A 54,644-nucleotide genomic window follows, 5' to 3' on the forward strand; every position below is an offset into this window, starting at 1 on the left:
CTGGAGTTGAACGAGATCGGCCGGATCAGCCTGCGCGTCACCCAGCCGCTGTTCGTCGACGACTACGGCCGCAACCGCCTGACCGGTGGGTTCATCCTGATCGACGAGGCCACCAACAACACCGTCGGCGCCGGAATGATCACCGGCGCCTGACGGTCGTCAGAGCGGGCCGCCGGCCGGGTGCCGGACCTCGCGCTCGGCCGGCGGGACCAGCTCCCGCCAGTCGCACACCGCCGCGCCCTTCAGGGGCTTGCCAGGGAAGGTGTTCGGCAGCAGGTCGTACCGCTCCTCGTACGCGAGCCTGAGGATCTTCAGCCGTCCCTCGGTCCGCTGCTGCACGAACGTGTCGGAGCTCGCCCCGTAACGCCCGGCGGCCGAGTTCGCCAGCCGGAACTTCTCCTCGGTCCGTTCCAGGTCCCGCAACGGGAAGTGATGCATCAGCAGCGACGCCTCGCTCTCGACGACGGGTTTCCGTGCGGCCGGGGCGGCGATGGTGTGCCGGCCGAAGGTGAACCGCAGTTCCCCGGGCCGGCGCACGAGGAGCATCTGATGCTTCCAGTGCCCGGCCGTGCAGAAGCGAATGGTGTTCCAGTGCGCGTTCGGCAGTTCGTCGAGTGGATGGTGCCGGGGCTTGGGCGCGGAGAGGCGGCTCGGATAGTGCTCGAGCACGCGGCTGCCGACCGTGTCCACCCACGGCGGCAAGGAGAGGGCCAGGTCGCGGATGGTCATCCGCTCCGGCCCCCGGGGGAATTCGTCGGCGTCGACGACGATCCACCAGATCTGCCGTCCCGCCTCCTCCGTGCGCTCCTCGATCACCCGCACGAGCCGCTCGGTCCGGCGCACCTCGTCGAACGTCCCGTCGCTGGCGTCGCTGATGACGGTCGCTCCGGCGGCCATGGCCTCGGCAGCGGTGTCGTCGTCGGAGCCGTCGTCGATGACGAAGACCCGGTCGGCCCCTTGGAGGAACAGGTTCCGCACGGTCGCGTAGATGACGTCCTCTTCGTTCCAGGCCTGGCACAGCCCGTACACGAGCGGTTCCCTCGAAGGCCCGGCGCTCGTGTGCGGGTGTGCGGCCTCGAAGGTCTGCCAGGTACTGGCGTACCTTCGCAACCACGGCGGAATGGGCGGATTGCGTCGGCGGAGGCGAGCGACGGCGAGCTCCACGCCGTATCGGGGAAAATCGAGCAGGCCCGTGTCGGGTCCGTCACCGAAGAAGAAATCCTGGTTCCGCCACCTCTTCATGTCAGCGGCCCACCGGGACGGCCGGCGAGGCGTCGATCGTCCGGCCGGCCGCGTCGAGGGCCTCGACCTTGACCAGGCCGGCTCCCAGCGCCCCCGGCAGCTTGATGGCGGTGTCGAAGCCGTCCCAGTCCACCACCTCCGCCTCCTGGAGCGACTCCTCGGCGGGGCCCGCGAGCAGCCGCCAGCGGACGACCCCGGTGGCGCCGTTCCACACGGCCCGGACCAGCTCGCCGTCGACGACCGCCTCCGGTGGCGTGGCGGGCCGTCCGTGCCATTCCTGCCGGAACACCCGGTAGGTGGTCCAGCCCGGCCCCTCGGGCGTGGTGGCGTCGAAGAGCAGCTCGCCGCCGGGTGAGAACTCCGAGATCCGGCCGGCGCGTCCCCAGCCGACGAGGGTGTTGCCGTTCGGCAGCCCCTCGGCGTTGCCCTCGACCGACGAGGACAGGTGCTCGGGGTGGGTGATCTCCTTGACGTGCGTCGCGACGCCGGTCCCGGTGTCGGCGCGCAGCCACACCACGCGCGACTCGTAGCCCTCCATGCCGATGTTCGCGCCGTTGTCGAAGACGCGGTGGACGCCGCCGCCCACCGGCTGGGCGTCGTGCGGCCAGTTCAGGCGGGCGCCGACGCCCAGCACGAAGGTGCTGGCGCCGCTGCCGAGCTTCCAGAGGACCTCGCCGGTGCGCCGGTCGAGCTTGTAGACGGCCTGCGAGCTGCGCGCCGTGACGACCAGGTTCTCGTCGTCGTCGACACCGATGCCGTTCACGTGCAGGTGGTCCCACGGACCGTCGCCGGCCAGCTGGATCGGAAGGTCGCTCTCGTTCAGCGGGATGTGCTCGGCCCCGCTCCAGTGCAGCAGGACCTCGCCGGTGGCGACGTCGATCTCCTCGATCACGCTGTCCAGGATCGTCCCGTCCGCGCGGCCGCCGATGGGGGTGAGGTCGTGGGGCTTGGGGTGGTAGCCGACCACCAGCGCGGTCCCGCGCTCGGTCAGCAGCAGCTCGTGCAGGTCGACCGGCATGCCGCCGCCCATGCGGAACTCGGCGATGACGCGGTAGGACGCGTCGGCGATGTAGCACGTGCCGGTGCCGGCGCCCGTCCGCGTCGCCTCGCCCTGCCACCACGTGAGGACCGGATTCCCCTGGTACTCCTGCACGCGGACGTTGGTGGCGTACTGGCCCTCGGGGACCGGACGGAACCACACCACCCGGCCCTGGTCGTCGGCGATCTGGGGGCCGTGCGGGGCGGCCGGCTCCAGGATGGACTGCGGCGACATGAACAGGTATCCCGGCGCCACCCCGGGACGCCGGAGCGTGACGTTGATCCTCCGGATCTCCTCGTAGCGGGGCATGGGCACGGTCGTCTCGGTCACGGGCTCCTCCTGGGCTCGGCTCGGCGACCATCGTCATCGCTCCGGCGCCGCCGCCATAAGCTCCCGATCGACGCACGAACGACCATGCCCAGCCGGGCGGTCCGGCTCAGCGCTTGCGGACCATGGTGGCGCCGTCCCCGGACGGGAAGATCAGCGAGTCGACGCGGTCGTCGTTGTGGACGGCCTCGTTCAGCTTCCGGACGGCGACGACGTCCTCGGCGTCGCAGTCCGCCTTGAGCACGCGCCCGCCGCGCAGCGAGTCGGCGAGGAGGATCAGGCCCCCCGGCCGCAGCCGGCGCAGCAGCTCCTCATAGTAGAAGAGGTGGTTGACCTTGTCGGCGTCGATGAACGCGAAGTCGATGCCGGCCTCGTCCGGCAGGGCAGGCAGCGTCTCGGCCGCCGGCGCCACCCGCAGGTCGATCTTGTGGTCGACCCCGGCCCGCTTCCAGTACCGCTCGGCGATGGCGGCCCACTCGGCGTTGATCTCCAGGGCGAGCAGCCGCCCGTCCGCGGGCATCGCGCGGGCGATGCAGAGCGAGGAGTACCCGGTGAACACCCCCACCCCGACGACGCGGCGGGCGCCGGTGATGCGGGTGATCATGGACAGCAGCGCGCCCTCGTAGTGGGTGACGTGCAGGTCGGGGGCCGTCGCCTCGGTCTCGGCCGCGAGGTCGGCGAGCACGTCGTCGGGGCTCTCGCAGTGCGACAGCAGGTACTGGCCGAGGGCGGCCTGCATGGGATCCATCGTGTCCTCCTGGGTGCGGCGTCCGTGGTGCCGGGCGCGATGGGCGCCCGGCGGCCCGGCCAACGCTAGGGAGCCCTTCCCGGGATGTCTGGCGCCTTTGGAGAGCCCATTCGCCCGCCCGCCCGAGCGACCAACGGGGGATATCGCGGTCTCGCCACGCCCGGCGACGATGGCATCTCCCCTAAGGAAGGGCAGGTGATGGGCCATGAGCGAAGCGCTCCATGGCGCGACGAAGGCGAAGGTGCTCGCCGCGTACGGCGGCACGCCGGCCCGCGCGACGCCGTGGCCCGCGTGGCCGAGGCTCGACGCCGAGACCGAGCGCATCGCCCTGGACGCCCTCCGCAGCGGACGCTGGGCGATCAGCGAGATGCACAACGGCGAGGAGCTCTACGAACGGCGGTTCGCCCGGGCGTTCGCCGCCTACCACGGCGTGGACCACTGCGTCCCGACCACCAGCGGCACCAGCGCGCTGACGATCGCCTTCGAGGCCCTCGGCCTGAGCCGCGGGGCGGAGGTGCTGGTCCCCGGCCTGACGTGGGTGGCGTGCGCCTCGGCCGTGGCGGGCGCCGGCCTGGTCCCGGTCCTGGTGGACATCGACCCGGACACGCTCTGCATGTCGCCGGCCGCCGCGGCCGCCGCGCTGACGCCGCGCACCGAGGCCATCTTGCTCGTCCACTACGCCTGCAACACCGCCGACCTCGACGCGTTCACCGAGCTGGCACGGCGGCACGGGCTCGCGCTGGTCGAGGACTGCGCCCAGGCGCACGGCGCCGAGTACCGCGGCAGGCCGGTCGGGACGATCGGCGCGATCGGCACCTTCAGCATGCAGGAGTCGAAGGTCCTCACCTGCGGCGAGGGCGGCGCGTCGATCACCGCCGACGCCCGGCTGGCCGGGCTGATGGAGCAGTACCGCGCCGACGGCCGCGTCTACTCGGTGAATCCGGCCGTGGGGGAGCCCAACCTCGTGGACCGGGGCGACGTCCAAGGGCGGAACCTGTGCCTGTCGGAGGTCCAGGGCGCGCTGCTGCTCGGCCGTCTCCAGCAGCTGGACGCCGAGAACGAGCAGCGGCGCTCGACGGCCGGCCTGCTCGACGACGCCCTCACCGAGATCGGCGCGTTCTCGCCGATCGCGCTGCCCGACGGCTGCACCAAGCGGACGTACTACCGCTACTGCTTCCGCGTCGACGCCTCCGTCACCCCTGCCGAGGTCGCGGCGATGCAGGACGAGCTGAGCCATGAGCTCCGCGTCACCTGCGAACCGCTGCACGACCCGCTGAACGACTGCACGCTCTACAACCCGCTCGGGTCGCCGCAGAAGTACGACCCGAAGCTGCTGACCCGGATCGACCCGAAGAACTTCGAGCTGCCCGAATCGCTCGCGGCGCGGCAGCAGATCATTACGATCCCGCATTTCCTGCTGCTCGGCGACTACTCGGACTTCAGCGACATCCGGCACGCGCTGCTGAAGATCTCCGCCGCCCACGGACTCTGACTCACGGAAGGGGAAGGCCATGCCAAGCCGTCTCACGGTCGACGTCGTCGGGTGCGGGGAGATCGCGCAGATCATGCATCTGCCGCACCTGCTCGAACGGTCCGACGTGTGCACCGTACGCGCGATCTGCGAGCGCGACCCGAAGGTCCTGAAGGGGGTGGCGGACCGGTTCGGCATCGCCGGGACCTTCACCGACCACCGCGAGATGCTGCGGACCGCGCCCGCGGACGTGCTGGTGGTGCTCAGCTCCGGCGACCACGCCGGCATCGTGAACGACGCCCTGGACGCGGGCATGGACGTCTTCGTCGAGAAGCCGCTGTGCTACTCGGCGGAGGACGCCCACGCGATCGCGCGGAAGGCCAAGGCCGCCGGCCGGACCGTCATGGTCGGCTACAGCCGCCTGTTCGACACGGCGTTCGACGCGTTGCGCGAGCAGGTCCGCAGGGAGCCCGGCCCCGTGTACGTGCGGGCCGAGGCCAGCCTGCCCATGGACTACCACTACCGGGCCCACCTCGACGTCGTCCGGCCGGACGGCTGGACGCCGCCGGCCGCGGCACCCGAGTGGGGCGGGTCCTGGGAGTACCTCCGCGAGGAGGTCCTGTTCAACCTGGCGATCCACGAGGTCTACTGCCTGCGGGTGCTGACCGGCGTGCGGCGGCCGGAGTTCACGATGGTCACCGACGTCCTGAACCGCCGCGGGGTCGAGGCGGTCTGGCAGGAGAACGGAAACCTGCACGTCAGCATGGGCGTCCTGACGCTGGACACCATTGCCGGCGGGTACGTGGAGGAGTTCCGCGCGGTGACGGGCTCGGCGACGCACGTGCTCGAGTACCCGTCGATCTACCTCAAGAACGTCCCGGCGACGCTCACCACGAGCCGTCTCGACGGCGGGACGCTGGTGGAGAACTCGGCTCCCGGGTCGTACGTCAGCCCGTTCAAGGCGGAGCTCGACCACTTCTTCGACGTGCTGCTCGACGGGCAGGACTGCCTCAGCCCGGCGGCGGACGCCGCCCACGACGTCGAGACGCTGAACCGCATCCTCGCGGCCGCCAAGGACCGCTGGGAGAGCCGGGGCCGGCAATGATCAGGATCAGCGCGGCCATCATGCACCATCCCCGGCGCGCGCACCGGATCCCCTCACTGCTGCGCGCGTGCGCCCCGCTGGAGCCCGCGGTCGTCCCCGATCCCGAACCGGACGGCAGGCCGAGCCCGCTGCGGACCGCCAAGCGCGCGTGGGCGGCGATCGGGCGCGACGCGACGCATCACCTGGTGCTTCAGGACGATGTGCGGCTCGTGCCAGGATTCGCCGGGCAGTTGCAGGAGGCGGTCTCCCGGAGGCCTATGCACGGCGTGTCGTCGTTCTGCCTCTGGCACACGCCGCACAACTCCTACCTGGTGCGGCGCGCGGCCGTCGCCGGAGCCGCGTACGCGCGGCTCTCGCCGTTCGAATGGACGCCGACGCAGGCGTTCGTCCTGCCGGTGCAGCACGCGCGGGCCCTCGCAGACTACCTGGCCGGCATACCCGACGAGGTGCAGGACGACGACGAGATGGTCGTCATCTTCTGCAGGGAACGAGGCATCCCGGTCGTGGCCACCGTGCCGCACCTGATGGACCACGGGCACGCGGAGTCGCTCGTGGAGGGCCACTCCGACGGGCTGCGCGCCACCGTCTTCACCCCGGACCGGCGCTGGCCGGTGGACCATCCGTCGGCCGACCTGGAGCTGCCGCCCGGACCGTACACCGTCGCGCTACAGGACTCGGTGTGCACGATCCGGCTGATGTACGGCGATCCGGTGGAGCACGAGTGCGGCTGGTACTGGTACGACGCGTGCGCGCTGGCCGGCGTGGACCCCGAGGAGATCCTCGACGCCGGCGCGACGCACCTGTCCCGGGTGCCCGGCCGGGTGCTGTCCACGATGACCGAGGTATGGGCGGCGTGCTACCTGCTGGGTATGGACGTGGCGCGTTCGGCGCCCTCGACGGACGCCTGGGGGCCTCTCGCGCCGGCGGCCATCGAGTCCTGGATCGACCAAGGATTGTCCCGCCAGGACCACCGGGCCCTGCGGGACGACTGCGTGCGGCTCGCTCTGGCGGCCGTGCGGCAGGGCATGGGAGAACGGAAACTCGCTGATGCGTTCTGACCCCGCGACCCTGGTGATCGAGATGGCCCGGCGGGAGGCGGCGGCCGCGCTGCTCGCCGCCCCGCTGGTGGAGTTCGGCGCGCGGGGACCGGCCGTCCGCGTCCGGCAGGTGCCGTGCCCCGTCTGCGGCGCGGTCGCCCATCGCCGCAGGTGGACGCCCCCCCTCGCCGCGGAAGAGGCCGCTGTCACGAAAGAGGCGGCGGCCGGTCCCGTCCTCCGCGTGCTCGCCTGCGAGACGCTCACGGCACGCGCGGTCCTGCCGATCCTGGTGATGGCGGAGCGCTCGCCCGAACTCCGGTCGGCCGAGTTCGAGACCCGGGCGCTGACCTGGCTCGAGGCGACGAGCGGCGCCGGCGACGCGGCGACGGCGCTGGCCGCGGTGAACCGGGCGGAGCGCTGGGTCACCGGCCCGGCGGGGACGAGCGGCCGCACGCTTCCCGCGTCCACCCGCCGGTACGTCCTGGACGCGGCGTGGCCGACGCATCGCGAACGGCTCGTCCCCTCGTTCCTCTCACCGCACCCCGCCGTGTCACCGGCGCTGGAGGAGCTGTACGTGGAGGAGTTCCGCGCGTCGATCGTCCACCGCTACGAGCTCGCCGGGGCCTGACACGAGTCGGCCGGGTCTATCGACGAGGTGACAGCCGGGAGTACGTTTACTCGCACCCACCGTGCGTCGCCTGGAGTACCTCGATGAAGAGCGATATCCGGGGCATGAGTCCTCTCCGAACGTTCTCGCTGCCGTCATCGGTCGAGGGCCGCGATGCCGACAGGGCCCTCGGCAGGGAGCTCGTCACCGCGTGGCAGGCCGACGGGATCTTCCAGGTCCGGGCCACGCCCGAGCAGCGGGAGGCCACCGACCGCGCGCTGGCCGCCTCCCGGGCGTTCTGCCGGCGGCCGCTGAAGGAGAAGGCCGGGCATGTCTCCGACCTCACCTACAGCGGTTACGTGGCCTCCGGCGAGGAGGAGACCGCGGGTGAACGGGACGGGTCAGAGATCTTCACCGTCTGCCCCGACATTCCCGGCACCGACGACCGCGTCCTCGCGCGGTGGCCCTGCCATGGGCCCACCCCCTGGCCCTCGGCCCGTTACGCGCAGGCCATGACCGGCTACATGCGGGTGGTGGGCGACATCGGCCACCGCCTGCTGCAGCTGACCGCGCTGGGCCTCGGGCTGGACGACCTCGACCACCTCACCCGCCTGACCGCGGACGGCTGGCACCACATGCGGGTGCTGCGCTTCCCCGCGGCGGATCCCGACAGCGAACGCGGCATCGGCGCGCACACCGACTACGGCCTGCTCGTCATCGCCGCCCAGGACGAGGTCGGCGGCCTCTACATCCGGCCGCCCGTGCCGGGGGAGGAACGCGGCCGCAACTGGCTGCCGGAGGAGTCGATGGCGGGCCGGTACGAGAACGAGGAACCGTGGACCTTCGTCACTCCGGTCCCTGCGGTCTTCACTGTTTTCCCCGGCGACATCATGCAGTTCATCACCGGCGGGGCGCTCCTATCGACCCCGCACAAGGTCCGCCTGGCCGACCGCGAACGCTTTACCTTGGCCTACTTCCACGAACCGGCCTTCAACTCCATCACCCGGCCCCTGAACCAGGCGCGAGCCGGTGAGTTCATCCACTACGGCAGTCACTTCACCAGCATGTTCATGCGCTGCTATCCCGAACGTGTCACGACGCTGCGCATCCATGCCGACGACCGCCTGGCCGTGCTCGACCGGCTCCGCGAGCAGGCCCTCAACGCCTGACCGATGTGCCGCTAGTCCCAGAGCGCGCATTTGTGGTCGGCGGCGAAGGTCGTGAACGGTGTGATGCCCTGAGGGGCCAGCCGCTGCATCTGTGCCGAGCCGGAGGTGAACGCGGGCCAGCGGGGGAGCCCTGGCGCGTTGGGATTCCCGGTCCGCGCGAACGTGGTCCAGTACGTCACCATCTGGTCCGACAGGCGCTTCTGAGCGGCGTTCAGGTCGAACAGTTCGAAGAGATAGAGGAGTTCGGAGGCGTGGTACGCGCCCAACGGCATGAACAGATCGATGCCGGAGAGCGGGGGTTCGGGGTCGGCGAACTCGTAGGCGTACACCGGCTGCCCGGTGTTCGACGCCGCGGCCCGGGCGGTGGACAGTCCCGGGCAGGAGAAGACGCCGTCGGTCAGCACCGCCGACAGCGCCAGGTCGGCGTTGTCCGCGGCCTGCGGCGGGTAGGCCTTCCGCAGTTCGTCGGTGACCTGGCCCGCCCTGAGCCGGATCGCCGCCTCGAGATCGGCGGCGTTGGCCCGGCGGAGCTGCAGCAGATGGGTCTGGAGCGCGACGAACAGCCTGCCCTCGTCCTTGTTGGTGCCGGTCACGAGCGGCACCTTGTTGTAGCGGCCCGCCTCCAGGGCGGTGCGGGTGGGTTCCTTCACGACGGTGCCGTCGATCGCCGGGACCCAGGTGAGTCCGTCTGACGGGAACGGGTTCCCTGCGGCGGCCTGCAGTTCGCTGGCCGGCTTGCGGCGCAGGCAGCTCACCATCGTCCCCGGGTCCGTGCAGCCGACCGCCTTGGCGAACGTCTCGCCGCGCGCGTACGCGGTCTTCGCGGGGACGGGCCCGAGGTCGGTGCCGACGCAGCCCCCGCTTTCGGAGATGGCCCGGTGGAACAGGCCCGCCGCGGTGGGGGAGATGAGCTGCATGCACACCGAATGTCCGCCCGCCGATTCGCCGAAGAGGGTGACGCGGCCAGGGGAACCACCGAAGGCGCCGATGTTGTCGCGTACCCAGCGCAGGGCGGCCTGCTGGTCGAGCGTGCCGTAGTTGCCCGTGGTGCCGGACTCGTCGGCCAGACCGGGAAGAGCCAGGAAACCGAGCGGGCCCACGCGATAGTTCACCGTGACCGCGATGACGTCGCCCTTGGCCACCAATGGAGCCGGGTCGTACATGGAGCCCCAGCCGAGGTTGTAGGCCCCTCCGGGGACGAACACCATCACCGGCAGGTTTCGCGATGACGCCGCCGGTGGCGTGTAGACGTTGAGCACCAGGCAGTCTTCGTTCCCGAGCACGACCGCCTGCGGGCAGATGTTGCCCGCTTGCCTCGCGTCCCGTACACCCGACCAGGCCAGGGCGGGCTGCGGCGGCTGCAGGCGCCGTTCGCCGGTGGGCGGAGCCGCGAACGGCACGTTCAGGAACTGGCGCCCCTCACCGCTGACCTTGCCGCGCAACGTCCCGGTCTTCACCGTCACCAGGTCGTCCTGGGCGGCCGAGGCCGGGATGTGTGCCCAGGCCAGCAGGGTGCCCACGACCGCCATCATGCAAAGCGCGCGCACAGCCTGGATGGAACGCATCAGACACTCCTCGCCCACACAAGTCCACGAGATCACTGACAGTACGGAGCATCGCCGGGGCGGGGCTCCACGGTGGCCGCTAAGAACGGGGAGGGAGGTTTGTGTAAATCCTCATATCGGTGTGACGCCCACGCCTGGCTACCTTGACGCTTCCGCTCGGCTGAACCTCCCGTCAGCCGTCACTGGGAAGAGAGGTATCCCCCCGTGCCTGTCACCCGTACCAAGCGCGCGCTCGGCATCGGGCTCGCCGCGCTGACCGCCTCCGCCGGCCTCATCTCCACGCCCGGCCAGGCGTCCGCCGACGCCGCTCCCTGCACCGACATCGACTTCGTGGTCGCCCGCGGCACCTTCGAACCCGGAACGCTCGGCGTCATCGTCGGCGACCCCGTCAACTCCGCGCTGAAGTCCACGCTCACCGGCAGGTCCGTCAGCGCCTATCCCGTGAACTATCCCGCCAACCTCGACGCCGACTCGCCCACCAAGGGCAACACCGACATGGTCAACCATGTCACCAGCCAAGCCGCCGCCTGCCCGGGCCAGCGTTTCGTGCTGGCCGGCTACTCGCAGGGCGCCGCGGTCCTCAACCGCTCGATCGGCATCGGCACGGGCAGCGTCGCCACCATCCCCGCATCCCTCCAGTCGAGGGTCACGGCGGTGCTGTTCTTCGGAAACCCCCTGCGCGGGCAGGGGACGAGCGGCCCGTACGGCAGCAGGATCAAGGACTTCTGCCAGGACGGCGATCCGGTTTGCAACAACGGCAACAATTTCCTGGCGCACCTGCTCTACTTCCGCAACGCCCAGGAAGCCGCCGACTACGTCAAGAGCAAGCTCTGACAGCCGGCTCCCGCAGCGGCCCGTCCACGTCGGCTGGGCGGGCCGCTTCACCGACTCCGGCGAACCCGCCATCGCCGAGGTGACTGAGGTGTCATCGGCCCCGCCATGGTGCGACGAGCCTCCGAACGCGACGCTTCTAGGGGCATCCGGCGGCCGGACGCGGCATGATGGCCTGTGACCGACAGTGGCGAAACGGTGACTATTGGCGGTGGTGAGGGTGACCGACCACGAGGGTGGCGCCGGCGCGGCCGGTGCCACGTCGAGGAGGCCGGCCGGCGGGTTGTGGGTGAAGCGGCTGCCGGAGCGTCCCGGGATGCGGGTGGGGGGCGAGATCAACATCGGTAACCGGACGGTCTGGGAGTCGGCGCTGGACGATCTGGCGCGCACGGGCCCGGTCGTCCACCTGGAGCTCGCCGAGCTGCGGATGGTGGACGCCGGGGGCGCCGCGGCGCTGGTGGCCACCGCGACGCGGCTCGGTGGCGGCGGCCGCGTGGTGCTCTACGACCCGCCGCCCGCCCTGTGCCGGATCCTGAGCCTGCTGTGGCCCGAGCTGAACGGAATTGAGGTGAGCGGCCGATGACCACGACCCAGCCACCCTCGAGTCGCGCGGCCGCCGAACCGTTCCATCATCCCGCGCTGTTCTACCGCGGCGCCGCCGAGTACCTGGCCGGCACGGTCCCGTTCCTGCGCGAAGGGCTGGACGCCGGTGAGCCGGTCGCCGCCGCCGTGCCCGAGCCGAACCTGGCGCTGCTGCGCGCCGAACTGGGCGCGGCGGCGAGCCGGGTGCGGCTGCTGGACATGGGGCGGGCCGGCCGCAACCCCGGCCGGATCATCCCCGGGGTGCTGCGGGCGTTCGCCGACGCCCATCCGGGCCGCCGGGTCCGCATCATCGGCGAGCCGATCTGGGCGGGCCGCAGCGACACCGAGTACCCGGCGTGCCTGCAGCACGAAGCGCTGATCAACCTGGCGTTCGCCGGACGCGCCGTGTCGATCCTCTGCCCCTACGACGCCGGCGCGCTCCGGCCGCACGTGCTGGCCGACGCCGCCGAGACCCACCCGGTGCTGGTCGACGCCGGCGGCGAACGTGCCAGCGATCGGTACGCGGCCACCGAGGTGGTGGACGGATGCAACGCGCCGTTGCCCGAGCCGGACGCCCCCGCCGTGCTGGCCTACGACGGCGCGAGCCTCGGGAAGGCCCGCGACCTGGTCGTCGACCAGGCCATCCGCGCGGGCCTGAGCCCCGACCGCGTGCTCGACGTCGAGCTGGCCGTCAACGAGCTGACCGGCAACACCCTGCTCCACGGCGGCGGCCAGGGGACCCTGCGCGTGTGGACCGAAGGCGGGCAGCTGGTCTGCGAGGTCCACGACCGCGGGCACGTCACCGACCCCCTGGCCGGCCGCAGACCGGTGGCGCCCACCACCGCCGGCGGCCGCGGCCTGCTGCTGGTCAACCAGCTGGCCGATCTGACCCGGATGCACACCCGCCCCGGCGGGACCACCGTCCGGATCTACTTCAGTCACTGATCGCCACGTCAGGGCCGTGAACGGAGACAACGATGCGACCGCCCGCCCCCGCGATCGAGCACCGGGACGATCATTGCGTCGTCGCCGTCCACGGCCTGCTGGACATCACCAAGCAGAGCGAGCTCGACGACGTCCTGACCACCGCCCGGCAAGAGGACAAAGACCTCATCGTCGACATGAGCGACGTGACGTTCATGGACACCCGATGCATGGCCGTGCTCATCCGGCATTGGAAGCGCCAGACCACCCGAGGCCACCGCCTCATCCTGGTGGGCGCGACCTACAAGACGATCCGGGCGCTATGGATAACCGGCCTCGACCAGCACATCCCGCACACCGACACCCTCGACCAAGCCCTGCGATCTCTCGCTGACCCGGCCTGACCGCGATCGCCGCCCGGACGCCCCGGCATCCGGGCGGAGCGTCAGGCGGGCTTCGACGGGGCGGTCAGCCCCGTGACCAGCAGGCAGCCCGCGTCATCCTGATCGTGGGGGATGATCTCCACGTCGAAGCCGCAGTCCTGGAGGATGGCGGCGAGGGCGGGGTGCATGACGCTCTCGACCGTGTCGTCGAACGGGTCGGAGCCGCTGTGCATGCGGCCCGCGAGCGCCCACGACAGGATGACCCCGTCGTCGCGGAGCCACGTCGCGATGTTGAAGCCCCCGGTGCCGCCGCCGCGCTGCTCGTGCCGGTGGAAGCCCGCCGAGACGAGGGCCCCGTCGAGAGCGGCGTCGAGGTCCGCCCAGGACTCCACGCGTGACACGAAGGCCTCCACGTGATCGCGCGGCACGATGTCGAAGATCTCCTGGGGCAGGCCGGACCGCTGCCGCAGATCGTCGTCGGTCACGGTGTGGATGCCATCCGAGGCTTCGTCGCCGGAAGCGCGCAGGAACGGGTCGCCCATGACCGTTCACGCTACCCGTCGCCGCGGGCCCCCGCCGGGTCGATGCGCAAGCCGATCGAGGCTCACCGCGCAGGTCACAGGGGCATATGCCAACGCATAGGGCAAAACGGTCGCGGGGTCGCGGGGTGAAAGTCAGAGCTGGCACCGATGCGGCGGGCGGGGCCGGGCGCCGACCATCGGGCTGAACCGATCTGACCGAGAAGGGCATCCCGATGATGTCCGACCCTGTGTACATCTACGACCGGATCTTGAGCGACTTTCTCGCGCGGACCGAGGAACTCACCGCCCAAGGATTGCGGCCGCTGTCTCTGAGCACTTACGGCGATCCGCAGGACGCGCGGTTCGCCGCCGTGTGGGCCAAGGCGTCCGGTGGGCCGCTGCGCTGGTTCCTCGGCCACGGCGTCCAGGACTTCCTGGCCGAGTACGACGGCAACACCGCCGAGGGCTACTACCCGACGCTGGTGTCCGCGACAGGCACCGGCCCGAACGCGCGTATCTCCGGGTTCTTCGAGCGTGTTCTTCGCCGGATCCGGGGCGGGGACATGCCCGGCCGGTGCCGGGCACCGGAGGGACGAGAGCGGGAACTACAGCGTCGCCGGGAAGTGAGACGCCGGCCCGGTGTGTCAGGATGCGGTGTCCACATGCGGTCATCGGCCGGGGGGAGTGTCGATCATGAAAAGCAAGGTGGTGCTGCTGCCGGCACTCTTCCCGGTGCTGGCCATCGCCGTCCTGACGATGGCGGGCGTGGTGAGCTGGTCGAATCCCGCCGATGAGGGAGACGTCGCGATCGGCAGGGCCCGGACCGGCGCCGTGATCAAGCTCCCCGAGTTGGGCAAGGGCAAGATCCTGCCTGCCGACCAGTGGCCCAGCGCCTGCGAGCTCGTCGGCGAGCGGGACGTCTCGGCGATCCTGCCCGAGGCGAAGGAGATCGAGCAGGAGCCGGCGCTGGTCGGCATCAAGTCGATCAAGGAGTTCGCCGCCGACCCCGGCTGGAAGGAGAGCGACCGCGCCGAGGCCGGCCGGTGCCTGTACAGCGCGCGGCTGCCGGGGGAGACCTACTCGGCCACCCGGCTGTGGCTCCGCGTCCAGGCCGTCGCGGACCCCGAGCTGATCGAGCGCTACTACGAGACCCAGACCGTGAGCGGGACCGACACCAATCAGGGGGCCCACGGAGCGGACCAGTGCGCTGTGACCGGCCTCAGCGAGGGCGACTGGATCTGCCGCAAGGGGCCCCTGCTCTTCTCCGTCGGCGGCCAGACCACCGTGGCGTTCAAGGGCAAGCCCGCCCCCGCCCCGTTCGTGTGGCGGGACGACGTCAACCCCCTCGTCGTCGAGACGGTCGCCGCCAAGATCGGATGACCGGCGGGGCCCTTGCCGTACGGGCTCAGGGCTGTTGGGGTTGCGTCATGCGTCTCAGTCAACGAATCGCCGTCGCCGGCGCCACGGCAGTGCTCGCGGGCCCGCTGCTGTCCACGCCGTCCGCCCACGCGGCAGGCTCCCACGAGTGCTTCTCCGGTGTCCGCACGCCCGCGGCGGACGGCTATCAGCTCACCGCCAACGGCTGCGCCGGCTCGGGTTACGTCGATGTGGTGATCACGATTCGGACCGGCTCGGCTGCGGGCGGTCACCGCTGCCGGACGGCCTTTTCGTGGAACGGCTCCCTGTCCGCGAACGGTTGCCGGGCGGAGTGATCCGGCGGCCCGGCGGGCGGATCCGCCTCGTCAGCCCCACCACCTCGTAGCCGGCCTCCTCGATCGCGGCGCGCACGTCCCCCTCGTCGATGGGGCCGTTCGCGCTGATCCGCACCGAACCACCCGCGACGTCCACGTCGACCTGCTGGATGCCCGCCAGCTGCGAGACCTCCTCGGTCACCGCGCTGGCGCAGTGACCGCAGCTCATCCCAGATACGGCGAAGGCGGCGACCGTCATCGGCGTTCCCTTCCTCGAAGTGGCCGCCGGACCCGTCCGGCCCGGCGGCTGGTGATACGGATCCCGCCGGGGAAGGTTCGATCGGTCACCGGTTCGGGACGTCCGTGGCCGGGAGGATGGAACGGGGGATGGGGCCCTTGTTGCGGCGCCCCTGCGTGGTCTCCTCCCAGGCGTGGGCGAGGATGCCGATGCTGCGGCTGAGGACGAACAGGCCGCGGGCGAGCGGCGCGGGGAAGCCGAGCTCGGCGTAGATGATGGCGGTGCAGCCGTCGATGTTCATGGGGATCGGCTTGCTGCGTCCCCTGGCGAGATGCGCTTCGACGGCGAGCCCGGCGCGCAGGTGGTGGCCGGGGACGACGCCGTCATGGACCGCCTGCTCGACCAGCGCCAGGAGGGGGTCGCGGCGGGGGTCGCGCGGGTGGAAGCGATGGCCGAAGCCGGGAAGGTAGCGCGGCCCTTCGGCGATGACCTGCGCCGCCGCGGTCGCGAGGTCGAGGCCGGCCGTCTCGCGTTCCAGGATCCGGTCGAGGAGCTCGACGCACTGCTCACCGGCTCCGCCGTGATGGTCGCCGAGGGTGTTGACGGCGCTGGCGACGGCGCCGTTGAGCCCGATGCCGCAGGTCGCGGCCATGCGGGCGATGGCGATGGACGGTGCCTGCGGGCCGTGGTCGACGGCGGCGACCAGCGCGGCCTCCAGGAGGGCGGCCTGGGCGGGGGAGGGCGTCTCGCCGCGGAGCATCAGCCAGATCATCGAGGTGAGGCCGGTGGAGCCGATGAGGTCCTGGACGGGGCGGCCGCGCAGCTCGATGACGCCCGGCTCCATGTGGGAGACCGCCGTGCCCCACCAGGCGGCGACCTGTCCGGTCGGGTCGATCTCGTTCCTCGGCGTCTCGCTCATGAGGTGACGGGGTCGCCGGCCGCGATGGCGTGCCGTTCGTCGTTCTGCTCGCCGAGCAGGGGAGGCGGGCCGGTGGGCGTGAGCGGCTCGCCGTTGTGAAGGACGCCGCCGCCGGCGACCCGCAGCGTCCTGCCGGAGCCGTCGGGGAACGGCAGATCGGTGAAGAAGCGGCGGTGGCGCAGTTGCTCGTGCTCGACGGCCTGGGGGACGCCGACCACGCGGGCGGCCGGGACGCCGGCGAGGCTCAGGATCTCCTCCCATTCGCCGGCGGGGCGGCGTCGCAGGGAGGCGTTCAGCTCGTCGTTGAGCTCGGCGCGGTGGAGCTTGCGCTGCTCCCGGTCGGCGAAGCGCGGGTCGGTCACGAGCTCGGGACGCCCGAGGATCTCGCAGAGGGTCTCGAACTGCTTCTGCCGGTTGGCGGCGATGTTGAGCGGCCCGTCGGCGGCCTCGAAGGTGCCCGAGGGTGCGGCGGTGGCGTTCTGCGTGCCCATCGGCTCGGGCTCGACGCCGCTGACCAGGTAGTTGGAGACGGCCCAGCCCATCGCCGAGATCGCGGACTCCAGCATCGACACGTCCAGGAACGTTCCCTCGCCGGACTCCTCGCGCCCGGCCAGCGCGGCGCAGATGTGCAGCGCGGCGGTGAGACCCCCGACGGTGTCGCAGACAGGGAAGCCGACGCGCAGCGGCGCGGTGTCGGTGGTGCCGGTGACGCTCATCATCCCTGACAGTCCCTGGATGATCTGGTCGTAGGCGGGCGCCTGGCTCATCGGGCCGTCCTGGCCGAAGCCGGAGATGGCGCAGTAGATCAGGCGCGGGTTGAGCGTGCGCAGCCGCGGCCAGCCGAAGCCGAGCCGGTCGAGCACACCGGCGCGGAAGTTCTCCAGCAGCACGTCGGCCTCGCGCACCATCCCCTCGAAGACCGCGCGGTCGCCGGGGTCCTTGAGGTCGATCTCCACCGACTTCTTGCCGGCGTTCTGGGCGAGGAACGAGGCGCCGAGGCCGGCGCGGTTGAGCTCGGGATCGGGGCCGAGGCGCCGGGCGAGGTCCCCCTGCCCGGGCACCTCGATCTTGACGACCTCGGCGCCCAGCATCATCAGCTGGTAGCTGCAGTAGGGACCGGCGAGCACGTTGGTCAGGTCGAGGACCCGGAGGCCACTGAGAGGGCGCGTCGGCATGGCCGAATTCCTTCCGTCGCGGATCGGGAGCGGTGGCCGGTCGATGGCGGACGGCCGGTGCCGGGCGGGTCGGCGGGCCGGTCAGCGGGTCGGGATGAGGGGATGGTCGAACCCCCGTTCCGAGATCTCCCGGGACACCTGCCGGAGATCCTTGGCGAACGCCTCGACCTTGTCGTCGGTGAACCGCACGGTGGGCCCGCTGAGCGTCAGTGCCGCGACGACGCTGCCCGAGCGGCCGAGGAGGGGGACGGCGACGGCCGACAGCCCGTCCTCGCGCTCGCCGTGGCTCGCCGCCCAGCCCCGCTCGCGCGCCTCGTCGATCCACTCCCGCAGCCGCTTGACGTGCCCCTCCCCGTAGGGGGAACTGACGGCGATCCTGGTCAGCAGGCTTTCGGGCGCGTCGCGCAGCAGCACCTTGGAGGACGCGCCGGCCCACAGCGGCAGCTCGTCGCCGATGTGCACGACGTGCCGCAGTGGCTGCGGGCTCTCCTGCTGGGCCACGCACACCCGGTAGATGTCGCGCAGCATGTAGAGGTTGACGGTCTCGCGGCGGCGCCCGCCGAGGTCGCGCATGGCCTGGCGGGTCTCCGGCGGCAGCTCCCAGCTGCTGCGCGCCAGGTGGGCCCAGCGCCACAGGCCCGGCCCGGGAAGGTAGCCGTTGTGGCCGGCCCAGAGCAGCCCGAGGCTCTCCAGCGTCTGGACGAGCCGGATCACGGTGGTCTTGGCGAGGCCGGTCTCGGCGGCGATCTCGCGGATCGTCACCACCGGGCGCTCCTCGCTCAGCAGCGACAGGATGTCCAAGGCCCGCTGGACGCTGCGCACGCCCTGGCCGTCGGCCGCCGGCTCGTCTGCGGGCTTGTTCGCTGGACTCACGGGTGTCGGTCTCCTGCTCCGCCGGGTCAAGGACGGTCCGTACGTTACACGCAGTCCACTGAGCGGTCTAGTGGGACCGTCTGACGGTCCTGGCGGGTTTCGTCACGATTGCGGCACCCCTCTTCCCCTTGTGAGCTGTGTCACCTATAACTAACTCACTGGTTCGAACGTTAGCGACCGACCGCTCATCGCCGATCGCGGAACTTTCCCCGGTTCCGCTCTTGTCAAGGCTTGCTCACCACCTCTACGTTGACCCGAAGTCCGTATAGCGGCACACCAGGACCGCATAGTGGTCCATGGAGGAGTCTGATGCTGGAAGCGGTACTCGCGTCCGGATCCAAGGCCGAGGTCGTTCAGGCGGCCGCCCGCCAGGCCGGCGAGTGGCTGACCGATGGTCCGCAGAGTGAACGAATCGGTCCATATCTGAGACGTGTCGTCAGCCGGGCACCGGCCGCCGGCGCCAGCGACATCGCCGCCGTCCGCGCCTACGCCCGCGCCGCCGCCCCGGCCGTGGCGGCCCTCGCCCCGGCCTTCCGCGCGGAGATCCTCGATCGGGCCTCCGCCGCCGCCACGGCGAACCGCGACGACCTGGCCCGGCTGCTGGCCCTGGAGCTCGGCAAGCCCCTCAAGGACGGCCTCGGCGAGATCGACCGTGTCGCCGACACGTTCGCTGTCTGCGCGGCCGAGGCCCGGCAGATCGGCGGGGAGAACCTGCCGGTCGCGGGCTGGGCGCGCGGGGTCGGCACCACGGCGTTCACCTACCGCGCACCCGTCGGCGTCGCGCTTGCCATCACCCCGTTCAACGCTCCGGCCAATCTGCTGGCCCACAAGCTCGGCGCCTCGTTCGCCGCGGGCAACACGACGATCGTCAAGGCGCCGCCGCAGGCGCCCGGCATCTCCACCGCCATCGTGGCGCTGCTGCTGGAGTCCGGCATGCCCGCCGAAGCCGTCCAGTTGCTGCACGGGGACGGGCGGGTCGGCGCCGAGCTGTGCGCCGCCGAGGAGGTCGGCGTCATCAGCTTCACCGGCAGCGGCGCGACCGGCAACGCGGTGGCCAGGGCCGCCGGAGCCAAGCGGCTGGTCCTGGAGCTGGGAGGCAACGCCGCCACGATCGTCTGCGACGACGCCGACATCGCTGAGGCGGCCAAGGTCTGCGCTCGGACGGGCTACACCAACTCCGGGCAGAGCTGCATCTCGGTGCAGCGGGTGTACGTGCAACGGCCGAAGTACGAGGAGTTCCTGGAGCACTTCACCCGCGAGGTCGCCGCCCTCACCGTCGGAGACCCCCTCGATCCCGGCACCGACGTCGGCTCGATGGTCGACGAGGACGCGGCCGAGCGCGTCGTGCGCTGGAGCGCCGAGGCCGCCGCCGGCGGCGGGCGCGTCGTCCTCGGCGGCGAACGCGACGGCGCCACCGCCAGCCCCACGATCGTCGCCGACCCTCCCGCCGGCGCCTCGGTCGTCACCGACGAGGTCTTCGGCGCCCTGGTGGCAGTCCTGCCCTTCGACGACTTCGCCGGGGTCGTGGCCCGGTGCAACGAGAGCCGCTTCGGGCTGCAGGCCGGCCTGTTCACCCGCGACATCGGCCGCGCCATCGCCGCCTGGCGGGACCTCCAGGTCGGCGGCCTCGTCGTCAACGGCTCCTCCAACTACCGCCTGGACCACGTCCCGTTCGGCGGGGTGAAGGACTCCGGCTTCGGCCGCGAGTCCCCGCACTGCATGATCGAGGACTACACCACCGTCAAGACGCTGATGCTGCGCGGCGCGTCCCTGTGGGGCGGGCGCCCATGATGGCGGTCACCCTGACGGCGCCCGACACGGTGGAGGTCGTCGACCACTGGCCCGAACCGGTGTGCGGGCCCGGCGACGTCATCGTCGCGGTCCGTGGCGTGGGCGTCTGCGGGTCGGACCTCGCGGTGGTCTCCGGCCGCCGCGCCGTCCCCGCCCTGCCGTGGGTGATCGGGCACGAGGCGTTCGGCGTGATCGAGGCCGTGGGCCGCGACGTCGCCGACCGCCACGCCGGGCAGCGGGTCGTCGTCGAACCCAACTACCCGTGCCTGGCCTGCGGCGCGTGCCGTTCCGGCGGCACCTCCGGATGCCGGCGGCGCCGCGCGGCCGGCATCTCCGAACCCGGCCTGCTCGCCGAGCGGGTCGCGGTGCCCGCCCGCTTCACCTGGCCGGTCCCCGCGGACATGGACGACGCCGACGCGGTGTGCGTCGAGCCGCTGACCGTCGCCCTCAACGCCGTGCGGATGAGCGGCCTGCGGCCCGGCGACCCGTGCCTGGTCGTCGGCGGCGGCTCGCAGGGACTGCTGGTGATTCTCGCCGTCCTGCACGCCGGCGGCGTCCCGCACGTCACCGAGCCGCAGGAGGGACGGCGCGCGCTCGCGCTGCGGCTCGGCGCCATGGACGCCGGACCGGACGCCGCGGCCGAGCCCGGCGCGCGTTTCCCGGCCGTCATCGAGACCTCCGGCGTGCCCGAGGCGTTCGAGCAGGCGCTGGAACGCACCGGCGACGCCGGCCGCGTCATCGTGGTCGGGCAGAGCACCCGGCCCGCCCGCGTCTCCACCTTCACCCTCGTGCAGCGGCGGCTCACCGTGCGCGGCTGCCTGATCTACGACCATCCGGGCGGCTTCCGGGGCACGATCGCGACGCTCGCCGGGCACGACCTGCGTCCCGGCCGCGTCCTGCGCGAACGGTTCGACCTCGCGCAGGCGCCCGTCGCGTTCGCCAAGGCCCCGGACATCGCCGGCAAGACCTGGATCACCCTGCCCCGAATCGAGGAAACGCTGTCATGAGCGTGGACATCCCCATCCGCGACGACGCCACCGGCGGCCCCGGTGCCGGACCGGCGGCGGTCACGGCCGCCGAGGCGCTCGTCCGGCAGCTCGAACGCTACGGCGTGGAGTACGTGTTCGGGACGTGCGGCCACACCAACATCGCGCTGCTGGACGCGCTCGGCCGCAGCCCCATCACGTTCGTCATCGCCCGTCACGAGCAGGCCGCCGCGCACGCGGCCGACGGTTACGCCCGCGCGTCCGGCAAGCCGGGCGTCCTGCTCGTCCACGTGGGCCCCGGCATGATGAACGCGGTCACCGGCGTGGCCACCGCCGCGCTCGACTCGGTGCCGCTGATCACGATCTCCGGGGACGTGCCGTCCTACTACCACGGCCGGCATCCCCACCAGGAGGTCAACCTCCACTCCGACGCCGACCAGACCGCCATCTACCGGCCGTTCGTCAAGCGGGCCTGGCACGTCCGGCGGCCCGAGGACCTGGCCCGCTTCACCGAGCGCGCCTTCTGGACCGCGACCTCGGGCCGTCCCGGCGCGGTACTGCTGAACGTGCCGATGGACCTGTTCTCGCGTCCGGTCGCCGACGTCGAGCACCCGCTTCCCGCCTCCGCCGCCGAGCCCGACCTGCCCGCGGACACCGCGCGCCGCATCGCGGACCTGCTCGCCGCCGCCGAACGCCCTCTCCTCTACATCGGCGGGGGACTGCGCGGCGAGGCCGGCCGCGCCGCCCTCCTCGGACTGGCCGAGCACCTCGACATCCCCATCGTGCACTCGCTGATGGGCAAGGGCGTGGTGTCCGACCGCCATCCGCTGCTGCTGGGCATGCCCGGCTTCTGGGGCCTGGAGACCACCAACGACTACACCCGCTCCGCCGACGTCGTGCTCGCGCTGGCGACCCGCTTCGCCGAGACCGACGCCAGCTCGTGGGATCCCGCCCACACCTGGAAGCTCGGCGGCGCGGACGGCGGACGGCTGATCCAGATCGACATCGACCCCGCCGAGATCGGGCGCAACTATCCCGTCGAGATCGGCGCGGTCGCCGACGTGACGCGCGCGGTCCGGGCCATCGCCGCCGCGGTGCGCGAGACCTGCCCCGACCCGGTCGCCCGTCCCGAGCTGCGCGAACGGATCCGCGCCGCCCGCACCGCGCTGTTCGACGGCAGCCGCGAACGCGGGCGCAGCGACGCGTTCCCGCTGCGGCCCGAGCGCATCCTCGCCGACCTGCGCGACCAGCTGCCGGACGACGCCGTGCTGGTCACCGACGTCGGCTGGAACAAGAACGGCGTCGCGCAGTGCTACCCGCTGCCCGACGGCGGCCGGTTCATCACCCCCGGCGGCGCCTCCACGATGGGCTTCGGCCCGGCCGCGGCCGTCGGCGTGCAGGTCGCCCAGCCCGGCCGCGTCGTGGTCGCGCTCGTCGGCGACGGCGGCATGAGCGCCCAGCTCCCGGCCGTGCCCATGGCCGTGGAGCAGGGACTGCCGGTCATCTTCGTCGTCATGAACAACCGGGCCCACGGCACCATCGCCGACCTGCAGGCCGCCAGCTTCGGCGCCAGCTACGGCTGCGAGTTCCGCGACCCGCAGGGCCGCCCCTACAGCCCGGACTTCGCCGCCTACGCCAACGCGTGCGGTGCGGACGGCTACGAGGTTCCCGCCCCGGAAGCGTTCGCCTCCGCGCTCCGGTCGGCGGTCGAGCGGAGGCGTCCGGCCGTGCTGGACGTGCCGATGGTCAACGAGCCGGTGCCGACCCCCGGGCACTGGAACATCACCGACATCTACCAGGGCGTCTTTCCCGATCTCTCCCCGACGAGGTGACCTTTCCATGTTGAGACTCACAGCCGCGCTCCGCGCGCCCGGCCTGGCCGCGTCCGCGCTGGCCCTGACCCTGACCGCCGCGACCCTGAGCGCCTGCGGCGCGCCCGGCGAGTCCGAGGACGCCGGCTCCGGCGGCTCCGGCCCCATCAAGATCGCCCTGGTGGACGCGCAGAGCGGGCAGCTCAGCTCCCTCGGCAAGTGGGAGCACAAGGGCGTCAAGCTGGCCGTCGACGAGTGGAACGCGGCCGGCGGCATCAACGGCCGCAAGATCCAGCTCGACGTGTTCGACGACCAGGGCGACCCCACCGTCGGCACCAACATCGCCCGCAAGATCGACAGCCAGAACTACATCGCGATGCTCGGCACCGCCGAGAGCGCCGTCACCATCGCGATGGCGCCGACCTTGAAGCAGGCCGAGATCCCCAACATCGCCTCCGGTCAGTCGCCGGGCATGGTCGCGCTGAAGAGCCCGTTCCTGTTCCTCAACGGGCCGACCAGCACGACCTACGACGAGACGCTCGCCAAGTACATGGTCGACACCAAGAAGCTGACCAAGATCGCGATGATCACCAACAACGGCGCCTACGGCAAGGGCGAGCACGACGCCTTCCTCAAGGCGCTGGACGCCCGCGGCGTCAAGCCGATCATCGACGAGGTCGTCACCGCCGACCAGAAGGACTTCAGCGCCCAGCTGACCAAGATCCGGGGCAAGCAGCCGGCGGCCATCTTCCTGGGCGCCGAGGAGGTCGAGTCCGGCCTCATCGTCAAGCAGGCCCGCGACCTCGGCATCACCGTCCCGTTCGCCGGCGCCGCGCCGCAGGGCACCCCGGTCTTCATCGACACGGCCGGGGCGAAGAACGCCGAGGGCACCATCGTCAGCTCGCCCTACCTCAGCAACGAGGTGAGCGACGCGTCCCGCAAGTTCGCCGCCGCCTACAAGGCCGCCTTCAACGAGGACGCCGAGCTTCACGGCGCCAAGGCCTACGACGGCGCGCAGATCATGCTGACCGCGCTGAAGAACAGCGGCGTCGCCAGCGGAAAGAAGCTCGCCGACGCCATCCGCGCGGTGCGGCACAAGGGCCTCATGGGCGACTTCGTCTACGACGAGACCGGCGTCGGCATCAAGGCCACCAGCATCGGGATCATCAAGGACGGCAAGCTCGTCAAGGCCGACGGCTGACGCCGGCGACCGGAAAGAGAACCATGCAGGCCTTCTTCCAGACGCTGGTCGGCGGGCTCAGCCTCGGCGCCATCTACGCGCTGGTGGCGATGGGCTTCTCCCTGGTCTACCGGACCATGGGGCTCGTCAACTTCGCGCACGCCGACGTGCTGATGATCGGCGCCTACGCCGCCTCCACCTTCTACATGTCCACCAAGCTTCCGTTCGCGGTCGCGATGGCCCTGTCCATCGTCATCACCGGCGTCATCGGCCTGTTCATCGAACGGGTGCTGCGCCCGCTGGAGAACAAGGACTTCACGCTGATGCTGATCGGCACGATCGGCTTCGGCATGGTGCTGCAGGCGGTCGCCGTCCTGATCTGGGGGGCGACCGGCCGTGCCGTCGCCTCCCCGGTGACGGCGGCGCCGCTGGACGTGCTGGGCGTGCGGATCCGCACCTACGACCTGGTCGTCCTGCTCATCGCCGCGGTTGCGGTGGTCCTGCTGGTCGGCTTCCTGTCGCGCACCAAGCGGGGGGCCGCCATGCAGGCCGTCGCGATGGACCACGAGGCGGCGACGGCGGTCGGCATCCACGTCGGCCGCAGCAACGCCATCGCGTTCGCCATCGGGGCCGGGCTCGCCGCGCTGGCGGGCGGCCTGGTCGGGCCGCTGCTGTACGTCAACCCGACGATGGGCGGGACGATCGGGATCAAGGGGTTCGCGGCGGCGATGCTCGGGGGCTGCGGCAACATCCCCGGCGCGATCGTCGGCGGCCTGGCCATCGGCGTGCTCGACTCGTTCGCCGCCGGCCACTTCCAGGGCTACTCCGAGCTGATGGTCTTCCTGCTCTTCACCGTGATCATCATGATCCGGCCGACCGGGCTGTTCGGCGAGATGACGGTGAACCGCGCATGAACGACCAGCACCTGCTGAACGGCCTGCTCCGGCACCGCAACACGCCACGGTTCGGCGGCCTGGCCGCGCTCGTCGTGGTGGCCTGGATCCTGCCCTACCAGCTCAGCGGCTACGCCATCCACGTCGTCAACATCGCGCTGGTGTTCGCGCTGCTGGCGATCGGGATGGGCCTGGCCATGGGCATCGCGGGCCAGATCAACCTCGCGCAGGTCGCCTTCTTCGGCGTCAGCGCGTACGCGACGGCGATCCTCACCACTCATAGCGGCTGGGGGTTCTGGCCGGCGGCGGCCCTCGCCATGGTGGCCTCAGCGGTGGTCGGGCTGCTGGTCGGCATCCCGGCGCTGCGGATGCAGTCGCACTATCTGGGCATCGTCACGCTGGGCCTCGCGCTGGGGTTCATCAACTGGACCACCAACGCCGAGGTGTCCGGGGGAGCCGAGGGCATCTCGGCGATCCCGGTCCCGCCGATGTTCGGCATCGACCTAGCCAGCGAGTACCTCTACTACTACCTCGAAGTGGTGGTGTTCGCGATCGCGCTGGTGTTCGCGCAGTTCGTGGTGCGCACCGGGCTCGGCCGCCGGCTGATGGCCATGCGGGACGACCCGCTGGCCGCGGGCGCGGTGGGCGCGGAGATCCCGCTGTTGCGGATGACCGCGTTCATGTTGTCCAGCGTGTTCGGCGGCGTCGCCGGGGTGCTCTACGTCGGGCTGATCCGTTACATCGCGCCCGAGACGTTCAACATCGCCAACATGTTCCTGCTGCTGGCGATGGTCGTCATCGGCGGGCGGCAGAGCCTGGTGGGCTGCGTGGTCGGCGCGGTCGGCCTCACCCTGATCCGCGAGCAGCTGGTCGACTACCCCACCTACGCCCAGCTCGGTTTCGGCCTCGTCGTCGTGCTCATGGTGGTGTTCGCGCCGACCGGCCTGGCCGGGATCCCCGCCCGGGTCAAGGCGCTGATCGACCGTCGCCGCGGCACGACGGTCGGCCGTGCCTCGCTGCACCCGTTCCAGCCGTACGCGCCGGTGGAGCCCGACGGCACGCCGGACGAGTCCGTGCCCATGCTGGACATCGACCAGGTGAGCAAGCACTTCCGCGGCCTGAAGGCGCTCGACCAGGTCTCGCTGACCGTGCGTCCCGGCGAGATCCGCGGCATCGTCGGCCCCAACGGATCGGGCAAGACGACGCTGTTCAACGTGGTCAGCGGCTTCTACCGGGCCACGGGCGGGACGGTGCGGCTGGACGGGCGCGCGGTCACCGGCGTGCGGCCGTACCGGCTGTCGGCGCTCGGCGTGGCCCGCACGTTCCAGAACCTGCGCCTGTTCGGGGACCTCACGGTCAGGGACAACGTGCTGGTCGCGCTCGACCGCACCCGCACCTACGCGATCTGGCGGTACGCGGTGTGGCCGGTCGGGGTCTGGCGGCAGGAGCGGCGGCTCAACACGCGGGCCGCCGAGCTCCTGGCCCGCTTCGGGCTGACCGAGTTCGCGGGGGCCGCGCCGGGCGCGCTGCCCTACGGCATCCAGCGCCGCATCGAGATCGCCCGCGCGATGGCCGGGAACCCGCGGCTGCTGCTGCTCGACGAGCCCGCGGCCGGGCTCAACGGCGAGGAGGTCCGCCAGCTCGCCGAGATCGTCCGGTCCATCCGCGACAGCGGCGTCACGGTCGTGCTCATCGAGCACAACATGGGCCTGGTCATGTCCCTGTGCGAACGCGTGACCGTGCTGGCCGGCGGCAAGGTGATCTCCGAGGGCACCCCGGACGAGGTCGCCGCCGACCATGCCGTGATCGAGGCCTACCTCGGCGACTCGGCCATGGCCGAGATGCCGCTGCCCAACCCCAGCGAGGTGAGCTCATGACGACCTCGGCACCCGAGCACAAGAAACGTGCCGCGGCCTCCCGGCAGGAACCCGAGGCCCTGACGGTGGAGGACCTGTCCGTGCACTACGGAGGGGTCTGCGCGGTGAAGTCGATCAGCTTCACCGTGGCGCCAGGCCAATCGGTCGGCATCATCGGCGCCAACGGAGCGGGCAAGACGTCCACGCTCAAGGCGCTGATGGGGCTGGTGCCCCGCAGCGGCGGGTCGGTCCGCTTCGGCGACACCGACCTGACGCGGGTCAAGGCGCGCGACATCGTCCGGCACGGCATCGGCTACGTCCCGGAAGGACGGCACGTCTTCCCCGGGCTGCCGGTGGAGAAGAACCTGATGCTCGGCGCCTACGCCCGCCCGTGGCGCGACCCGCAGACCAAACAGACCCTGGACGAGGTGTACGAGCTGTTCCCCGTACTTGGGGAGATGCGCTCACGCCTGGCGGGGGCATTGTCGGGCGGGCAGCAGCAAATGCTGGCCGTCGGCCGCGCCCTCATGGCCCGGCCACGGCTGATCCTTCTGGACGAGCCCTCCATGGGACTGTCACCCAAGCTCGTCGAGGACATCCTGGCGGTGCTGGTCCGGCTGCGTCAGGAGGGCCTCAGCCTCCTTCTGGTCGAGCAGAACGCGAAGCTCACCTTCGAGGCGACCAGCGACTGTGTCGTGATGGAGAACGGCGAGGTCGCCATGACCGGCACCTCCCGCGAGCTGCGCGAGGACGTCCGCGTCCGGCGCATCTACCTGGGGTTGTGAACACCGGCCAGTGAGCGGGGCGCTGCGCGAGGCGTTCGACGGTGGCCGGAGATCTCCCGGCCACCGTCGGACGCGCGCACCACCGGAGCACTCAGCGGCAGAAGGGCTTGCGGCCCATGGCGGACTCGATGCCCCCGAGCACCAGGCTCTGGAACTGGCGGGCCCCGGCGAAGGAGCTTCCGTCATCGGTGAACGCCTTGGCGTCGTGCCCGAGCGTGGTCAGCCAGGCGCGGCCTCCGTCGTAGTACTGGCACCAGGCCACCGGGTGGTCGGAGCCGTGGCCGGGATGACCCGAGCCGCCGGTGACGCCCTTGGCGAGCGAGCGCTCGTCCACCTTGGCCAGCACACGGACACGCGAGGGGAAGGGGACCAGGTTGTACCACTCGTCGCTGAACGACCAGCGCGACGGCAGGCCGGCCGTGGAGGCGTCCCTGCGGCTCGTGGTCTGGACGGTGCCGGGTTGCGCCGGGCCATGGTCGTAGAAGTTGGCGCCGCCGAGCAGCCCCTCGTACCAGGGCCAGTTGTACTCGGTGCCGAACGCGTTGTGGATGCCCACGAACCCGCCGCCGCCCCGGATGTACTGCCGCAGCGCGGTCTGCGCGGAGTCGTCCAGGGTGTCGCGTGTGGTGCTCATGAAGACAACGGCGTTGTAGGCGAACAGCCGCGACGCCGAGGAGAGCTGCGTGACGTCCTCGGTCCAGTCGACGCCGAAGCCGTTGTCCTTGCCCATCTTCACCAGGGCGCTCTGCGCGACGTTCGCCTCGGCGAGCGGAGGGTTGAGGCCCGCCGCGAGCGCCGGGCCGAGGTTGGCGTGGCGCGGACCGGCGGTACGGCTGTAGACGAGGACCTTGTAGCCCTTGGCCGGATCGAAGTTGCCCCAGTCGTGGTAGCAGCGCGAGTCGGTGCCGCGGCAGACGCCGTAGTCGGGGTCGCCGAGCTGCTCGGCGCCGCGGTCCCGGGACGCGGCCGAGCCGCCGCCCGCCGCGCCGACGCCCGCCGCGCCGCCGCCCGCCACGGCGGGCAGCCCGCTCACGAGGGTGGCCCCGGCGATGACGGCGGCGGTCCCGACCGAGGTCAGCGCCGCGGTGAGCAGGTGGGGGGAGGGTCTTCTCATGGAGCGGGTTCCTTCCTCGTGTTCTCCAGAGGTCCATCTAGTAGTTCAGTCGAACCGCTAAGAGGTTCGCCGACCATCTCACGCCGACCCGCGGACGGCAATACTCGCGCGCCAAACATGGTGGAAGCGAATGCATTTCTCGTGGCACCCCCTTGTCAGGGGAGCGAGAGTCAGCTTACGGTGTCGTCCGCTCAATGGATCTGTCGATCCGTCTAGTGGACCCGCTTTCGGGTGTTGGGAGAGCAGCATGAGACGACGGAGCTTCCTCACCGGCGCGGCGGTCGTCGGCGGCACGGCGGCCTTCACCACGTTCCACGAACCGGCCACCGCCGAAGGCGCCACCGCGCTCGCCGGACCGGTCCCGCCGCAGTCCCCGGGCCTGCGGCCCACCGGGCGCGACTTTCCCAAGGTCGGCGGCAACCTCGGCAACCAGAACCACAGCGCCCTGCGCGAGATCACCCGGCGCAACGTGCGGCGGCTCGGCGGCGCCTGGCACGTCAACCTCGAAGGCGGCAGCACGACCGCCACCCAGCAGAGCACGATCGTCGTCCAGGACGGCGTGCTCTACGTGCAGACCCGCCAGCAGAACGTCTTCGCCGTCGACGGCCGCACCGGCGCGGTCAAGTGGAAGACCAACGTCGGCTCCGAGCAGACCAACATGCGCGGCGTCGGGCTCGGCGGCGGCCTCGTCTACACCACCTCCGGCGCCAACATCGTCTACGGCCTCGACCAGGAGACCGGCGCCGTCGTCTGGCGGCGCGAGCTGCTGGTCGCCGGGGAGGGCGACCCGGGCTGCGACCCGCAGAGCGGGCAGTGCGGCGGCAACCGCGGCGGCCTGGCCGGCGCGATCGTCTACTTCGACGGCCTCATCTACGTCGGCACCGAGGGCAGCACCGCCGGGGCGCGCGGCCGGGGCTACGCCCTCAACGCCCGCACCGGCGAGGTCGCGTGGACGTTCTGGGGGCCGCCCGGCCCGGGTGAGTTCGGCAACGACACCTGGGAGGGCGAGAGCTGGAAGACCGGCGGCGCGGTCTGCTGGATGCACCCCGCCGTCGACCCCGAGCTGGGCCTGGTCTACTGGACGTTCGGCAACCCCTATCCGCGGACCAACGGCTCCACCCGCGGCGGGCTCAACCTGTTCTCCAACTGCCTGGTGGCCATCGACGCCAAGACCGGCGAGCGCCGCTGGCACTTCCAGTCGGTCCATCACGACATCTGGGACTTCGACAACGTGATGGCGCCGGTGCTGGTCGACCTGCAGATCGGGCACCGGAAACGCAAGGTCGTGGTCTACGGCAGCAAGACCGGCATGTACTACATCCTCGACCGCGCCACCGGCAAGCCCGTGCACGGGATGACCGAGCGGCGCGTGCCGCAGGACTCCCGCCAGAAGACCTGGCCCACGCAGCCGTTCCCCGGCGGCGCGCCCTTCGTCCGGCAGGCGCCGAGCCAGCACGACACCACGCGGCCGGTGCCGTACTACCCGACCGGCAAGATCTACACGCCGTTCTGGGACGACGCCACGATCCTCTTCCCCGGAGCCGGTGGCGGGGCGGACTGGTCGCACCTCTCCTTCAGCCCGCACACCGGCTTCCTGTACGTCGGATACGGGCTCATCAACTCCTCGTACTCCAACACCAACGGCGGCCGCGTCAACACCGCCCGGCCACTGGGGGAGTACTTCTCCGGCGGCATCGTCGCGGTCGATCCTCGTACCAACAAGCCGGTATGGCGCCGGGAGGGCGACTGGTCGCTGGCCCATGGCAACGGCATCCTCAGCACCGCCGGACGCGTGATGTTCCAAGGACGCCCCGACGGCGTGCTGATCGCGATGGACGACACCGACGGGCGCCAGCTGTGGCAGTGGCAGTGCGGCGCGGGCGTGCACACCAGCCCGGTCAGCTACGAGATCGACGGCGAGCAGTACATCGCGGTGCTCGCCGGCGGCAACGGCCTGCCCTATCCCGACATCCCGCGCGGCGACCACCTGTGGGCGTTCAAGCTCGGCGGCACGGTCCCGCCCGCGCCGGCGCCGACCCCGCCGTCCAAGCGCAACCAGATCCGGACGGCCGCCGTGGCCGGGAGCGCCGCGCAGAACACGGTCACGCTCGGCCGCGTCTGGAACGCCGCCGCCGGACTCCCCGGCACTGCGGAGAACGTGGTCGCCCAGAACGCCATGGCACCCCAGCACATGACCGTGCCGGTCGGCACGACGGTCACCTTCGCCAACCCTGCCGGCAACGAGCACAGCCACGGCGCCGCGTCGTTCTTCGAGCACGAGTTCAACACCGGCAGGCTCAAGCCGGGGGAGACCTTCCGCCACACCTTCGCCAAGCGCGGCGAGTACTTCTTCAACGACCCGGTCTTCCCCCAGAGCACCGGAAAGATTGTCGTCCAGTGACGCCCCACCACCAACCGAAGGGAACACCCATGTCCGACGCCCAGAACACCACCTGGAACACCCCCGACTTCGAGATCATCGAGACCTCCCTGGAGGTCACCGCCTACTTCGGCGCCGAGAGCTGACGACCGGCATGCGGGTGCGGATCCTCGGCACCGCGGCGGGCGGCGGCGTGCCCCAGTGGAACTGCGCGTGCCCCGGGTGCGCCGCCGCCCGCGCCGATCCGCGCCTGCGCCGCCGGCACGCCTCGATCGCCGTCGAGGACGGGACCGGACGCTGGTACGTGGTGAACGCGACGCCCGACATCGGCGAGCAGATCGAGGCGTACGCCGAGCTGCGGCCGGGGCCGGGCCATCGCGAGACACCGCTCGCCGGGGTGATCCTCACCGATGCTGAGCTCGACCACACGCTCGGGCTGATGCGGCTGCGCGAGGCGAAGGGCCTGAACGTCATCGCCACGACGACCGTTCACCGGGCCCTGGACGAAGGGCTGCGCCTCGGCCACACCCTCAGCCCGTACACCGGGATCGCCCGCAGCGACCTGCCCACGGACAAGCCACTTGTTCTCGGCGAAGGGCACCTGGAAGTGCAGGGCATCCCGGTGTCGAACAAACGCCCGCGCTACGCCGCCGCCCTCGACCTGGAAGACGAGGGCTGGGTGGTGGCGCTGCGCCTGACCGACCGGCGTAGCGGCACGATCCTCGTCTACGCCCCGGCGCTCGCCGCCTGGCCGCCTGAGCTGGACGAGGCCCTCGCCGGGGCCGACTGCGTCTTCCTTGACGGCACGTTCTGGGACGACGAGGAGCCCCGGCGCGCCGGCTTCTCCCAGAAGACCGCGACCGGCATGGGACACCTGCCGATCGCCGGTCCGGGCGGCACGGCCGACCGCCTCGGCGCGCTGCCCGCCGCCCGGCGCCTCTACACCCATCTCAACAACAGCAACCCTCTCGTCCTCCCCGGCCATGACGGGCACCGCGACCTGGCGCGGCGGGGCATCGAGATCGCCCAGGAGGGAGCGGTGATCGAACTGTGAAGCCCCCGTGGACGCCCCACGAGCTGGAGACACGGCTCCGCGCGCACGCCGCCGAGCACTACCACCACCGCCACCCGTTCAACCTCCGCATGCACGACGGGCTGCTGAGCCCCGAAGAACTGCGGCGCTGGGTCCTCAACCGGTTCCACTACCAGCGGCACATACCGATCAAGGACGCGCTCGTCCTGTCCAAGCTCGACGACCGCGAGGTGCGCAGGAGCTGGATCCGCCGCGTCCACGACCACGATGACCAGGACGGCGGAATCGATCGCTGGCTGCGGCTCGGCGAGGCCGCGGGCCTCGATCGGATGTTGCTGCTGTCCGGTGAGGGAGTGCTGCCCGCCGTGCGGTTCAGCGTGGAGGGCTACGTGAACTTCTGCCGGAACGGGACGGCCCTCCAGGCCGTGGCGTCGTCGCTGACCGAGCTGTTCGCCCCCGACCTGATGGTCACCCGGATCGCCGCGTGGGAGCGGCACTATCCGTGGATAGAACCGGAAGGGCTCCGGTACTTCCAGGGACGTGTGAGCCAGGGGCGGCGCGACGCCGACGAGGCGCTGGCGCTCGTCCACCGGTGGGCGGAGACGCGGCGCGACCAGGAGCGGGTGCTGGAGGCCTTCGCGTTCAAGTGCGACGTGCTCTGGACGCTGCTGGACGCCGTCGATCATGCGGGCATCGGCCACGAGGTGCAGTCCGATGTCCGCTGAGGCGGACTGGCGGCCCGCGCTGTCGGCGTCGGTGCGGCTCCGGTACGACCCGGTGCGGCGGGCCGAGCTGCTGCTCATGCCTGAACGCGTCGTCCGCCTCAACGAGGAGGGCGGACGCATCCTGCGCCTTTGCGACGGGCACGCCACCGTGGCCGACATCGTGGCCGGTCTCCGCGAGGCCCATCCCGGCGCGCCGATCGGCGACGACGTCCCCGCCTTCCTGGCACGGCTACGAGAACGAGGATGGCTGCGATGACCGGCGTTCCGGCCCCATGGGCATTGCTGGCCGAGGTGACCCACGCCTGCCCGCTGCACTGCCCGTACTGTTCCAACCCGCTGGAGCTGGTGCGCAAGAGCGGCGAGCTGACCGCCGGGGAGTGGGCGCGTGTCTTCGCTGAAGCCGCCGACCTCGGCATCGTGCAGGCGCACATCTCCGGGGGAGAGCCCCTGCTCCGCCCCGACCTCGAAGAGATCGTCGCCGCCGCGCGCCGGGCCGAGATCTATACCCAACTGGTCACCAGCGGCCTCGGGCTCAGCGCCGCCCGTCTCGACGCGCTCCTGAACGCCGGGATGGACAGCGTGCAGCTGTCGGTCCAGGACGCGCGGGCCGACGGGTCGGACCTCATCGCGGGCACGGCCTCGTTCGCCGCCAAGGAACGCGCGGCCGAGACCATCCGCGCGGCCGGGGTGCCGTTCGGGCTGAACGTCGTCCTGCACCGCCGCAACCTCGACAACCTGGCCGGCGTCATCGACCTCGGCCGCGCCTGGGGCGCCGAACGCGTCGAGCTGGCGAACACCCAGTTCTACGGCTGGGCGCTGCGCAACAGAGCGGCGCTCCTGCCCACCCGCGCGCAGCTGGACGCCGCCCGCCGCACGGTCACCGCCTATCGCGAACGGCACGCGGACGGGCCCGAGCTGGTGTGGGTCATGCCCGACTACTACGAGGGCGTGCCCAAACCGTGCATGGGCGGGTGGGGAGCGCGGTCGATCACCGTCGGGCCCGACGGCACCGCCCTGCCGTGCCCCGCCGCGTACGGGATCGCCGATCTGGACCCGCCGAACGTCCGGGCTCGCGACCTGGCCTGGATCTGGCGGGAGTCACCGGCCTTCAACGCCTACCGCGGCACCGGCTGGATGGCCGAGCCGTGCCGCACGTGCGCGCACCGCGAGACCGACTTCGGCGGATGCCGCTGCCAGGCCTTCGCCCTCACCGGCGACGCGGGACGTACCGACCCGGCCTGCTCGCTGTCGCCCGACCACGGGCTGGTGCTGGCGGCCGTCGAAGCGTCCGGCGAGGACGCGGACCCGCGTGAACTCGTCTACCGGGCCCCCGGGCGCGCGGCGGACGGCGCGCCGGTGAGGTAGGCGACGACCATCTCGCCGATCATCCGGCGGTGCCGCTCCCGGTGCTCGGGCGCGGTCATGTCGCGGCCGAAGAGCGCGCCGAACGTGTGCTGGTTGGCGATGCGGAAGAAGCAGAACGAGCTGATCATCATGTGCACGTCGATCGCGTCGGCCTCGGCGACGAAGTCGCCGCTGGCCCGGCCCGCCGTCAGGATCTGCGAGATCAGCTCGGCGACCGGGGCGCCCAGGTTGACCAGCGCCTCCGACTTGCGCAGGTGCTCGGCCTGGTGGATGTTCTCGATGCTGACGAGCTTGATGAAGTCCGGATGGGCCTCGTGGTGGTCGAAGGTCAGCTCGGCCAGCGTCCGGATCGCCTCGACCGGCGCCAGGTGCTGGACGTCGATGGTGGACTCCAGCGACCGGACCTCGCCGTAGGCCTTCTCCAGCACGGCGACGTAGAGGTTCTCCTTGCCGCCGAAGTAGTAGTAGATCATCCGCTTGGTCGTGCGCATGAGCGCGGCCATGTCGTCGACCCGGGCACCGGCGAAGCCGTGCCGCGCGAACTCGCGCTGCGCGATCTCCAGGATCTCGGCCCGGGTACGGTCGGCGTCGCGCTGCCGCTCTCCGGTGGCTGGCGTTGCGGGCTGGGACGACATGTGACTCCACGGCATGACTACGGAAGCAGACTCATCCTATGACTGCTATGGCGCCTAGTCGGACCGATGGTGCAGCCGGGCGTGCTGGACGGCCAGCCGCACCGGGGCGTTGGCCGCGCCGTACCCCCGGTAGCCGCCGAGACGCTGGACGACCTCGAAGAAGACCCGGCCGGTGGTCACGGTGTAGAAGTGCAGGAACTCGCCGTGCTCGTCGCTGTCGTACAGCAGCCTGAGCTCGCGAAGCAGCGCGTGCCGCCGGGCGCCCAGGTCGTACCGCGCCTCAAGGTCGTCGTAGTAGTTGTCCGGGATGGCCAGCAGAGCGGTGCCCGCCTCATGCAGGCGACGAGCTGTGGCGACGATGTCACTGCTGGCCAGCGCGACATGTTGCCAGGCCACGTCCGGCCGGCCGTCGGCGGCGCCCACGTTCGCGACGTTGAGGGCCATCCGGACCCGGTCGTCCGGCGTGGAGACCGCGCGGCTGCGCAGCAGTCCGTACGGGTCGGGCAACTCCAGGCTCTCGTGCGGGGACAGGCCGAGGACGCTCCGGTAGAACAGCGACGCCTCGTCGAAGTGATGCCACGGCTGGGTCAGCGCCACATGATCGATGTGCGTGATCTCGCCGATCGCCGCGCCCTGGGTGGGGCCGCCGTCGTCCGAGCCGAAGTCGTCTATCCAGCTGGTGCGGTCGGGCCGCGCGGTCCAGCAGAAGAACACCTCGGTGCCGTCCGGGGCCGCCACCGCGTCCAGTTGCGCGTCATGGGGATCGCGCACTCGCGGCAGGACGGGGGAGAGGAGCGCCTCGGCGCGCTTGACCGCGGTCGCCGGGTCGGGCGACTCCAGGCCGATCGCGGTGAGTGCGGGCCCTTCCTTGCTGTCGGGGCCTCCCGCGTTCAGCAGGATCCGGGCCTCGCCCTGCTCCCACAACTCCACGGGCTTGCGGGCATGGACGCCCGTGCGGACGAATCCCAGCGCGCCGAGCACTCCGGCGAGCGGATCCGCGGCGGCGCCGATGCCCGGGGCGGACAGCTCGGCGAAGGCGAACCCGCTCGGGATCACGGCGGGCGGCGGCACGGCGAGCGACACGCTCGTCGAGGGGTCGCCGGTCGTCGCGGCGACCTGCTCCTCCAGCGCGATGAGCGACCGCATGGCGTCCTGGGCGGTGCGCATGGACGCGGCCTGCCGGAAGATGTCGTTGAACACCTCCAGTGACAGCGGCCCGTCATACCCCGTGCGCAACACGTGGGAGACCAGGCCCGCCACGTCCAGGTCGCCTTGCCCGGGGAAACAGCGGTAGTGCCTGCTCCAATAGAGGACGTCCATCGGCAGGGCCGGAGCGTCGGCCAGCTGCAGGAAGAAGATCTTCTCGCCGGGGATCGTCTCGATCGCGTAGGGATCGACGTCCCGCGCCAGGATGTGGAAGCTGTCGAGGCACACGCCCAGGTTGGGGTGGTCGGCGGCGCGCACGATCCGCCAGGCGTGCAGGTAGTCGTTCACGTGCCGGCCCCACGCCAGGGCCTCGTAGGCGACGCGGATGCCGTGCTCGGCGGCGCGTTCGGCCAGCAGGCGCAGCTGCTCGGCGGCCAGGGCGTCGTCGTCGACGGCGGCGGGGGAGACGCTGGAGCAGACCAGCAGGCGGTCGACACCGAGGCGTTCCATGAGCGCGAACTTGTGCTCGGCGCGGCGCAACGACCGGGCGAGCACGTCGGGCGGGACCGCCTCGAAGTCCCGGAAGGGCTGGTAGAGCTCGATCGACAGCCCTAGATCGGCCGCGCGGTGGCGCACGTCCGCCGGGCTCAGCTCCCCGGCGATCAGGTCGTTCTCGAAGATCTCGACGCCGTCGAATCCGGCCGCGCCGATGGCGGTCAGCTTGTCGGCCAGCGTGCCGCTGAGCGACACCGTCGCGATGGACCTGCGCATGCGTGCTCTGCCTCCGGAGGATCGCGAAGTGAATGGACGAACTGGTTCGTTAGCTTATTTCACCTCGTCGCGCGGGTCATCGGCGAACATCGCCAAGCCGCGGGGTCTTGACATGTGACGCCCGCCACCATGACGATACGAGCGTCCACAGTAATGAACTAACTAGTACGTACGACTTCTCGCTCCCCGCCCCCGCCACCGAGGAGACCCGGCATGAGCGATCACCCCGACGTCCTGCCGCCCGCCCGGGAGGGCCAGCCGCGGAAGGCGGCCCTCGCCGCGTGGATCGGCAGCGCCCTGGAGTACTACGACTTCTTCATCTACGGGACCGCCGCGGCCCTGGTCTTCGGCAAGGTCTTCTTCCCCGGCTCCGAGCCCGCCGCAGGCACCCTGCTCGCGCTGGCGACGTTCGGCGTCGGCTACCTCGCCCGCCCGGTGGGGGCGCTCGTCCTCGGCCACGTCGGCGACCGCTTCGGCCGCAAGAAGGTGCTCGTCCTCACCGTCATGCTCATGGGCGTCGCGACCTTCCTCGTCGGGTGCCTGCCAACATACGCGCAGGTGGGAGTGGCCGCACCGGTGCTCCTGGTGGTCCTGCGGCTGCTCCAGGGCCTGTCGGCGGGCGGTGAGCAGGCGGGCGCCAACTCGATGACCCTGGAGCACGCGCCCTCGCACCGCCGCGCCTACTACACGAGCTTCACCCTCAACGGCACGCAGGCGGGCCAGATCCTCGCCACCGCGATCTTCCTGCCCATCGCGGTGATGCCCGACGACCAGCTGCTGACCTGGGGATGGCGGGTCCCGTTCTGGCTCAGCGCGCTGGTCATGGTCGCGGCGTTCATCATCCGCAACAAGCTGGCCGAGACGCCGGTGTTCGAGGAGGAGGCCGAGCGCGGCGCCGTCGCCGACCTGCCGCTGGCCGTGCTGTTGCACGAGCACTGGGCCGACGTGCTGCGGGTGATGGTCGCCGCCGTGATCGCCTCGGTGAGCACGATCTTCACCGTCTACGCCCTCTCGTACGCGGTGAACACGATCGAGCTGAGCAAGACCCCGATGTTGTGGGTGGGGGTGCTCGCGAACGCGGCGGCGCTGGTGGCGATCCCGTTCTGGGGAAACCTGTCGGACCGGGTCGGCCGCAAGCCGGTGTTCATCGCGGGCTCGCTGGGCTGCGCCGTGCTGATGTTCGGCTACCTGTGGTCGATCTCCACCGGGAACTGGGGCCTGATCTTCTTCTTCGGCATCGTGATGTTCGGCATCGTGCACAGCGCCACCAGCGGGGTGTGGCCGGCCTTCTACGGCGAGATGTTCACTGCCCGCGTCCGGCTGTCGGGCATGGCCCTCGGGACGCAGATCGGCTTCGCCATCGCCGGGTTCGCCCCCACCATCGCCGGGGCCGTCGCGGGCTCGGGCCAGGACGCGTGGTTCGGAGTCGCGGTCGTCACCGCCGTCCTCTGCCTGGTGAACGTGGCCGCCGTGGCGACCGCGCGCGAGACCTACGGCGTGCCGACCGAACGGCTGGGCATCAGGCCCGGCGGCGAGCCGGTCGCGGCGGCGAGGTCGCACGAGAGCGTCCCGGGGCGGTCATGACCGGCGACTCCGCGGACGTCTTCCGCGTCTACGCGATCTGCTACGGGCACCGCGACGGGCGGCGCGGCCAGCACTTCCACGGCTACGACGAACGCTGGGACGAGCCGCACCCCACCGCGTACTACGTGTGGCTCGCGATCTCCGACCGGCATACCGTCGTGATCGACACCGGGATCTCCCCGGACCGTGCCGAGCGGCTCCCCGGCCTGGACTATCTGGCCTCCCCGGTGGCAACGCTGGAGCGGATGGGCTTCGCCGCCGGCTCTGTCGACCACGTGGTGCTCACCCATCTGCACTACGACCACACCGGGACGGCCGATGCCTTCGAGCGGGCGCGGTACGTCGTGCAGCGAACCGAGCTGGACTACTGGACCGGCCCCTGGGCCAAACGGATCGGACGTGAACGCTGGCTGGTCGGCGACCGCGACCTGACCCGTCTCCTCGCGGCCCACGACGAGGGCCGGGTGTCGCTCGTGGACGGGGACGCCGACGTCGTGCCAGGCCTGAGCGTGCACCTGGTCGGCGGCCATACGGCGGGGACGCAGGTCGTCCGGGTGCGCACCGCCCGCGGGCACCTCGTACTGGCCTCCGACGCGAGCCACTTCTACGAGAACGTCGAGGAGGACCGCCCGTTCGCCATCCTGCACAGCATGACCGGCATGTACGGCGCGTTCGACCGGATCAAGGAGCTCGCCGACGGCCCCGGCCTGATCGTGCCGGGCCATGACCCCGAGGTCCGCCGGCGTTTCCCGCGCCTGCCCGGCCCGCTCGGCGACCGCGTCTCCGTCCTCCACGAGCCGGTGCGCCCGGCCGGAGAGGAGCCGGCGTGACCGGGCACGGACCGGGGGTGCGCGAGCACCTGATCGGGCTGATCGGCTCGACGATCACCACGTCCCTCAGCCCCGCCCTGCACCACCGCGAGGCGGACCACCACGGCCTGCGCTACCTCTACCGCACGATCGACATCGCCGAGCTGGGGCTGGGCGCCGGCGCGGCCGGCGAGCTCGTCCGGTCCGCCCGGCGGCTCGGCTACACCGGCCTCAACATCACCCATCCGTGCAAGCAGACCGTGATCCCCCACCTGGACGAGCTGTCGCCCGACGCGGAGCGGCTCGGCGCGGTCAACACGGTGACGTTCGACGGAGACCGCGCCATCGGCCACAACACCGACTGGACCGGCTTCGCCGAGTCGTTCGCCCGGGGACTGCCGGACGCCCGGACGCGGCGGATCGTCCAGGCCGGCGCGGGCGGCGCCGGGGCCGCGGTCGCCCATGCCCTGCTCACCCTCGGCGCCGACCGGATCACCCTGGTCGACGCCGATCCGTCCCGGGCGCACGCCCTCGCCGCGGAGCTGCGGCGACGGTTCGGCCACGCCCGTGCCCACGCGGGCGGTACCGCCGACCTGAAGGAACTGCTCGGCGAGGCCGACGGCCTGGTCAACGCCACCCCGATCGGGATGGTCGCGCACCCCGGCACGCCGGTCCCCGCCGAGCTCCTCCACCCGGCCCTCTGGGTGGCGGACGTCATCTACCGCCCGATGCGGACCGAACTTCTCGCCCACGCGACCGGCCTGGGATGCCGGACGCTGGACGGCGGCGGCATGGTCGTCTTCCAGGCCGCGCACGCCTTCCGCCTCTTCACGGGCCTCGACCCCGACCCCGAGCGCATGCTCGGCCATCTGGCCGAGCTCGTCACCCGCTGAGCGCCGCCGCGGCCACGCGGACGCATGAGCCGGGAATTCGTTTACCGCATTTCCGTATTGGCTTGAACCGGCCATTCGTCCCGGCCGTCACCAGGCATGAATTCAAACGATCAAGAATATTCCGGTTCGGCGTGTGTAGCCGATTTCGGGCCGGGTAAGGCGGACACCCTCTCGTCATGAGACACCTCGCGAAAGGAGATCTGTGTCCATGAGAAAAGCAATTCTCCACCTGTCCGCACTCGCCGTCGCAATACTGACGGTGCTGGCCTTCAGTGTCGCCCCCGCCTCGGCACGGCAGGCCGCCGCTCCGCCCCCGCTCGACAGCGTCCCGGTGACGGGAACGGCTGCCGACGGCTCCACGTTCACCGGAACGGTGGTGCCGACCGCCTTCGCGTCGCAGGACCGGACGATGACGCTGAACGGTGTCCTGAGCGGCACGATGCGTGACAGCTCCGGCAACACGACCGGGACGGTCAGCGACCAGGCCGTCTCGCTGCCGGTGATCCTTCCCGCCGCGACCTGCCCGATCCTGCACCTGACGCTCGGCCCGCTGGACCTCAACCTGCTGGGTCTCGTGGTGCACCTCGACCGGGTCGTCCTGGACATCACGGCGATCTCGGGCCCGGGCAATCTGCTGGGCAACCTGCTGTGCGCGATCGCGGGCATTCTCGACGGCTCCGGCAGTGCCAGCGAACTGGCCGCGCTCATCGCCCAATTGAACGCCCTCCTGGGTCTGGGCCGCTGAGTGAAATAGCTCCCCGCAAGAATGGCCGGCCTCGCCGTATTGGCGAGGCCGGCCTCCCTCATGCCAGACATTTTCATCGGCCGCCGTCCGAAGGGAATTGTCTTACCGATGCCCTCAGATTCCCGCTTGGCCGAGGATGAGGTTCAGCTCCGCGGCCCGGTGGGGGGTGATGGCGCCCTCCCTCTTCCGCGTCTCGACCTTGCCCCGCAGGTCGGTGACATGGCGGCGGAGCCGGCGGAGGTCGTCGGACCCGGAGTCCTGGTACGCCCGCCTGGTCAGGTTGCGCAGGTCGACGCCCACGTCGTCACGGATCTCGTGGGCGTCCAGCCCCTGGCCGATGGCGAACCAGAACTTGTTGAGCATCTCCCTGAACCGGACCGGCGCCGGGGCCACCGGAACCGAACTGGCCGGGGGCGCCACGGAGGGCCGGGGACTGCTCGTCTCCGGGGCCGTGGACATGGGCGGAGGCATGGACGAGGCCGCCCGCGGCGGCGAGGCCCTGACCGACGGCGGCGGCGGGGCGGCGGTCGTGGCGGCGGGCCGGGGGAGGGGACGGCTCAGGAGGTCGCCGGAGTCGCTGACCGCGGCGCTGATCGCGATCTGCAGGGTGGTCGCCGCCGACGCCGCCACCACCAGCACCGCGAGCGTGACCCAGTGCAGCCCGAGCCGCCGCCGGCGGGGCGGTGGCGATGCCGGTGGCGGTGCCGGTGGTGGTGTCGGCGGTGGCGCCGGTGTCGGTGTGTCGGCCGGCTGGTCGTCCGGCATCGCGGCCGCGTTCACGTGCGTGCTGTCGACAGGACGCGGGTCAGCCGGTCGGCGGTGGCCGGGGTGAGGGCCTGTTCGCGCAACCGGGTGACGATCTTCTCCTGGAGCTGGCTGAGCCGCTCGGCCAGGTCGACCTGCCGGCCCAGGAGGAGGTCGTTCCGCAGGTTGTTGATGACGTTGCCGAGGTCGACCGCCACATCGGAACGGACCTCGCCCTGGGTGAACGCGCGGTCCACGGCCGGTCGCAACCGGTCCAGCATGTCCAGCGCCTTCACGTTGTCGGCCTCGCCGGGACGGAAGGTGATCGAGGGCAGCGGCTCGGGCGCCGTCGTGGGCGCCGTGGTCGGCTCTGTCGTCGGCGCCGCCGGAGTCGAGCGCACCGGCGCGGGCATGGTCGCGGCCTGCTCCTGGGGAAGGGGCGCGGCGGGGGGCGGCTTGCTGGCGGCGACCGCGATCGCGGCCCCCGTCGCGGCGATGGCGAGAATGGCGGTGAGGCCGAGGCCCCATTCGCGTCTCACCCGGCCGGTGTCCGCGGGCGCATGGACGGAGTCGTGGATCGACGTCGCCCTGCTCGCCGCCGCCGACCGGCTGGCCGACCAGCTCGCCGACCTGCTGCCCGGCCCGCTCCCGGGCCTGGGGACGCCCGCCGGTGCCGCGATGCTCGCGAGCCTCGGGGTGCCGGCGATCGCCGGGTCGCCCGCAGGCGGCAGGATGTCCGCCGGCGTGGTGAGCGTGATGGTGTCGAACGCGGCCGCCTTGGCACGCACCAGGATCTGGGCCGCCTCAGCGGCCGACGGCCTGCTCGCCGGGTCGGACGCGCGGCAGCGAGAGGCCAGCGCGGTCACCTCGAATGGCACACTCGCGCCCGCCATTGCCGCCAGGCACTCGTTGAGCACGGCGCCGAAGGCGTGGATGTCGGCTCTCATCCCGTCGGTGTCGTCCGCCAGTGCCACCGCCTCATCGGCGGGCTCCTCCGCGGCCTCGTCCGCCGGCTCTTCAACGGAATCGCCTGACGACTCCGTCGAATCATCCGCTGAGGGCGCGGAATCATTCGCCGACGCCGCGAAGTCCTTCGCCAGGCGCTCAGCGGAGGGCGTGCCGAGATCCACCAGCTTGATGCCCCCGGGCGCGAGGATCGCCTTGCTCGTCCTCAGGTCCCCGTGGCTCACCCCGTTCGCATGCGCCGCCGCCAGCGTGCCGGCTATGCGCGCGCACATCTCCAACGCCTCGGGCAGCGCGAGAGTGGCTCGCCCCAGCCGGGTGGCCAGGTCCTCTCCTTCCAGGAACTCCGTCACGACATAAGGGACGGCGCAGCCGTCGGCGTCGCGAGTGTGGTCGAAGTCGTAGATGGTGGCGATGCCCGCGTGGGTGAGACCCGCGGTCCTGCTCATCCGCCGATGGAACACGCGGTGGAGACCCGGCGCGATCGAGTCCAGCACCTTGACGATGATGATCCGGTCCAGCAGATCGTCCCAGGCCCGCCAGACCTCTCTGGCGCCGCCGTCGTCATCGAGACGCTCCACCAGCCGATACCGCTCATTGAGCTGCAATCCAGCTCGCACCAGACCCGCCTTCTCTGTCGAGGGAGTCGTCATATCCGGCCGACCACACACATCCCAGGTCAGGAAGTACGCACCATGCGGCCTGAAGGTTCGGCGAGACCGAAAAAGCCTTCGGCGAACTCCAGAAAGCCCCTGAGAGCGCCGGAGCCCTCAGCCGGCCTGCGGCGGAGTGAGCAGCCGGTCCATGAGGAGGTGGAGGTGGGCGCGGAACGAGCGGACGGCACCCGGGTCGTCGGGCGGGATCATGCCCTGGTCCGGGGCCAGGACGCCGGAGCCCAGGAAGCCGTGGACGCACCACACCAGGGTCCCCAGGAGGTAGTAGGTGTCGACGTCGCCCGGCACCGCGCCGTCGATCCGCTGGGCGGCCTGGCGCAGCAGGGGACGGGAGTAGCGGTCCTCGAGATCGGCCACGTCGGCGGCGTCGGAGACCCAGCGATGGGTCCACAGCGCACGGATCTTGGGGTTCTGCAGGTAGAAGTCCAGATAGTCGTCCGCGAGCCGGTGCACGGCCGCGCGCCCGGACTCGGCGGTCTCCAGCACGTTCCGCAGCATGGCCTGTTCGGCCTGGAAGGCGCGCTGCATCACCGCCAGGTAGAGATCCCGCTTGCCGCCGGTCATCTCCGTGAGCTGGGCGCTGCTGACCCCGACCGCGTCGGCGATGAGCTGGAGTGAGGTCCCGTCGTAGCTGAGCTCGGCGAGCAGCCGGGCCGCCACATCGATGACCTGGTCGGACGTCACGGGGTTCGCCATGCCATCACGGTATGGGGCCGCGGGTCGAGAGCTGTCGTTCCCCCATTAAGGAACGCGCAAATCTGATCACCCCGTGACCTGGCACGGGCGGCGCGTCTTCCGGCCGGGTTTCGCCGTTCCGGCGGCCGATTCGAACCACCCGCCCCTCGAGGCGCGTATGTACCGGAGATGTTCACGCCGAAGAGGACGACGATGATGCCGGCGCCGTCCCCCCGTCCACGAGGAGTGTCTCCGTGTCGTCGGACTCCATCGATCCGAGTTTGCTGCGAAAGAACGCGCACAGCCCGTCCTTCTTCGCCCTCAAACGAGCCTCGGCGGGGCGGCTGGACCTCGTGGACTTCTGCATCCCCTGCAACCCCTACTTCCCGACGCCCGAGATGTTCGCCCAGCTCTCGGGCACCCTGGAGCAGATCCTCAAGTACTACCCGAGCGACGCCGACACCATCACGGCCGAGCTGTGCGCCACCCTGGGCCTCAACCCGCAGACGGTGGTGATGGGCAACGGGTCGACCGAGCTGATCACCTGGATCGACCACCTGCTGGTGACCGAGAGCCTGGCCACGCCGATCCCGACCTTCGGGCGGTGGACCGACCAGCCGATGGAGACCGGCAAGCGCGTCGACATGTTCCAGCTCCACGAGCTGCGGAACTTCGAGTTCGAGGTGGATCCGTTCGTCCAGTTCGTCCGGCAGCGCGGGTCGCGGGTGGCGGTCATCTGCAACCCCAACAACCCCGACGGCGGGTACGTCCCCCGGCACGAGGTGATCAGGATGCTGGACCACCTGATCGACCTGGACCTGGTCGTGGTGGACGAGTCGTTCCTGGACTTCGTGGACGCCGAGGCGTACACGAGCGTGGCCGACGAGGCCCGGATCAGGCCCAACGTGATCGTGCTCAAGAGCCTGGGCAAGAACTTCGGCCTGCACGGCATCAGGTTCGGCTACCTGGTCGCCAACCCGGCGCTGGCGAAGACCATCCGGGCGGCCCTGCCCAAGTGGAACCTCAACTCGTTCGCCGAGGTCGTCGTCTTCCTGCTGCGCGAGCACCGCGAGGAGTACCGCGAGAGCCTGCGGCTGCTGGCCCGCGACAGGATGCTGATGACGCAGCAGCTCGCCTCGCTGCCCGGCCTGAAGGTCTTCCCGTCGCAGGGCAACTTCGTCATGATCAAGCTGCCGGACGGCAAGGACGGCGTCGGGCTGCGCGACTACCTGATCGAGCACCACGGCGTCTTCGTCCGCGAGTGCGGCAACAAGCTGGGCTCCACCAGCCAGTTCCTGCGGCTGGTCGTCCGCCCGCAGAACGACGTCCAGCGGCTCCTCGTGGGGCTGGGGTCCTACCTCTACAACTCCACCATGCCGTCCACGCCGGCCGAACCCGTCCTGGCCCCGGTGAACGGCCTGAACGGGGTCAACGGGATGAACGGCACCCCGGTGAACGGCATGGAGATGGTCAACGGCATGAACCCGGTGAACGGCGTGGACATGCTCAGCCCCATGGACATGGTCAACGGCATGGACCGGGTGAACGGCCGCGAACCGGTCAACGGCATGGACCCGATCAACGCCATGAGTTCCGACTCCTACAACGGGGGCGCCGGCCAGAACGGCTACAACGGCGCTTCGGACTCCACGCCCTACAGCACCGTCGCCGAGCTGCGCTCCTACCTCTCCTCCAACGTGGTGCCGGGCCAGGGCGACGGCGCCAACGGCGGAGGTTCGGGCTCGGACCGCTACGGCCGCTTCGAACCCGTGCAGGAGGCCCGCCCCGCCTAGGCGGCCGCCGCCATCCCGGCCCGTCGCGTCCCTTTGTGAATTCCTTCCCGGCACAGCACTGAAGGTGCAAACTGTCCAGACTCACCGCGTAGTGGAATGTTAGCTACTACCATTCGCGGAAGGGTCAGGCCAATTGGACTCGTTGTCAGCCCCGAGTGGTTGAAGTTCACCGAGCTTGGTGGCAAGATCTCCGTGCCGGAAGCCGAGAGTTATTCGCATTGGGGCCTGCGATGGGCGGAGAATTGGTCGGCCAGTTGCTTCTCTTGCTTCTGGCAATTGTCCCGGGAATTCACTATGACCGGGTGCGGAGCAGGGGCTCGGGTTCGGGCCCGGCCGCCCCTCCGAACCTGGGGCGGGTCATCCTCGCGGGTGTGCTCATCACCACCATGACCTTGGTCTTTCTCGGGCTGCTCGATCTGTTCGATCCGCAGAACCTGGTCTTTCCCCTCGACAAGGTCGAGAAATGGGAGGACCCCCAGACGTTCGCCTGGACGGTCATCGCATTTCTCGTGTTGTCACTGACCACCGGGTCACTTGCCGACGCCCTCCTGTCCCGCCTGGAATCGGGTGCCCTTTCCGCTCAGGGAACGGCTCGTTCGCGCGCTGTCGGCGTCCGAAGGCAGGGCGATGAGGACCTCGAACTGGAGGTCAGGCTCAACAGCGGCGACACCTATCGGGGCGTGGTCGCGGGCCTGGCGCCGCCCCCGGGATCCCGCGCCTCCTACATCACCCTGAAGGCCCCGATCTTCGAGCTCGACGGCCATGGCAGGCCGCTGCCGCTGGACGCCCTGCACGGCGACCAGCTCGTGCTCGCCACCGACTCGATCATGAGCGTGCTGGTCCGGACGGCCGACCCGAAGCAGACCGCGCCCCGGTCGGGGCTCCCGGCCGGCCAGCCACGGCACTCGATGCCCCGGTCGAGGCTGACGCGGCGGGTCAAGTCGTGCCTGCGCCGGTGCTACGAGGCCCGTCACGACGCGCACTTCCTGACCCAGCTCCTGCTGCTGGAGATGACCGCCCTCGGGTTCGTCGCCCTGCTGTCCGGGTCCTTCGCCTGACGGCCCCGGTCAGGCCCACCGGTCAAGCCTGCCTGTTCGGGTCCGCCTCGTCAGGCCCGCCCGGTCAGGTCTGGCCGGTCAGGTCTGCCCGATCGGAGCCTCACCCGGAGCGGGTGAGCGCTCGGTGGTGAAGACGTGCACGTAGGGGGAGTGGGCACGTACCGATCCGCTTGCGGCGGCCCGGGCCAGGGCGAGCGCGCCGTCGGCTGAGCTTCCCTGCGGCTGAGCGAAACGGGCGGCGGGGAGCAGGCTCCGGATGGTGTCCTGGAAGGGCTCCATGAGCAGGTCGGCCGCGTCGAAGAGCCGCCCGCCCCAGGAGATGAGCGGATCGAGTCCCGCCGCGGCGGCCGCCGCGGTCTGGCCGAGCTGGCGGCCCGCCTCGGCCCAGATCCGCCGGGCGACCCGGTCCCCGGCCCGCGCAGCCTCGGCGACCAGGGGCGTGAACGAGGCGAGCCGGTGGGCGGGCGACTCCGACTCGTGGACGAGCGCGACCAGGTCCAGGGGGTGGCCGAAGCTGGCGGTCATGTGCTCCCGCAGCACGGCCGATCCGCCGGCGCGGCCGTCGTGCGCGCGCAGGGCGGCGTGCAGGCCCTGCATGCCGATCCAGGCGCCGCTGCCGTGGTCGCCGAGCAGGTAGCCCCACCCGTCGGACTGGTTCCAGACGCCGTCGAGGTCGGTGCCGAGGGTGATGACGCCCGTGCCCGCCGCGACGACGACCCCCTGCCGGAACCCGAGGGCGCCGACGTGCGTGGTCACCGCGTCGCCGGCGACGACGAGCGTGTCCAGGCCGAAGCGGCCGCGCAGGGCGTGCCAGAGCGTGCCCGGATCCATGACGAGGCCCGGCAGCCCGGTGATGCCGATCGCCATGCTGGTGAAACCCCCCGCGCCGGGGGCCGCGTCGTCGATGACGGCGGCGATCCGCGGCGCGAGCCGTTCGAGATCCACCCTGCCTCTGTCCCAGGGCACCGGTATGGCCTTCTCCGCTTGGGTTACCGCGCCCGCGTACTCGGCGCGAACCCTGGTCCCGCCGCCGCCGACATCGACGCCGACGAATCCGGCCGGGCTCATCGTGCGCGCCCGTCCAGCGCGGCCGCGGCGGCCCGGACGCCCGGGTGGGCCTTGAGCGCGTCGCGCGCCTGCTCCGGCGAGCAGCCGGTGAGCAGCCGCAGCAGCGCCTCGGGGACGTGCCCGTCCGCCTCGGCGAGCGCGGCGGCGCACGCGTCGCGGTCGAGGCCGGTCGCCTCGGCGAGCAGGCGCACCGCGCGGTCGTCGAGCTTGGAGTTGGTGGCGACCAGCCCGACCATGAGGTTGCCGTAGGTCCGCCCGGATTTGATCATGAGCGCCGTCGAGAACGCGTTCAGGATCACCTTGGTCGCGGTGCCCGCCTTGAGCCGGGTCGAGCCGGTCAGCGCCTCCGGGCCGGTGTCGGCGACGACGCCGATGTCGGCGAGCTCGCGCAGCGGCGCCGCCGGGTCGCAGGTGATCAGGACGGTGAGCGCGCCGGCGGCGCGGGCGGTGCGGAGCGCGCCGGCGACGTAGGGGGTGGTGCCGGACGCGGTGATCCCGATCGCCACGCTGTCGGCGGTGAGGCCCTCGGCGTCGGCGGCGCCCATCGCCTCGGAGTCCTCGCGGTCGATGGAGGAGTCGCCGACCGCGGCGGCCCCGCCGGCGAAGTGCGCGGTGAACAGGCCGCGCGGCGCGCCGAAGGTCGGCGTGATCTCGGTGGCGTCCAGCACGGCCAGCCGTCCCGACGCGCCGGCGCCGAAGTAGTGCACGGTCCCGCCCCGGCCCAGCCGGCGATGCGCCTCGTCCACGGCCCGGGCGAGCGGGCCGGTCGCCGCGCGCACCGCCTCGACCGCGTGGGAGTCCTCGTCGACCAGCAGGCGGAGGACGTCGGGGGACTCCAGCGTGTCGATGTCGGTGGTGCGGGGGTTCCGGTGCTCGGTCGGTGGAAGCGCCTGGGTCATCGTGCTCCTCGTCGCTCGTGCTCGTTGCTGGCGGGTCGTCGTCGCTGGCGGGCGGGCGCGCCGGGCCGGGCCGCGTAGGCGGTGAACAGCCGGCGTGACTCCGTGGTGAGGTCGCCCAGGTTCGGCGGTGCCGGTGCCGGTCCCTCCCGCAGGAAGGCCTCGGCACGGTCGCGCAACCGTTCTTGAAGGTCCGTCTCGTGGTCGCCGCCGGGCCTCGCGAGCGCGGCGCCGAGGCCGCGCGCCCACGTCGCCCAGCGGTCGCGGTAGTACCCGCCGACGAGCCCGGCCCAGTGCCGGCCCGCGTAGTCGTCGAGCAGGGGACTGGCCGTGGGGCCCCATGAGGTGATCATGCGGCGGGCGTTGTCCAGCAGGACGTCGCGGTCGGCCGTGGTCGTGGCCCAGGACAGCGCCTTGGCCTCCCAGCGCTGGAAGGTGTACTCCGGACGGGCGGCGAGCACCCGGTCCAGATCGTCGAAGACGCGCAGGAAGTCGTCAAGGGCGCGTGCAAGCTCGCCGGCGGGAGTGCCCGCAGCCTTCAGGGCCACGTCGACGGCGTCGAGGTAGAGCCGGTCGGCGACCCTGGCCATGAACGCGATGGCCACCTCGGCGAGGTCGTGTCCGAGCGGCCCGTCCACGAGGTCGCGGTGCTCCTCGGCCACCTCGATCAGGCGTTCCCAGGCTTCGGCCAGCACGGGCGGCCGGTACCAGAGGGCGCGCTCGACCTCGGCCCGCACCTCCTCGACGGCGCCCGGCAGCCGCGCGTACGTGGGCTTGGCGGTCATGACGCCGTTGAACTGCTCGGGGAAGATCCGCAGGCCCCGGGCGTCGTAGATGGTCTCCAGGAGTCCCCGCCAGGCGGCATGCAGCTTCGGCGTCCAGGCGCCCGGCCCGCCGTAGCGCCGGGCCACGAAGGCGTCGAGCCACGCGCCGAGGTCGGTGACCGGATGCCAGATCTGGTCGGCCACGAGCTCGAAGAACACGGGGTTGTTGCGGGTGGCCTCCATGGCCAGGCCGAGCCCGGCCGGCGGGTTCGGCGCCGCCAGGGCGGCGTCGACCGCGGCGGGCACCCCGCGCAGGTCGGCGACCGGATCGGTGCGGCCGCCGAAGTTGAGCAGCGCGCACCAGAGCCACGGCTTCCCGGAGAACTGGCCGAGGTGTTCCCACTGCGGGTCGTGCTCCGCCCACAGGTCCGCCACCAGCATCCGGTCGCCGGGGATCGAGCCGAGGAAGGCGCTGACGCGCTCGTCGGTCCAGAAGTCCCGCTGGTAGGAGAACGGCCAGGCCTGCATGAGCCAGACCGCGTCCGGGTCGGCCGCCCGCAGCCCGCCGAGCGTCGCCGCCGCGACGGCCCCCGGGAACGCGGGATCGGCGTCGACCGGGATCATCTCGATGAACGGGTCGGCGGCGTACAGGTGGTCGGTGCCGAAGAGCTCGATCTGGGCGCGGGCGATCTCGGCGCCGATCCGCTCGTACAGCGGATCGGCCGGATCCAGGACCCAGGTCCGGAACCCCTGCCAGTCGCGGCGGCCGGCCTTCGCCGTCGCCGCGATCCCGGCTGGGACGTGCCCGGTGAAGGCCGGGAGGACGGGCGTCATGCCGAAGGCGCGCTCGCGGTCGAGAATACGGGCGCCCAGCTCGCGGTGGCCCTCGATCCACGACGAGGGGAGCGGGCCGCCGAAGCCGTCCAGGCAGCCCATGAACTGGAACGGCAGGTAGCCCGGCCCGCCGAGGAAGCCGCGGATCGTCGGGTCGTCGAGCCCGAGCGCGGAGTAGGCGGTGTGCAGCACGGCCTCGTGACCGGTGATGGCGAGCGGCATGGTGATGCCGTGCAGGGCCATCCAGTCGATCTCGCGTTCCCAGTCGGGCCAGTCCCAGTAGGGCATGGTGTAGCTGAACGTGCAGAAGTTCAGGTAGTAGCCCTCGCCGACCCGCGCTGAGCCCTGCCGGAGCGGGCTTTCCGGCAGCGACGCCAGCGGCAGCGGCAGAGCGGTGTCCCAGTCGACGGACAGACCACACCGCTCGCGCAGGTAGTGATGGAGACCGACGGACGCGCTCACCCCGTCCGTCGCGGTGACGGTGAGCACGCCTCCGCGCGCTTCGTACTCGTAGCGGCGGCCCGTGCCGGAGCCGGCGCCGGAGTCCGCGCCGTCGAGTGCGGCGAACCGGATCGAGCCCGCCACGGGCCCGAGCACGCGGCGGGCGAGGCCCTGGACGGTCTCCGCCCAGGCCGCCGGATTGCCGCCGTCCCCGACCGTCATCCCAGGTCACATCCCTTGGCGAATTAGTTCCGTACGGTCCATAATTAATATGCTAGCGTACCCCGCATCGCACAGCGTGATCGACGTCAAGGAGGCGGTTCATGGACGATCTGGTCGCCGTCGGCACGCAGTTCATGCGGGAGGTCAACGCCGCCGCCATCCTGCGGAGGCTGCGCACCGAGACCAGCATGAGCGTCTCGGCGCTCGCCAAGGCCGTGGGACTGTCCCGGCAGGCCGTCACCCGCTCGCTCAACGCGCTGGTCGAGGAGGGGCTCGTCGAGTTCGGCTCCCTCGACCGCGACGCCGGCAGGGCGGGGCGGCCCGCGCAGCTCGTCCGCTTCCGCGCGGAGGCCGGCTACGTGCTCGGCCTGTCGATCAGCCCCCAGGACCTGCGCGTCGCGGTCTCCGACCTGGCCGGGACGGTCGCCGCCACCGACGTGGTGCAGCTCGGCGCGGGCATGGACGGCGCGGCCGCGGTCGAGGCCCTCCTCGCCACGGCCGAGCGCACGCTGGCGTCCGCCGGAGTCACGCCCGGGGACGTCTGGTTCGCCTCGGTGGGCACGCCCGGCATCGTCGATCCGGACGCCGGGGTCGTCAAGCTCATCCCGAGCATGCCGGGCCTGGCGGGCGACATCCTCGTGCGCCGCCTGAAGGACGTGCTCGCCTGCCCGATCTACCTCGACAACGACGTCAAGCTGGCCACCCAGGGCGAGCGGTGGCGGCGCGCCGAGCGGCCCGAGGACTCCATGGTGATGGTCCACTGGGGTGAACGCGTCGGCGCCGGGATCGTGCTGAACGGCGAGCTGTACCGGGGCGCCTCCAACGACGCGGGCGACGTCGGCTTCCTCGACCTCTTCTGCGACGACGGGGCGCCGGGCCCGGCCGCGGCGCCCCGCCATCCGCACGGCCTCGGCCCGTTCGAGCAGCGGGTCGGCGGCGAGGAGATCGTCCGGCTGGCGGTGGCGGCCGCCGAACGCGACGGCGACGCCGCGTTCCGGGCGTCGATCGCCGCCGCGGGCGAGCGCGGGTTCGACGCCGTGCTGGACGCCTTCGCCGCCGGCGCGCCGCCCGCGCTGGAGGCGATCGACGTGGTCGCACGGCGTTTCGCCAAGGGCGTCGCCGTGATCCGCGCCATCCTGAACCCGCGGCTGGTGGTCATCGGGGGCCCCATGGCCCGGTGCGGCGAGCCGCTGCTCGCCGCCGTCCGCGGGCGGCTGGCCGGCGAGCCGCTCGACCAGCCCGGCCTGGAGGTCTCGGCCCTCCAGGACGACGCCGTCGTCCACGGCGCGCTGCGCCACGCGCTGGACGAGATCGAACGGACCAAGTTCGGCCCGCCCCGGAGCGGCCGTCAGGAGACCTCATGACGGCCTGCTCATGACGGCCTCAGGGCACACCGGGCACCCCGCGTCCCGCCGGGTCCCGTCCCGCTGGGTCCCGCACCGGCCAGCACCGGTATTCACGAAGGAGAACCATCCATGCGAATGACGGCACCAGCCCGCCGCCGGGCGGCGTTCGCCGCGCTCGGCACCGCGGCCGCGCTCGCCCTGTCGGCCTGCGCGGGCAGCAGCAGCCCGGACGCCGGCGCGACGAAGGACATCGACGTCTCGACGAGCGTCCCGGGCGAGCCGGTGACCCTCACCCTGGCCTACACCGACGACCCGCCCACCAAGGCGCTCATCGCGGGCTTCAACCAGAAGTACCCGAACGTCACGATCAAGCCCCAGCAAACGCAGTTCAAGGACTACGTCAAATCGATCAAGCTGTCGATGTCGTCGGGCGCGCCGCCGGACATCGCCGAGTACAACCCCGGCGCGATGAACTCGCTCGTCCCCGCCGGTCTCATCCTGAACCTGGACCCCTGGTCCAAGGCCTACGGCTGGGACGCCAAGTTCCCCAAGCCGAGCCTTGAGGTTCTCAGCTCCGACAAGACCGCCAAGCAGTTCGGCACCGGCAGCCTGTACGCCACGCCGGGCGCGATGTCCGTGCTGGGCGTGTTCTACAACAAGTCGCTGCTGGCCAAGGCTGGTGTCAAGGAGGCGCCCCAGACACTGGGCGAGTTCGAGACCGCGATGCAGAAGGCCAAGGCCGCGGGCCAGGCCCCGCTGAGCGTCGGCGGGCTCGAGGTCGGCGGCTTCCAGGTCTGGAACGCCCTGCTCAACGTCACCGGCGACGTCTCCGCCTACCGCTCCTGGGTGTACGGCCAGCCGAAGGCCACCATCCAGACGCCGGACGCGCGGAAGGCCACCCAGACGCTGACCGACTGGGTGAAGAAGGGCTACATCCCGGCGTCGTCGAACGCCACGGCCGACACCGACGCGCAGGCCGACTTCGCCAACGGCAAGAACACCTTCATCATCACCGGCAACTGGACCGCCGCGATGATGGAATCCAAGATGAAGGACAACGTCGGCTTCTTCCTCCTGCCCTCCGCCGCGGGCGGCAAGCCGTCGGTCGCGTCCGGCGCGAGCGTCGCCTACGCCATCTCCTCCAAGACCAAGCACCCGAACGTCGCCGCCGCGTTCCTCGACTACCTCGGCTCGCCCGAAGCGGCGAAGATCCAGTTCGAGAACGGGTTCATGCCCGTCGACCCCAAGGCCGACGTCGGGGCCACGGGCCTGCGCGGGGAGATCGCCACCGCGTTCGCGCCGGTGGCCCAGAGCAACGGGATCGTCCCGTTCCCCGACTTCGCCTCGCCCGGCATGATCGACAAGCTGACCCCCGGCATCCAGGGCCTCATCAGCGGCAAGATGACCACCGACGACTTCCTGAGCTCGCTGCAGAAGTCGTGGGACGGGCACCATGGCTCCTGAGGTGACCACGGCGGTCTCCCCGCCGCGGGCCGCGCCGGCCGCCACCACGGCGGCCGGCCGGCGCCACCGCCGCCCGGCCGGTCGCGGCCGGGTTCGCGGCTGGCTCTACGTGCTGCCGGCGCTCGCGGTGTACCTGGGATTCGCCATCTGGCCCGCCCTGAACACGCTGCGCCTGTCGTTCTTCACGTGGGACGGCATCCTGGCGCCGCAGTGGGCGGGCCTGGACAACTACGTCAAGATCTTCCAGGACGAGGCGCTGTACGAGGCCGTCCTGCACGGCCTCATCCTGATCGTCTTCTTCTCGCTCCTGCCGGTCGTGGCCGGGCTCCTCATGACCGCCCTGCTGATGGGCAAGGTCCGCCGGGGCATGACGTTCTTCCGGGTCGTCTTCTTCCTGCCCCAGGTGCTTCCGCTCGTCGCCGTCGGCGTCACCTGGCGGTGGCTCTACAGCGAGCACGGCGTCGTCAACCAGTTCCTCGACCTGGCCGGCCTGGACTCGCTCACCCGGGCCTGGCTGGGCGACTACGACCTGGCGCTGTTCGCGCTCGGGTTCATCGGCACCTGGGCGATGAGCGGCCTGTGCATGATGCTGTTCCTCGCCGGGGCCCAGAAGATCGACCCGGCGCTCTACGAGGCGGCCACCCTCGACGGCGCGGGCTCGTTCAGCCAGTTCCGCCACGTCACGCTGCCGGGGGTGCGCAAGGAGATCACCATCGCCGGCGTCATCACCACGATCGCGGCGCTGGCGAGCTT

General features: G+C 71.4%; 52 protein-coding genes and 1 pseudogene (1 of these 53 running past the window's edge). 35 read left to right on the top strand and 18 right to left on the bottom strand.

What is annotated here, in order from left to right:
* Positions 1-153 (top strand): annotated as a pseudogene (locus ACGFNU_RS48895) (sulfate adenylyltransferase); the annotation flags it as partial.
* A gap of 6 nt (positions 154-159) precedes the next feature.
* Here the strand turns inward: ACGFNU_RS48895 and ACGFNU_RS48900 are convergent.
* The 3 genes from ACGFNU_RS48900 to ACGFNU_RS48910 form a co-directional block, all read right to left on the bottom strand.
* On the bottom strand, positions 160-1,242 hold the full coding sequence (locus tag ACGFNU_RS48900; RefSeq protein WP_392603639.1) for a glycosyltransferase family 2 protein: 1,083 nt from the start codon (positions 1,240-1,242) through the stop codon (positions 160-162).
* Between the two features lies 1 nt (position 1,243).
* Positions 1,244-2,611: an arylsulfotransferase family protein gene (locus ACGFNU_RS48905; protein ID WP_392603640.1), complete on the bottom strand. Its 1,368-nt coding sequence runs from the start codon at positions 2,609-2,611 to the stop codon at positions 1,244-1,246.
* A gap of 106 nt (positions 2,612-2,717) precedes the next feature.
* A complete protein-coding gene (locus ACGFNU_RS48910) occupies positions 2,718-3,356 on the bottom strand; it encodes an O-methyltransferase (protein ID WP_392603641.1) in 639 nt (212 codons plus the stop codon).
* Between the two features lie 205 nt (positions 3,357-3,561).
* On the opposite strand from ACGFNU_RS48910, the gene ACGFNU_RS48915 reads away from it, so the two are divergent.
* From ACGFNU_RS48915 to ACGFNU_RS48935, 5 genes are all read left to right on the top strand, one after another.
* Positions 3,562-4,848, top strand: coding sequence for a DegT/DnrJ/EryC1/StrS family aminotransferase (locus ACGFNU_RS48915; protein WP_392603642.1), 1,287 nt, complete (start codon positions 3,562-3,564; stop codon positions 4,846-4,848).
* A 19-nt stretch (positions 4,849-4,867) separates the two neighbouring features.
* Entirely contained in the window at positions 4,868-5,932 is a 1,065-nt protein-coding gene (locus tag ACGFNU_RS48920; RefSeq protein WP_392603643.1) for a Gfo/Idh/MocA family protein, read from the top strand.
* Positions 5,929-6,990, top strand: coding sequence for a hypothetical protein (locus ACGFNU_RS48925; RefSeq protein ID WP_392603644.1), 1,062 nt, complete (start codon positions 5,929-5,931; stop codon positions 6,988-6,990). Before ACGFNU_RS48920 ends, ACGFNU_RS48925 begins: the two co-directional genes overlap by 4 nt.
* The gene (locus ACGFNU_RS48930; protein ID WP_392603645.1) at positions 6,980-7,597 is read left to right on the top strand and encodes a hypothetical protein; all 618 of its coding nucleotides are present in this window, start codon (positions 6,980-6,982) and stop codon (positions 7,595-7,597) included. The genes ACGFNU_RS48925 and ACGFNU_RS48930 overlap by 11 nt, the downstream gene beginning before the upstream one ends.
* 104 nt (positions 7,598-7,701) lie before the next feature.
* Positions 7,702-8,745 carry a 2OG-Fe(II) oxygenase family protein gene (locus ACGFNU_RS48935; RefSeq protein ID WP_392603646.1) on the top strand — a complete coding sequence of 348 codons (1,044 nt, stop codon included), beginning with the start codon at positions 7,702-7,704 and terminating at the stop codon, positions 8,743-8,745.
* Between the two features lie 11 nt (positions 8,746-8,756).
* On the opposite strand, the gene ACGFNU_RS48940 is transcribed toward ACGFNU_RS48935, so the two are convergent.
* Positions 8,757-10,310, bottom strand: coding sequence for a carboxylesterase/lipase family protein (locus tag ACGFNU_RS48940; protein ID WP_392603647.1), 1,554 nt, complete (start codon positions 10,308-10,310; stop codon positions 8,757-8,759).
* Between the two features lie 204 nt (positions 10,311-10,514).
* Here ACGFNU_RS48940 and ACGFNU_RS48945 point away from each other — a divergent pair, with 204 nt between their 5' ends.
* The 4 genes from ACGFNU_RS48945 to ACGFNU_RS48960 all read left to right on the top strand — a co-directional run bounded on the left by ACGFNU_RS48945 (position 10,515) and on the right by ACGFNU_RS48960 (position 13,051).
* A complete protein-coding gene (locus ACGFNU_RS48945; protein WP_392603648.1) occupies positions 10,515-11,144 on the top strand; it encodes a cutinase family protein in 630 nt (209 codons plus the stop codon).
* 217 nt (positions 11,145-11,361) lie between these two features.
* Complete coding sequence (locus ACGFNU_RS48950; RefSeq protein WP_392603649.1) at positions 11,362-11,724, top strand: STAS domain-containing protein; 363 nt, start codon at positions 11,362-11,364, stop codon at positions 11,722-11,724.
* Positions 11,721-12,668 carry an anti-sigma factor RsbA family regulatory protein gene (locus ACGFNU_RS48955; RefSeq protein ID WP_392603650.1) on the top strand — a complete coding sequence of 316 codons (948 nt, stop codon included), beginning with the start codon at positions 11,721-11,723 and terminating at the stop codon, positions 12,666-12,668. The genes ACGFNU_RS48950 and ACGFNU_RS48955 overlap by 4 nt, the downstream gene beginning before the upstream one ends.
* A 32-nt stretch (positions 12,669-12,700) precedes the next feature.
* On the top strand, positions 12,701-13,051 hold the full coding sequence (locus ACGFNU_RS48960; RefSeq protein WP_392603651.1) for an STAS domain-containing protein: 351 nt from the start codon (positions 12,701-12,703) through the stop codon (positions 13,049-13,051).
* A 41-nt stretch (positions 13,052-13,092) separates the two neighbouring features.
* Here ACGFNU_RS48960 and ACGFNU_RS48965 read toward each other — a convergent pair whose 3' ends face one another.
* A complete protein-coding gene (locus ACGFNU_RS48965) occupies positions 13,093-13,572 on the bottom strand; it encodes a hypothetical protein (RefSeq protein ID WP_392603652.1) in 480 nt (159 codons plus the stop codon).
* Between the two features lie 227 nt (positions 13,573-13,799).
* Between ACGFNU_RS48965 and ACGFNU_RS48970 the strand changes: the two genes are divergently transcribed.
* Together ACGFNU_RS48970 and ACGFNU_RS48975 are read left to right on the top strand one after the other, a co-directional pair.
* Positions 13,800-14,345 carry a hypothetical protein gene (locus ACGFNU_RS48970; RefSeq protein ID WP_392603653.1) on the top strand — a complete coding sequence of 182 codons (546 nt, stop codon included), beginning with the start codon at positions 13,800-13,802 and terminating at the stop codon, positions 14,343-14,345.
* Positions 14,245-14,931 carry a hypothetical protein gene (locus ACGFNU_RS48975; RefSeq protein WP_392603654.1) on the top strand — a complete coding sequence of 229 codons (687 nt, stop codon included), beginning with the start codon at positions 14,245-14,247 and terminating at the stop codon, positions 14,929-14,931. The genes ACGFNU_RS48970 and ACGFNU_RS48975 overlap by 101 nt, the downstream gene beginning before the upstream one ends.
* 234 nt (positions 14,932-15,165) lie before the next feature.
* On the opposite strand, the gene ACGFNU_RS48980 is transcribed toward ACGFNU_RS48975, so the two are convergent.
* The 4 genes from ACGFNU_RS48980 to ACGFNU_RS48995 form a co-directional block, all read right to left on the bottom strand.
* Positions 15,166-15,501 carry a heavy-metal-associated domain-containing protein gene (locus ACGFNU_RS48980; RefSeq protein ID WP_392603655.1) on the bottom strand — a complete coding sequence of 112 codons (336 nt, stop codon included), beginning with the start codon at positions 15,499-15,501 and terminating at the stop codon, positions 15,166-15,168.
* 85 nt (positions 15,502-15,586) lie between these two features.
* Positions 15,587-16,399 (bottom strand): citryl-CoA lyase, encoded by an 813-nt coding sequence (locus ACGFNU_RS48985; RefSeq protein WP_392603656.1) that lies wholly within the window; start codon positions 16,397-16,399, stop codon positions 15,587-15,589.
* A complete protein-coding gene (locus ACGFNU_RS48990; protein ID WP_392603657.1) occupies positions 16,396-17,574 on the bottom strand; it encodes a CaiB/BaiF CoA transferase family protein in 1,179 nt (392 codons plus the stop codon). The genes ACGFNU_RS48985 and ACGFNU_RS48990 overlap by 4 nt, the downstream gene beginning before the upstream one ends.
* Positions 17,575-17,655: 81 nt before the next feature.
* Complete coding sequence (locus ACGFNU_RS48995; RefSeq protein ID WP_392603658.1) at positions 17,656-18,447, bottom strand: IclR family transcriptional regulator; 792 nt, start codon at positions 18,445-18,447, stop codon at positions 17,656-17,658.
* A 309-nt stretch (positions 18,448-18,756) separates the two neighbouring features.
* Between ACGFNU_RS48995 and ACGFNU_RS49000 the strand changes: the two genes are divergently transcribed.
* The 7 genes from ACGFNU_RS49000 to ACGFNU_RS49030 are packed head-to-tail and all read left to right on the top strand — an operon-like array spanning position 18,757 to position 27,749.
* Positions 18,757-20,238 carry an aldehyde dehydrogenase family protein gene (locus ACGFNU_RS49000; protein ID WP_392603659.1) on the top strand — a complete coding sequence of 494 codons (1,482 nt, stop codon included), beginning with the start codon at positions 18,757-18,759 and terminating at the stop codon, positions 20,236-20,238.
* The gene (locus ACGFNU_RS49005) at positions 20,235-21,245 is read left to right on the top strand and encodes a zinc-binding dehydrogenase (protein WP_392603660.1); all 1,011 of its coding nucleotides are present in this window, start codon (positions 20,235-20,237) and stop codon (positions 21,243-21,245) included. The genes ACGFNU_RS49000 and ACGFNU_RS49005 overlap by 4 nt, the downstream gene beginning before the upstream one ends.
* On the top strand, positions 21,242-23,056 hold the full coding sequence (locus tag ACGFNU_RS49010) for a thiamine pyrophosphate-binding protein (RefSeq protein ID WP_392603661.1): 1,815 nt from the start codon (positions 21,242-21,244) through the stop codon (positions 23,054-23,056). Before ACGFNU_RS49005 ends, ACGFNU_RS49010 begins: the two co-directional genes overlap by 4 nt.
* Before the next feature lie 7 nt (positions 23,057-23,063).
* Positions 23,064-24,236 carry an ABC transporter substrate-binding protein gene (locus tag ACGFNU_RS49015; RefSeq protein ID WP_392603662.1) on the top strand — a complete coding sequence of 391 codons (1,173 nt, stop codon included), beginning with the start codon at positions 23,064-23,066 and terminating at the stop codon, positions 24,234-24,236.
* A 23-nt stretch (positions 24,237-24,259) separates the two neighbouring features.
* Complete coding sequence (locus ACGFNU_RS49020; RefSeq protein ID WP_392603663.1) at positions 24,260-25,129, top strand: branched-chain amino acid ABC transporter permease; 870 nt, start codon at positions 24,260-24,262, stop codon at positions 25,127-25,129.
* Positions 25,126-26,985 carry an ATP-binding cassette domain-containing protein gene (locus ACGFNU_RS49025; protein ID WP_392603664.1) on the top strand — a complete coding sequence of 620 codons (1,860 nt, stop codon included), beginning with the start codon at positions 25,126-25,128 and terminating at the stop codon, positions 26,983-26,985. Before ACGFNU_RS49020 ends, ACGFNU_RS49025 begins: the two co-directional genes overlap by 4 nt.
* Positions 26,982-27,749 carry an ABC transporter ATP-binding protein gene (locus tag ACGFNU_RS49030; protein ID WP_392603665.1) on the top strand — a complete coding sequence of 256 codons (768 nt, stop codon included), beginning with the start codon at positions 26,982-26,984 and terminating at the stop codon, positions 27,747-27,749. The genes ACGFNU_RS49025 and ACGFNU_RS49030 overlap by 4 nt, the downstream gene beginning before the upstream one ends.
* Positions 27,750-27,840: 91 nt before the next feature.
* Here ACGFNU_RS49030 and ACGFNU_RS49035 read toward each other — a convergent pair whose 3' ends face one another.
* Positions 27,841-28,863: a ThuA domain-containing protein gene (locus ACGFNU_RS49035; protein ID WP_392603666.1), complete on the bottom strand. Its 1,023-nt coding sequence runs from the start codon at positions 28,861-28,863 to the stop codon at positions 27,841-27,843.
* Positions 28,864-29,110: 247 nt separating this feature from the next.
* Here ACGFNU_RS49035 and ACGFNU_RS49040 point away from each other — a divergent pair, with 247 nt between their 5' ends.
* Genes ACGFNU_RS49040 through pqqE form a run of 6 tightly spaced genes read left to right on the top strand, consistent with a single transcriptional unit; the run spans position 29,111 to position 34,366 of the window.
* On the top strand, positions 29,111-31,264 hold the full coding sequence (locus ACGFNU_RS49040; protein ID WP_392603667.1) for a PQQ-binding-like beta-propeller repeat protein: 2,154 nt from the start codon (positions 29,111-29,113) through the stop codon (positions 31,262-31,264).
* Positions 31,265-31,293: 29 nt separating this feature from the next.
* Positions 31,294-31,389, top strand: coding sequence for a pyrroloquinoline quinone precursor peptide PqqA (gene pqqA, locus ACGFNU_RS49045; RefSeq protein WP_392603668.1), 96 nt, complete (start codon positions 31,294-31,296; stop codon positions 31,387-31,389).
* 8 nt (positions 31,390-31,397) lie between these two features.
* Positions 31,398-32,297: a pyrroloquinoline quinone biosynthesis protein PqqB gene (gene pqqB, locus ACGFNU_RS49050; RefSeq protein WP_392603669.1), complete on the top strand. Its 900-nt coding sequence runs from the start codon at positions 31,398-31,400 to the stop codon at positions 32,295-32,297.
* Positions 32,294-33,001 (top strand): pyrroloquinoline-quinone synthase PqqC, encoded by a 708-nt coding sequence (gene pqqC, locus ACGFNU_RS49055; RefSeq protein ID WP_392603670.1) that lies wholly within the window; start codon positions 32,294-32,296, stop codon positions 32,999-33,001. The genes pqqB and pqqC overlap by 4 nt, the downstream gene beginning before the upstream one ends.
* Positions 32,991-33,257: a pyrroloquinoline quinone biosynthesis peptide chaperone PqqD gene (pqqD, locus tag ACGFNU_RS49060; RefSeq protein ID WP_392603671.1), complete on the top strand. Its 267-nt coding sequence runs from the start codon at positions 32,991-32,993 to the stop codon at positions 33,255-33,257. Before pqqC ends, pqqD begins: the two co-directional genes overlap by 11 nt.
* The gene (pqqE, locus tag ACGFNU_RS49065; protein WP_392603672.1) at positions 33,254-34,366 is read left to right on the top strand and encodes a pyrroloquinoline quinone biosynthesis protein PqqE; all 1,113 of its coding nucleotides are present in this window, start codon (positions 33,254-33,256) and stop codon (positions 34,364-34,366) included. Before pqqD ends, pqqE begins: the two co-directional genes overlap by 4 nt.
* Here the strand turns inward: pqqE and ACGFNU_RS49070 are convergent.
* Complete coding sequence (locus ACGFNU_RS49070; RefSeq protein WP_392603673.1) at positions 34,321-35,001, bottom strand: TetR family transcriptional regulator; 681 nt, start codon at positions 34,999-35,001, stop codon at positions 34,321-34,323. The genes pqqE and ACGFNU_RS49070 overlap by 46 nt on opposite strands.
* Before the next feature lie 54 nt (positions 35,002-35,055).
* Positions 35,056-36,918 (bottom strand): bifunctional sugar phosphate isomerase/epimerase/4-hydroxyphenylpyruvate dioxygenase family protein, encoded by a 1,863-nt coding sequence (locus ACGFNU_RS49075; RefSeq protein ID WP_392603674.1) that lies wholly within the window; start codon positions 36,916-36,918, stop codon positions 35,056-35,058.
* Between the two features lie 213 nt (positions 36,919-37,131).
* Between ACGFNU_RS49075 and ACGFNU_RS49080 the strand changes: the two genes are divergently transcribed.
* The 4 genes from ACGFNU_RS49080 (at position 37,132) to ACGFNU_RS49095 (ending at position 40,949) form a co-directional block, all read left to right on the top strand.
* Positions 37,132-38,502, top strand: a complete 1,371-nt coding sequence (locus tag ACGFNU_RS49080; protein ID WP_392603675.1) for an MFS transporter — start codon at positions 37,132-37,134, stop codon at positions 38,500-38,502.
* Positions 38,499-39,332 carry an N-acyl homoserine lactonase family protein gene (locus ACGFNU_RS49085; RefSeq protein WP_392603676.1) on the top strand — a complete coding sequence of 278 codons (834 nt, stop codon included), beginning with the start codon at positions 38,499-38,501 and terminating at the stop codon, positions 39,330-39,332. The genes ACGFNU_RS49080 and ACGFNU_RS49085 overlap by 4 nt, the downstream gene beginning before the upstream one ends.
* Complete coding sequence (locus ACGFNU_RS49090; RefSeq protein ID WP_392603677.1) at positions 39,329-40,204, top strand: shikimate dehydrogenase; 876 nt, start codon at positions 39,329-39,331, stop codon at positions 40,202-40,204. The genes ACGFNU_RS49085 and ACGFNU_RS49090 overlap by 4 nt, the downstream gene beginning before the upstream one ends.
* Positions 40,205-40,412: 208 nt before the next feature.
* A complete protein-coding gene (locus tag ACGFNU_RS49095) occupies positions 40,413-40,949 on the top strand; it encodes a hypothetical protein (RefSeq protein ID WP_392603678.1) in 537 nt (178 codons plus the stop codon).
* A gap of 114 nt (positions 40,950-41,063) precedes the next feature.
* Here the strand turns inward: ACGFNU_RS49095 and ACGFNU_RS49100 are convergent, their stop codons facing one another.
* A complete protein-coding gene (locus ACGFNU_RS49100) occupies positions 41,064-41,312 on the bottom strand; it encodes a hypothetical protein (RefSeq protein ID WP_392603679.1) in 249 nt (82 codons plus the stop codon).
* Here ACGFNU_RS49100 and ACGFNU_RS49105 point away from each other — a divergent pair.
* Positions 41,305-41,781 carry a hypothetical protein gene (locus tag ACGFNU_RS49105; protein ID WP_392603680.1) on the top strand — a complete coding sequence of 159 codons (477 nt, stop codon included), beginning with the start codon at positions 41,305-41,307 and terminating at the stop codon, positions 41,779-41,781. The two genes, ACGFNU_RS49100 and ACGFNU_RS49105, sit on opposite strands and share 8 nt — an antisense overlap.
* Here ACGFNU_RS49105 and ACGFNU_RS49110 read toward each other — a convergent pair.
* Positions 41,726-43,276 (bottom strand): hypothetical protein, encoded by a 1,551-nt coding sequence (locus tag ACGFNU_RS49110; RefSeq protein ID WP_392603681.1) that lies wholly within the window; start codon positions 43,274-43,276, stop codon positions 41,726-41,728. The genes ACGFNU_RS49105 and ACGFNU_RS49110 overlap by 56 nt on opposite strands.
* Positions 43,277-43,426: 150 nt before the next feature.
* Entirely contained in the window at positions 43,427-44,026 is a 600-nt protein-coding gene (locus tag ACGFNU_RS49115; protein WP_392603682.1) for a TetR/AcrR family transcriptional regulator, read from the bottom strand.
* Positions 44,027-44,259: 233 nt separating this feature from the next.
* On the opposite strand from ACGFNU_RS49115, the gene ACGFNU_RS49120 reads away from it, so the two are divergent.
* Complete coding sequence (locus ACGFNU_RS49120; protein ID WP_392603683.1) at positions 44,260-45,798, top strand: pyridoxal phosphate-dependent aminotransferase; 1,539 nt, start codon at positions 44,260-44,262, stop codon at positions 45,796-45,798.
* Positions 45,799-46,028: 230 nt separating this feature from the next.
* The gene (locus ACGFNU_RS49125; RefSeq protein WP_392603684.1) at positions 46,029-46,856 is read left to right on the top strand and encodes a DUF6338 family protein; all 828 of its coding nucleotides are present in this window, start codon (positions 46,029-46,031) and stop codon (positions 46,854-46,856) included.
* Between the two features lie 78 nt (positions 46,857-46,934).
* On the opposite strand, the gene ACGFNU_RS49130 is transcribed toward ACGFNU_RS49125, so the two are convergent.
* Genes ACGFNU_RS49130 through ACGFNU_RS49140 form a run of 3 tightly spaced genes read right to left on the bottom strand, consistent with a single transcriptional unit; the run spans position 46,935 to position 51,081 of the window.
* Entirely contained in the window at positions 46,935-47,924 is a 990-nt protein-coding gene (locus tag ACGFNU_RS49130; RefSeq protein WP_392603685.1) for an N-acetylglucosamine kinase, read from the bottom strand.
* The gene (locus ACGFNU_RS49135; protein WP_392603686.1) at positions 47,921-48,823 is read right to left on the bottom strand and encodes an N-acetylmuramic acid 6-phosphate etherase; all 903 of its coding nucleotides are present in this window, start codon (positions 48,821-48,823) and stop codon (positions 47,921-47,923) included. Before ACGFNU_RS49135 ends, ACGFNU_RS49130 begins: the two co-directional genes overlap by 4 nt.
* Positions 48,820-51,081: an alpha-N-acetylglucosaminidase TIM-barrel domain-containing protein gene (locus ACGFNU_RS49140; protein WP_392603687.1), complete on the bottom strand. Its 2,262-nt coding sequence runs from the start codon at positions 51,079-51,081 to the stop codon at positions 48,820-48,822. The genes ACGFNU_RS49135 and ACGFNU_RS49140 overlap by 4 nt, the downstream gene beginning before the upstream one ends.
* A 101-nt stretch (positions 51,082-51,182) precedes the next feature.
* On the opposite strand from ACGFNU_RS49140, the gene ACGFNU_RS49145 reads away from it, so the two are divergent.
* The 3 genes from ACGFNU_RS49145 to ACGFNU_RS49155 all read left to right on the top strand — a co-directional run.
* Positions 51,183-52,445 carry an ROK family protein gene (locus ACGFNU_RS49145; protein ID WP_392603688.1) on the top strand — a complete coding sequence of 421 codons (1,263 nt, stop codon included), beginning with the start codon at positions 51,183-51,185 and terminating at the stop codon, positions 52,443-52,445.
* A gap of 111 nt (positions 52,446-52,556) precedes the next feature.
* Complete coding sequence (locus ACGFNU_RS49150; RefSeq protein ID WP_392603689.1) at positions 52,557-53,891, top strand: ABC transporter substrate-binding protein; 1,335 nt, start codon at positions 52,557-52,559, stop codon at positions 53,889-53,891.
* On the top strand, positions 53,881-54,644 hold the 5' portion of the coding sequence (locus ACGFNU_RS49155; RefSeq protein WP_392603690.1) for a carbohydrate ABC transporter permease. Its footprint extends 187 nt past the window's final position; 764 of the gene's 951 nt are visible here — the first part of the coding sequence; its start codon is at positions 53,881-53,883; its stop codon lies beyond the right edge, outside the window. Before ACGFNU_RS49150 ends, ACGFNU_RS49155 begins: the two co-directional genes overlap by 11 nt.

Origin of the sequence: Spirillospora sp. NPDC048911 (assembly GCF_043198015.1) — a bacterium.
In the GTDB taxonomy this organism is placed as follows: Bacteria; Actinomycetota; Actinomycetes; order Streptosporangiales; family Streptosporangiaceae; genus Spirillospora.

What these genes read in the sequence shown, in the direction of transcription:
- ACGFNU_RS49005 (WP_392603660.1), top strand. Translation starts at nt 20,235, where the DNA reads ATGATGGCGGTCACCCTGACGGCGCCCGACACGGTGGAGGTCGTCGAC.
- ACGFNU_RS49070 (WP_392603673.1), bottom strand. Translation starts at nt 35,001, where the DNA reads ATGTCGTCCCAGCCCGCAACGCCAGCCACCGGAGAGCGGCAGCGCGAC.
- ACGFNU_RS49015 (WP_392603662.1), top strand. Translation starts at nt 23,064, where the DNA reads ATGTTGAGACTCACAGCCGCGCTCCGCGCGCCCGGCCTGGCCGCGTCC.
- ACGFNU_RS49095 (WP_392603678.1), top strand. Translation starts at nt 40,413, where the DNA reads ATGAGAAAAGCAATTCTCCACCTGTCCGCACTCGCCGTCGCAATACTG.
- ACGFNU_RS48920 (WP_392603643.1), top strand. Translation starts at nt 4,868, where the DNA reads ATGCCAAGCCGTCTCACGGTCGACGTCGTCGGGTGCGGGGAGATCGCG.
- ACGFNU_RS48955 (WP_392603650.1), top strand. Translation starts at nt 11,721, where the DNA reads ATGACCACGACCCAGCCACCCTCGAGTCGCGCGGCCGCCGAACCGTTC.
- ACGFNU_RS49035 (WP_392603666.1), bottom strand. Translation starts at nt 28,863, where the DNA reads ATGAGAAGACCCTCCCCCCACCTGCTCACCGCGGCGCTGACCTCGGTC.
- ACGFNU_RS49135 (WP_392603686.1), bottom strand. Translation starts at nt 48,823, where the DNA reads ATGACCCAGGCGCTTCCACCGACCGAGCACCGGAACCCCCGCACCACC.
- ACGFNU_RS49145 (WP_392603688.1), top strand. Translation starts at nt 51,183, where the DNA reads ATGGACGATCTGGTCGCCGTCGGCACGCAGTTCATGCGGGAGGTCAAC.
- ACGFNU_RS49085 (WP_392603676.1), top strand. Translation starts at nt 38,499, where the DNA reads ATGACCGGCGACTCCGCGGACGTCTTCCGCGTCTACGCGATCTGCTAC.
- ACGFNU_RS49125 (WP_392603684.1), top strand. Translation starts at nt 46,029, where the DNA reads ATGGGCGGAGAATTGGTCGGCCAGTTGCTTCTCTTGCTTCTGGCAATT.
- pqqB (WP_392603669.1), top strand. Translation starts at nt 31,398, where the DNA reads ATGCGGGTGCGGATCCTCGGCACCGCGGCGGGCGGCGGCGTGCCCCAG.
- ACGFNU_RS48965 (WP_392603652.1), bottom strand. Translation starts at nt 13,572, where the DNA reads ATGGGCGACCCGTTCCTGCGCGCTTCCGGCGACGAAGCCTCGGATGGC.
- ACGFNU_RS48975 (WP_392603654.1), top strand. Translation starts at nt 14,245, where the DNA reads ATGAAAAGCAAGGTGGTGCTGCTGCCGGCACTCTTCCCGGTGCTGGCC.
- ACGFNU_RS48940 (WP_392603647.1), bottom strand. Translation starts at nt 10,310, where the DNA reads ATGCGTTCCATCCAGGCTGTGCGCGCGCTTTGCATGATGGCGGTCGTG.
- ACGFNU_RS48925 (WP_392603644.1), top strand. Translation starts at nt 5,929, where the DNA reads ATGATCAGGATCAGCGCGGCCATCATGCACCATCCCCGGCGCGCGCAC.
- ACGFNU_RS49040 (WP_392603667.1), top strand. Translation starts at nt 29,111, where the DNA reads ATGAGACGACGGAGCTTCCTCACCGGCGCGGCGGTCGTCGGCGGCACG.
- ACGFNU_RS49150 (WP_392603689.1), top strand. Translation starts at nt 52,557, where the DNA reads ATGCGAATGACGGCACCAGCCCGCCGCCGGGCGGCGTTCGCCGCGCTC.
- ACGFNU_RS49080 (WP_392603675.1), top strand. Translation starts at nt 37,132, where the DNA reads ATGAGCGATCACCCCGACGTCCTGCCGCCCGCCCGGGAGGGCCAGCCG.
- ACGFNU_RS48910 (WP_392603641.1), bottom strand. Translation starts at nt 3,356, where the DNA reads ATGGATCCCATGCAGGCCGCCCTCGGCCAGTACCTGCTGTCGCACTGC.
- ACGFNU_RS48900 (WP_392603639.1), bottom strand. Translation starts at nt 1,242, where the DNA reads ATGAAGAGGTGGCGGAACCAGGATTTCTTCTTCGGTGACGGACCCGAC.
- ACGFNU_RS49000 (WP_392603659.1), top strand. Translation starts at nt 18,757, where the DNA reads ATGCTGGAAGCGGTACTCGCGTCCGGATCCAAGGCCGAGGTCGTTCAG.
- ACGFNU_RS49100 (WP_392603679.1), bottom strand. Translation starts at nt 41,312, where the DNA reads ATGCTCAACAAGTTCTGGTTCGCCATCGGCCAGGGGCTGGACGCCCAC.
- ACGFNU_RS49010 (WP_392603661.1), top strand. Translation starts at nt 21,242, where the DNA reads ATGAGCGTGGACATCCCCATCCGCGACGACGCCACCGGCGGCCCCGGT.
- ACGFNU_RS49130 (WP_392603685.1), bottom strand. Translation starts at nt 47,924, where the DNA reads ATGAGCCCGGCCGGATTCGTCGGCGTCGATGTCGGCGGCGGCGGGACC.
- pqqD (WP_392603671.1), top strand. Translation starts at nt 32,991, where the DNA reads ATGTCCGCTGAGGCGGACTGGCGGCCCGCGCTGTCGGCGTCGGTGCGG.
- ACGFNU_RS48980 (WP_392603655.1), bottom strand. Translation starts at nt 15,501, where the DNA reads ATGACGGTCGCCGCCTTCGCCGTATCTGGGATGAGCTGCGGTCACTGC.
- ACGFNU_RS49020 (WP_392603663.1), top strand. Translation starts at nt 24,260, where the DNA reads ATGCAGGCCTTCTTCCAGACGCTGGTCGGCGGGCTCAGCCTCGGCGCC.
- ACGFNU_RS48985 (WP_392603656.1), bottom strand. Translation starts at nt 16,399, where the DNA reads ATGAGCGAGACGCCGAGGAACGAGATCGACCCGACCGGACAGGTCGCC.
- ACGFNU_RS48960 (WP_392603651.1), top strand. Translation starts at nt 12,701, where the DNA reads ATGCGACCGCCCGCCCCCGCGATCGAGCACCGGGACGATCATTGCGTC.
- ACGFNU_RS49030 (WP_392603665.1), top strand. Translation starts at nt 26,982, where the DNA reads ATGACGACCTCGGCACCCGAGCACAAGAAACGTGCCGCGGCCTCCCGG.
- ACGFNU_RS48935 (WP_392603646.1), top strand. Translation starts at nt 7,702, where the DNA reads ATGAGTCCTCTCCGAACGTTCTCGCTGCCGTCATCGGTCGAGGGCCGC.
- ACGFNU_RS48990 (WP_392603657.1), bottom strand. Translation starts at nt 17,574, where the DNA reads ATGCCGACGCGCCCTCTCAGTGGCCTCCGGGTCCTCGACCTGACCAAC.
- ACGFNU_RS48930 (WP_392603645.1), top strand. Translation starts at nt 6,980, where the DNA reads ATGCGTTCTGACCCCGCGACCCTGGTGATCGAGATGGCCCGGCGGGAG.
- pqqE (WP_392603672.1), top strand. Translation starts at nt 33,254, where the DNA reads ATGACCGGCGTTCCGGCCCCATGGGCATTGCTGGCCGAGGTGACCCAC.
- ACGFNU_RS49140 (WP_392603687.1), bottom strand. Translation starts at nt 51,081, where the DNA reads ATGACGGTCGGGGACGGCGGCAATCCGGCGGCCTGGGCGGAGACCGTC.
- ACGFNU_RS48915 (WP_392603642.1), top strand. Translation starts at nt 3,562, where the DNA reads ATGAGCGAAGCGCTCCATGGCGCGACGAAGGCGAAGGTGCTCGCCGCG.
- ACGFNU_RS49115 (WP_392603682.1), bottom strand. Translation starts at nt 44,026, where the DNA reads ATGGCGAACCCCGTGACGTCCGACCAGGTCATCGATGTGGCGGCCCGG.
- ACGFNU_RS49025 (WP_392603664.1), top strand. Translation starts at nt 25,126, where the DNA reads ATGAACGACCAGCACCTGCTGAACGGCCTGCTCCGGCACCGCAACACG.
- pqqA (WP_392603668.1), top strand. Translation starts at nt 31,294, where the DNA reads ATGTCCGACGCCCAGAACACCACCTGGAACACCCCCGACTTCGAGATC.
- ACGFNU_RS49075 (WP_392603674.1), bottom strand. Translation starts at nt 36,918, where the DNA reads ATGCGCAGGTCCATCGCGACGGTGTCGCTCAGCGGCACGCTGGCCGAC.